We start from the raw sequence: 48,562 nt of genomic DNA, 5'->3' as shown, positions 1-48,562 counted from the left end.
CCGCGAAGGCGGCCGCACCGTCGGTGCAGGCGTCGTCGCTTCCATCATCAAGTAAGGGGTATCCAAGTTACCCGCGAGTGCAGGGGCGTAGCTCAACTGGCTAGAGCACCGGTCTCCAAAACCGGGGGTTGGGGGTTCGACTCCCTCCGCCCCTGCCAGCGCGGTACCAGCCTCCCGGCCAGGGTGAAAACCCTGCGGCCGGGAATGGCATGATAAGGCACTACCTAAGGCACTACCGCCGGAAATGGCGTGAAAGCCTGCAGCCGGAAACGGCATGAAAGGTTGAACGGTTAGAATTATGGCGAAGACCAATCCCATCGAGTTTCTCCGCCAGGTGCGTCAGGAGACCTCCAAGGTCACCTGGCCCACCCGCAAGGAAACCCTCATCACCACCGGCATGGTGTTTGTGATGGGCCTGGTTGCCGCGTTGTTTTTCTTCCTGGTGGACTCTGTGCTCCGCTTCGGGGTGCAGTTCGTTCTGGGTTTGGGGAGCTGAGCCGATGGCTAAGCGTTGGTACATCGTTCACGTCTACTCGAACTTCGAGAAGAAGGTCGCTCAGGCCTTGCGCGACAGCGCTGCGCAAAAGGGCATGTCCGACCTGATCGACGAAGTGCTGGTGCCCACCGAGGAAGTGGTTGAAGTGCGCCGCGGCCAGAAGGTGAATGCCGAGCGCAAGTTCTTTCCCGGCTATGTGCTGGTGAAGATGGATCTCACCGACGAAACCTACCATCTGGTGAAGAACACCCCGAAGGTGACTGGTTTCCTGTCGTCGGGCGGCAAGCCGTCGCCGATCACGGAAGCCGAGGCGCAGCGGGTGGCCAACCAGGTCAAGGAAGGCGTCGAGCATCCCAAGCCGAGCGTGGTTTTCGAGGTGGGCGAGCAGGTCCGCGTGGCGGATGGCCCCTTCACCTCCTTCTCCGGCGTGGTGGAGGAAGTGGACGAAGAGCGTGCCCGCCTCAAGGTGGCTGTGTCGATCTTCGGTCGCGCCACCCCGGTGGAGTTGGAATACAGCCAGGTCGAAAAGGCCAGCTAAGTTTTGTGAAATTCCGGTCGCTGCTTGAGAAAGCATTTGACCAGCAGACCGCTGGGGCTTATAAGCGCCGGCTTCCGGGGGCCTTGAGGGCCGCCGGTACACTGTGTGGGAGATGGATGGGGCCAGTTTCGCCAGGCCCAGGGTCGTCGCACCACGCAAACTCCAACGGGAGAGAAATTCTCCCAACAGTATAAGGAGTTACAGGATGGCGAAGAAGATTGACGGCTATATCAAGCTGCAGGTGCCGGCCGGCAAGGCCAACCCGTCGCCGCCGATTGGCCCCGCGCTGGGCCAGCGTGGCGTGAACATCATGGAATTCTGCAAGGCGTTCAACGCCCTGACCAAGGATCTCGAGCCCGAGATGCCGATCCCGGTGGTTATCACCGTGTATTCGGACCGCTCGTTTACCTTCATCACCAAGACCCCGCCGGTGACCTACTTCCTGAAGAAGGCCGCCAAGATCAAGTCCGGCGCCAAGCTGACCGGCCGCGAGAAGTCCGGTTCGGTGACCATGGATCAGGTGCGCGAGATCGCCAAGGCGAAGATGAAGGACCTGAACGCTCATGATATCGAGGCTGCCTCGCGCATGATCGTCGGCTCGGCCCGTTCGATGGGCCTCGAAGTCACCGGTCAGTAAGGGGAGATACGATCATGGCAAAGCAAGGCAAGCGTTACGCCGCCGTTTCCAAGACCGTGAACCCGGAAGCCCGTTACGACGTGGATGCCGCGGTGAAGCTGGTGAAGGCTGCGGCCAAGGCGAAGTTCGATGAGACCATCGAAATCGCGATGAACCTCGGCGTTGATCCGCGTCATGCCGATCAGATGGTGCGTGGCGTGGTGACCATGCCGTCTGGCACCGGCAAGACCGTGCGCGTGGCGGTGTTCGCCAAGGGCCCGAAGGCTGAGGAAGCCAAGAAGGCCGGTGCCGATCTGGTGGGCGCCGACGACCTGGCCGAAATCATCAATGGCGGCAAGATCGAATTCGATCGCTGCATCGCCACCCCGGACATGATGGCCGTGGTGGGCAAGCTTGGTAAGGTGCTGGGCCCGCGCGGCCTGATGCCGAACCCGAAGCTGGGTTCCGTGACCATGGACGTTGCCGGCGCCGTGAAGGCGGCCAAGGGCGGCCAGGTGGAATTCCGCGTCGAGAAGGCCGGCCTGCTGCATGCCGGCATCGCCAAGGCGTCGTTCACCGAAGACCAGATCCTGGTCAACGTGAAGGCCTTCATCGATGCCGTGCTGAAGGCCAAGCCGACCGGCGTGAAGGGTCATTACGTGAAGAAGATCGCGCTCAGCTCCACCATGGGGCCGGGCGTGCGCGTGGAATTGTCGAGCGTGCTCGGCGGCGGTGCCGATAAGGCGGCTGCCTAAGTTGTTCGACTGCGAGTAACCGGGATTGCTTCGGCGATCCCGGCGGTTCTCCGCAAGGAGGGCCATCCTGTCCGAGACTGCGGGTATCTAAGGCATTTCGGTGCCGCGGATGTAATGGATTTCCGCCTGCATAGACGGGGAACAGAGACTTCCGAGGAACCGGCCTGGTTCCAAAAGAAGGTTCGAGCCCTGGGACAGGCGAACCGGACGTATCGGTTCGCCGTGAGACGTGAAGTCGAGCGTCGAAACGTGCGTCCAAACGCAACCGGGTCGGGATGGTCCCGATCCGTTGAGGGAGACGAGCAGTGGATCGTTCTCAGAAACAGGAACTGGTCGGCGTGCTCAACCAGGTGTTCGCGAACACCCAGGTTGTCGTCGTTACCCAGAATACCGGTTTGACCGTGGCTCAGGTAACTGATCTGCGCCGTCAGATGCGGGCCGCTGGGGCCAGCTTCAAAGTCGCTAAGAACCGGCTTGTCTGCCTTGCCCTCGAGGGCACGCCCTACAAACCCCTTGCCAAGTATTTCAAGGGGCCGACCGGCATCGCTTACGCAAATGATCCGGTCGCGGCCGCCAAGGTCGCCGTGGAATTCGCCAAGAAGAACGACAAGCTCGTTATCGTTGGCGGCGCCATGGGCGAAACCGTTCTGGATGCCGAAGGCGTGAAGACCCTGGCCAGCCTGCCGTCGCTCGATGAGCTGCGCGGCAAGCTGATCGGTCTGCTCCAGGCACCGGCCACCAAGGTGGCGGGTGTGGTGCAGGCTCCGGCCAGCCAGCTTGCACGTGTGTTGCAGGCTTTCGCCTCGAAGGAGTGAGGTGGCGCGAGCCACGACGTGAACCAGTAACCAGGTATCGAACCTATTAGGAGACTAACATGGCTGATTTGAACAAGATCGTCGACGAGCTGTCGCAGCTCACCGTTATCGAAGCTGCCGAGCTGGCCAAGCTGCTGGAAGAGAAGTGGGGCGTTTCCGCTGCTGCTCCGGTTGCCGTGGCTGTTGCCGGCGGCGGCGCTGCCGCTCCGGCCGCTGAAGAGAAGACCGAGTTCAACGTGATCCTCGCCGATGCCGGCGCGAACAAGATCAACGTGATCAAGGAAGTGCGTGCCATCACCGGCCTGGGCCTCAAGGAAGCCAAGGATCTGGTGGAAGGCGCGCCGAAGGCCGTCAAGGAAGGCGTCAACAAGGACGACGCCGCCAAGATCAAGGCTCAGCTGGAAGCTGCTGGCGCCAAGGTCGAAGTCAAGTAATACACCGCGTAAGGTGGCGGGAAGGCGTCGGCATGGCGCCTTCCCAAAACCACTGACTGCCATATCTTACATGCCCCGCCCGTCGCGGTAGTTCGACGGACAGCTTTTCGGTAACCGGACACTGGGCGCGGCGATCGCCCGGCGGGATCATGGGCCCGCGAAATTCATCGCTTGTCCGGTTTGCCGCGCGGCGCGCGAATATTTCGCGTTGCTGCCTCTTTGGATCTGGAACAGACATGACCGACACTGGACTGGCGCTCTCCTTCACCGGCCGTAAGCGCGTGCGCAAGAGCTTTGGCCGCATCCCCAGCATCACCACCATGCCCAACCTCATCGAGGTTCAGAAAAGCTCCTACGAGAGCTTCCTGATGATGAACATGGTTGCGGATACGCGGCCCGATGCCGGCCTGCAGGGCGTGTTCAAGTCGGTTTTCCCGATCAAGGATTTCTCCGAAACCTCGTCGCTGGAATTCGTGAAGTACGAATTCGAGCCGCCGAAATACGACGTGGATGAGTGCATGCAGCGCGGCATGACCTTTGCCGCGCCGCTGAAGGTGACGCTGCGCCTGATCGTGTTCGAAGTGGATCCGGATACCCAGGCCAAGTCGGTGCTCGATATCAAGGAGCAGGATGTGTACATGGGCGATATGCCGCTCATGACCGACAAGGGCACCTTCATCATCAATGGCACCGAGCGCGTGATCGTGTCGCAGATGCACCGCTCGCCGGGTGTGTTCTTCGACCACGACAAGGGCAAGACCCATTCCTCGGGCAAATATCTCTACACCGCCCGCGTGATTCCTTATCGCGGTTCCTGGCTGGATTTTGAATTCGATGCCAAGGATTTCGTGCATGTGCGCATCGATCGCCGCCGCAAGCTGCCGGTCACCACGCTGTTCTTCGCGCTGGGCCTCACCCAGGAAGAGATACTGGATTCCTTCTACAAGAAGGTAGTCTACAAGCGCGACAAGAAGGGCTGGCGCACCGAATATAACGCCGAGCGCATGCGCGGCATCCGTTTGGCCAGCGAACTGATCAATGCCAAGACCGGCAAGGTGGCCGTTGAAGCCGGCACCAAGATCACCCCGCGCCTGGCCCGCAAGCTGGCCGATGAAGGCCTGAAGGAATTGCTGGTTTCGCCGGCCGACATGGTTGGCAAGTACAATGCGCTCGACATCATCAACGACCAGACCGGCGAGATTTATCTCGAGGCCGGCGAAGAGCTGGATCTGAAGAAGATCGAGCTGCTGGAAGAAGCCGGCATCGAGCAGATTTCGGTGATCGATGTCGATCACGTCACCATCGGCTCCTATATCCGCAACACCATGGTTGCCGACAAGAACCAGAGCCGCGAGCAGGCGCTGTTCGAAGTCTACCGTGTGATGCGTCCGGGCGAACCGCCGACGATGGATACCGCCGAGGCGCTGTTCCACGGCCTGTTCTTCGATTCCGAACGGTATGATCTTTCGGCCGTCGGTCGCGTGAAGATGAATGCGCGCCTGAATCTGGAATGCGAAGACACCGTGCGCGTGCTGCGCACCGAAGACATCCTGGCCTGCGTGAAGACGCTGGTGGAATTGAAGGATGGCCGCGGCGATATCGATGATATCGACCATCTGGGCAACCGTCGCGTTCGCTCGGTGGGCGAGTTGATGGAGAACCAGTATCGCATCGGCCTGCTGCGCATGGAGCGCGCCATCCGCGAGCGCATGAGCAGCGTGGATATCGACACCGTGATGCCGCACGATCTGATCAATGCCAAGCCGGCGGCGGCGGCGGTGCGTGAATTCTTCGGCTCGTCGCAGCTGTCGCAGTTCATGGATCAGACCAACCCGTTGTCGGAAATCACCCATAAGCGCCGCCTCTCGGCGCTGGGCCCGGGCGGTCTGACCCGCGAGCGTGCCGGCTTCGAGGTGCGCGACGTGCACCCGACCCATTACGGCCGCATCTGCCCGATCGAAACCCCGGAAGGTCCGAATATCGGCCTGATCAACTCGCTGGCCACCTATGCCCGCGTGAATCAGTACGGCTTCATCGAGAGCCCCTATCGCCGCGTGCGTGAAGGCAAGGTGACCGACGAGGTCGTCTACCTCACCGCCATGGAAGAGGGCAAATACTCCATCGCTCAGGCCAATGTGCCGGTGGATGCCAAGGGCAAGCTGGTGGGCGAGCTGCTGAATTGCCGCGTGAACGGCGATTTCCAGATGCTGCGTCCGGAGAATGTCGATTTCATGGACGTGTCGCCCAAGCAGCTGGTTTCGGTGGCTGCCGCGCTGATCCCGTTCCTGGAAAACGATGACGCCAACCGCGCGCTGATGGGCTCGAACATGCAGCGCCAGGCGGTGCCGCTGATCCGTGCCGAAGCCCCGCTGGTGGGCACCGGTATGGAAGAGGTGGTGGCCCGCGATTCCGGCGCCACCATCGTCGCCAAGCGCTCCGGCGTGATCGACCAGATCGACGCCACCCGCATCGTGGTGCGCGTGAGCGACGAAGCCGACATGTCGAAGTCGAACGTCGACATCTACAAGCTGCTGAAGTTCCAGCGTTCGAACCAGAATACCTGCATCACCCAGCGTCCGCTGGTGAAGGTGGGCGATCAGGTGAAGGCCGGCGACATCATCGCCGACGGCCCCTCCACCGAGCTGGGCGAATTGGCGCTGGGCCGTAACGCGCTGGTCGCGTTCATGCCCTGGAATGGCTACAACTTCGAAGATTCGATCCTGATCAGCGAGCGCATCGCCAAGGATGACGTGTTCACCTCGATCCATATCGAGGAATTCGAAGTGATGGCCCGCGACACCAAGCTGGGCCCGGAAGAAATCACCCGCGACATCCCGAATGTGGGCGAGGAAGGCCTCAAGAATCTCGACGAGGCCGGCATCGTCTATATCGGCGCCGAAGTGGGCCCGGGCGACATCATGGTGGGCAAGATCACGCCGAAGGGCGAAAGCCCGATGACTCCGGAAGAGAAGCTGCTGCGCGCCATCTTCGGCGAAAAGGCTTCCGATGTGCGCGACAGCTCGCTGCGCGTGCCGCCGGGCGTTTCCGGCACCGTGGTGGAAGTGCGCGTCTTCTCCCGCCATGGCGTGGAGAAGGACGAACGCGCCCTGGCCATCGAACGCGCCGAAATCGAACAGCTGGCCAAGGACCGCGACGACGAACGCGCGATCATCGATCGCTCGATCTTCGCCCGCCTGAAGGAATTGCTGCTGAACAAAATCGCCGACAAGGGCCCGAAGGGCTTCAAGGATGGTGGTAAGATCACCGAGGAAGTGCTGGCTGAATTGCCGCATTCCTCCTGGTGGCAGATCAGCATCAAGGCCGAGAAGTCGATGGCCGATATCGAGGCGCTGAAGAAGCAATACGATACCGCCATGGCCCGCATTCAGGCTCGCTTCGAAAGCAAGGTGGAGAAGCTGCAGCGCGGCGACGAACTGCCCCCGGGCGTGATGAAGATGGTGAAGGTGTTCGTGGCGGTGAAGCGCAAGCTGCAGCCGGGCGACAAGATGGCCGGCCGTCACGGCAACAAGGGTGTGATCTCGCGCATCATGCCGGAAGAAGACATGCCCTATCTGGCGGATGGTACACCGGTTGATCTGGTGCTGAATCCGCTGGGCGTGCCTTCGCGCATGAATGTGGGACAGATTCTCGAAACCCATCTCGGTTGGGCCTCCGCGGGCCTGGGCCGTGAAATCGGCGAGACCCTGGCTCGCGTGCGCCGCAACGCCGCCAAGGCGGAAGACCTGCGCAAGGTGCTGAAAACCATCTACTCGAAGGAAGAGTATCAGGAGAAGATCGCCGATCTGAGCGACGATCAGGTTCTGGAACTCAGCTTCAACCTGCGTCGCGGTGTGCCGATGGCCACGCCGGTATTCGATGGTGCCCACGAGGCCGATATCAACGAGATGCTGGCCAAGGCCGGCTACGCTGAGAGCGGCCAGGTCACTCTGGTGGATGGCCGTACCGGCGAATCCTTCGATCGCAAGGTCACGGTCGGCTACATCTACATGCTGAAGCTGCATCACCTTGTCGACGACAAGATCCATGCCCGCTCCATCGGCCCGTACTCGCTGGTCACTCAGCAGCCGTTGGGCGGCAAGGCGCAGTTCGGCGGTCAGCGTTTCGGCGAAATGGAGGTCTGGGCACTTCAGGCCTACGGCGCCGCCTATACGCTGCAGGAAATGCTGACGGTGAAGTCGGACGACGTGGCCGGCCGCTCGAAGGTCTACGAGGCCATCGTGCGCGGCGACGACAATTTCGAAGCCGGTATTCCGGAATCGTTCAACGTGCTGGTCAAGGAAATGCGGTCGCTCGGCTTGAATGTCGAGCTGTCGCAGCGTTCCTACTGATCCCGCGCATAGGAGAGCAAAGCCATGAACGAGCTTAGCAACGTTTTCGGTCAGCCGCAGGGCGCCCAGAGCTTCGACCAGATCCAGATCTCGATCGCTTCGCCGGAGCGTATCCGCTCCTGGTCCTACGGCGAGATCAAGAAGCCCGAGACCATCAACTACCGTACCTTCAAGCCGGAGCGCGACGGCCTGTTCTGCGCCCGCATCTTCGGCCCGATCAAGGATTACGAATGCTTGTGCGGCAAGTACAAGCGCATGAAGTATCGCGGCGTGATCTGCGAAAAGTGCGGCGTTGAAGTCACGCTTTCCAAGGTGCGGCGCGAGCGCATGGGCCATATCGAACTGGCCTCGCCGGTGGCGCATATCTGGTTCCTCAAGTCGTTGCCCTCGCGCATCGGCTTGATGCTGGACATGACGCTGAAGGATCTCGAGCGCATCCTGTATTTCGAAAACTATGTCGTCATCGAGCCGGGCCTCAGCCCGCTGAAGATGTTCGACCTGCTCACCGAAGAGCAGTATCTCAACGCGCAGGAACAGTATGGCGAAGATAGCTTCGTCGCCAAGATCGGTGCCGAAGCGATCCGCGACCTGCTGATCGCCATCGACCTGGAAAAGACCCGCGCCGATATCCGCGACGAATTGGCCGAGACCACGTCGGAATTGAAGCCGAAGAAGCTGGTCAAGCGCCTGAAGCTGGTGGAAAGCTTCATCGAATCCGGCAACAAGCCGGAATGGATGGTGCTGACCGTGGTGCCGGTGATTCCGCCGGAACTGCGCCCGTTGGTGCCGCTGGATGGCGGCCGCTTCGCCACTTCGGATCTGAACGATCTGTATCGTCGCGTCATCAACCGCAACAACCGCCTGAAGCGCCTGATCGAGCTGCGCGCGCCCGATATCATCGTGCGCAACGAAAAGCGCATGCTGCAGGAAGCCGTCGATGCGCTGTTCGACAACGGCCGTCGCGGTCGCGTCATCACCGGCGCCAACAAGCGTCCGCTGAAGTCGCTGTCCGACATGCTGAAGGGCAAGCAGGGCCGCTTCCGTCAGAACCTGCTCGGCAAGCGCGTCGATTATTCCGGCCGTTCGGTCATCGTGGTGGGCCCGGAATTGAAGCTGCATCAATGCGGCCTGCCCAAGAAGATGGCGCTGGAACTCTTCAAGCCCTTCATTTACTCCAAGCTTGAGCTGCGCGGCCTGGCCGCCACCGTCAAGATGGCGAAGAAGATGGTGGAGAAGGAGCGTCCGGAAGTCTGGGATATCCTCGAAGAGGTGATCCGCGAGCATCCGGTGCTGCTGAACCGTGCGCCGACCCTGCATCGCCTCGGCATCCAGGCATTCGAACCCACCCTGATCGAAGGCAAGGCGATCCAGCTGCATCCGCTGGTCTGCTCGGCCTTCAATGCCGACTTCGACGGCGATCAGATGGCCGTTCACGTGCCGCTGTCGCTGGAAGCCCAGCTCGAAGCCCGCGTGCTGATGATGTCGACCAACAACATCCTCAGCCCGGCCAACGGCAAGCCGATCATCGTGCCGTCGCAGGATATCGTGCTGGGTCTGTATTATCAGACCCTGGACCGCAGCGCGCCGCTGGGCGATGTGGTGAAGATCGACAACGTCGATGTGTTCATCAAGGCCTGGGCGGAAGACGACATCATCGTGTTCGATGCCAAGACCCGCACCGAACTGACCAAGACCAATGTGAAGGCCGATGCCGAGCGCATCCTGAAGTCGGATGCCATCATCGAGCGCACGCCGGTTTTCGCCACCGTGGCGGAAATCCAGCAGGCGCTGGATGCCAAGGCGATCAGCCTGCATAACAAGATCAAGGCCCGCCTCAACACCGTGGACAGCGAAGGCACACCCATCGTTGCCCGCGTGGTGACCACGCCTGGCCGCATGCTGCTGAGCGAAATCCTGCCCAAGCACAAGAATGTGCCGTTCAAGGTGATCAACCAGCTTCTGACCAAGAAGGAGATCACCAACGTTATCGACGTGGTGTATCGCCATTGCGGCCAGAAGGAGACCGTTATCTTCTGCGATCGCATGATGGGCCTGGGCTTTGCCCGCGCCTGCCGCGCCGGCATTTCGTTCGGCAAGGACGACATGATGGTTCCCGCCACCAAGGAGAACCTGATCGACGACACCAAGCGTCTCGTGTCGGAATACGAGCAGCAGTATCAGGACGGCCTGATCACCCAGGGCGAGAAGTACAACAAGGTGGTGGATGCCTGGTCGCAATGCACCGACAAGGTGGCCGACGAAATGATGAAGGTCATTCAGACCGACATCAATCCGGCCGACGGCACCCGCCGCCCCACCAACTCGATCTGGATGATGGCGCATTCCGGTGCCCGTGGTTCGGCCAACCAGATGAAGCAGCTTGCCGGCATGCGCGGCCTGATGGCCAAGCCGTCGGGCGAGATCATCGAAACGCCGATCATCTCCAACTTCAAGGAAGGCCTCACCGTGCTGGAGTATTTCAACTCCACCCACGGCGCCCGTAAGGGTCTGGCCGACACCGCCTTGAAGACCGCCAATTCGGGCTACCTGACCCGTCGACTGGTCGACGTGGCGCAGGATTGCATCATCACCGAGGAAGATTGCGGCACCGAGCGTGGCCTGACCGTGCGCGAAGTCGTCGAGGGCGCGGAAGTGATCGCCACGCTCGGCGAGCGTATCCTCGGCCGTTATGCCAGCATCGACGTGAAGCATCCGCTGACCGGCGAAGTGCTGGTGCCGGCCGGCGAGATGATCCAGGAGCGCGACGTGGATCGCGTGGAGACTGCCGGCGTTGAAACCGTGCTGATCCGCTCGGTGCTGACCTGCGACAGCCCGACCGGCGTTTGCGGCAAGTGCTATGGCCGCGATCTGGCCCGTGGCACCTCGGTGAATATCGGCGAAGCTGTGGGCGTTATCGCCGCGCAGTCGATCGGCGAGCCGGGTACGCAGCTCACCATGCGCACCTTCCATATCGGCGGCACGGCCCAGGTGGCCGAGCAGTCGAGCCTGGAAGCGCCGTATGACGCCGCGATCAAGGTGGTCAACCGCAACCTCGTCACCGACAGCCAGGGCCGCTTCGTGGTCATGGGCCGTAATTGCGAAGTGGTGCTGGTGGATGCCAATGGCCGCGAGCGTGCCCGCTACAAGGTGCCTTACGGCTCCCGCCTGGCGGTGGACGAGGGCGGCCATGTCAAGAAGGGCCAGCGTATCGCCGAGTGGGATCCTTACACCCGCCCGGTCATCACCGAACGCGCAGGTCTGGTCAATTACCGCGACCTCGTGGAAGGCGTGTCGATCCGCGAAGCCACCGATGAAGCCACCGGCATCACCTATCGCGTGGTGGCCGATTGGAAGCAGAATCCGAAGGGCGCAGAGCTGCGTCCGCGCATCACCCTGCGTGATGAGTCGGGCGAAGTGCTGACCTTGGCCAATGGCGGCGAAGCCCGCTATTACCTGTCGGCCGACGCTATCCTCTCGGTGAACGATGGCGACAAGGTGCATGCCGGCGACGTGCTGGCGCGTATCCCGGTGGAAGGCACCAAGACTCGCGACATCACGGGCGGTCTGCCGCGCGTGGCGGAACTCTTCGAGGCTCGCCGTCCGAAGGATCATGCGGTCATCGCCGAAATCGACGGCCGTGTGGAATTCGGCAAGGACTACAAGGCCAAGCGCCGCCTGCTGATCCGCCCGGCGGAAGAGGGTTTGGAGCCGGTGGAATACCTGATCCCGAAGGGCAAGCATATCGCTGTGCAGGAAGGCGACTTCGTGCGCGTGGGCGACCATCTGCTCGACGGCAATCCGGCACCGCACGACATCCTGAAGGTGCTTGGCGTGGAAGCGCTGGCGAATTATCTCGTCAACGAAATCCAGGAGGTCTATCGCCTGCAGGGCGTGAAGATCAACGACAAGCATATCGAAGTGATCTGCCGCCAGATGCTGCAGAAGGTGGAAATCACCGATCCGGGCGATACCACTTTCCTGATCGGCGAACAGGTTGATCGCTCCGAGTTCGACGAGCAGAACGCCAAGACTCAGGCCGAAGGCCGCAAGATCGCCAAGTCCATGCCGGTTCTGCTCGGCATCACCAAGGCGAGCCTGCAGACCCGGTCGTTCATCTCGGCGGCCTCGTTCCAGGAAACCACCCGCGTGCTCACCGAGGCGGCCACTGCCGGCAAGACCGACAGCCTGATCGGCCTCAAGGAGAACGTGATCGTGGGCCGTCTGATCCCGGCCGGCACCGGCGCGATCATGAGCCGGATGAAGTCTCTGGCCGCCCAGCGCGACCGCGACTTCGCCGATGCCCTGGAAAGCGAATTGCAGGCTGCCGTCGGCGACGCCGCCGAGTAAGCTGCAAGGCAAGAGCGTTACAAAAAGGGCGGGCCCGAAAGGTCCGCCCTTTTTCGTGGTGGCAACAGTTTTAGCCGATATTTATTGAAAGTATTTATTTAAAATTGTATTTGTTGATTATTAAATTTTTCATTGGTGTAAATATGCGGGCATTTCTTGCGGTTATGTTTCTGGTGGTGCTGGCCGGCTGCAATCAGGTCAAGGCTGGATTTCGCCCCCTCACCACTGCGGAAAACTTGAAGACTTCACCCAATGTGGAGCGCTTCGATGGCGAGCCGACGATCCGGGATTCCGCGGATCCGGAAAATGAATTCGCAGCTTTGCGGCGGGCCGGCTGGTTAGCCTTGGGTTGGACTGCTTATGTGGATGACATGACGGCGGACCAGCAATTGCGCAATTTGGCAAGGGAATACCAGGCCGAGCTGGTCACCCGCTTTCATCTGGGTACGCGTAGCAGCAGCACGGTGATGCCGATCTCCACAGGTACCGGCATGATGTATATGCCGAGTTACTCATCCACCACCAGCTACGGCGCCATGCTATGGGCGCGTTTCAAACGCATCAGCCTCGGCATATATGGTCGTAATCTTACCGAGGAAGAGGCTATCAAACGCAGCAACGCCAATGGGGCTTATGTTCAGCTGTTAATACGGGGTGGTGCAGCTGAGCGGGCCGGCATAAAGGAGGGCGATATCATTTCCGGCGTTGGCGGGCGGGATATCGTTAGCGTTATTGACATGTTTCGCTCATATGAACAGGTGCGCGCCGAGAGCATCGATTTCCGTATCGAGCGCAATGGAGAGAGCCTAACGTTTCCTGTGACCAAGGATTTGGCGCAAGAGTAAGCGGTCGGCATTCTCCAGGCTCACATTCTCAAGCAGCGGTATTCATGCTACTCTGTCGCCATGGAATGGAGCGACGAGGGCTTGGTGCTGAGCATTCGCCATTATGGCGAGAATGCACGCATTGCCTCATTGCTCTGCGCCGAGCGTGGGCGCCATGCCGGGCTGTTGCGCGGGTCCGGCCAGGGTTCGAAGGCCGGGGCGGTACAGCCGGGCCAGCGGGTGCGCGTCACCTGGCGGGCGCGCCTAAGCGAGCATCTGGGCAATTTTACCCTTGAACCGATCCGCGATAGTGCGGCCCTGGTGCTGGACGATCCGGGCCGGCTGGCGGCGTTGGTTTCGGCCTGTACGCTGGTGGATGCCGCCTTGCCCGAGCGCGAGCCGCATCCGGCTTTGTTCGAAGCCACCGGCATATTGTTCGATGCCCTGGCCGCTATGGACGATCCGGCCGATTGGGGCGCGCTGCTGGTGCGCTGGGAATTGGGCCTGCTGGCCGAGATGGGCTATGGCCTCGACCTGTCCTGCTGCGCAGCCAGCGGGGCGGAGCGTGGGCTGACCCATGTTTCGCCCAAAAGCGGCCGGGCAGTGGGGGCCGAGGCTGCCGCGCCCTATGCCGACCGTCTGCTGGCCCTGCCGGCCTTCCTAGTGCCTGGTCGGGGCGGGGTGGCGGCCAACCACCCGATGGCCGATGTGATGGCAGGAATGGCGCTGACCGGCCATTTTCTGGAACATCGGCTGTTTGCCAGCCTGCATGCCCCGGTGCCCCATGCCCGCCTACGAGCCCTTGAGATACTGCACCGCCATGCTGCCATATCTGGTGGTGCCCCAGACATTGCGGGGGATGCTGCTTCTGGCATTTTGGGGGCTCCGGCCTTATAAAGCCGGCCCATGAGCAAGCACGTACCCCCTAAAGATATCCCTGAATCGATTCGCGATGTGCCGCTGCCCTCGGCCTTGTCCGAGCGCTATCTGGCCTATGCGCTGAGCACCATAACCTCGCGTTCGTTGCCCGATGCCCGCGATGGCCTCAAGCCGGTGCAGCGCCGGCTGCTTTACGCCATGCGGATGCTCAAGCTGGACCCGGCCTCCGGCTACAAGAAATGCGCCCGCGTGGTGGGCGACGTGATCGGTAAATACCATCCCCATGGCGACCAGTCGGTGTATGACGCTCTGGTGCGTCTGGCGCAGGAATTTGCCCAGCGGTATCCGCTGGTGGATGGCCAGGGCAATTTCGGCAATATCGACGGCGATAACGCCGCCGCCATGCGATACACCGAAGCGCGGCTCACCCAGATTGCCGATCTGCTGCTGGCAGGCCTGGACCAGGAGACGGTGGATTTCCGCGCCACCTACGACGGCACCGAGGAAGAGCCCATCGTGCTGCCGGCCGGTCTGCCCAATCTGCTGGCCAATGGCGCCAGCGGCATTGCCGTGGGCATGGCCACCTCGATCCCGCCGCATAACCTGCCCGAGCTGTGCGATGCCTTGCAGCATCTGATCAAGCATCCCAATGCCGGTATCGAAAAGCTGGTGGAACTGGTGCCCGGTCCGGATTTTCCCACCGGCGGCATTCTGGTGGAGCCGCCGGAAGGCCGGCTCGAAGCCTACCGCACCGGACGCGGCAGCTTCCGCCTGCGCGCCCGCTGGCAGAGCGAGGAACTGGCGCGCGGCGCCTGGCAGATCATCGTCACCGAGATTCCGTATCAGGTTCAGAAATCCAAGCTGATCGAAAAGATCGCCGACCTGATCAACGAGAAGAAGTTGCCGCTGCTGGGCGATGTGCGCGATGAATCCGCCGAGGATGTGCGCCTGGTGCTGGAGCCGAAAAGCCGCAATGTGGATCCGGCTGTGCTGATGGAAAGCCTGTTCCGCGCCACCGATCTGGAAATCCGCTTCCCGCTGAATCTCAATGTGCTGGATGGCGGCAAGCTGCCGCGCGTGATGAATCTGCGCGAGGCCTTGCAGGCTTATCTCAATCATCGCCTGGAAGTGCTGGAACGCCGCAGCCAGTATCGCCTGGGCCAGATCGAGCGCCGGCTGGAATTGCTGGAAGGCTTCCTGATCGCCTATCTCAATCTCGACGAGTTGATCGAGATCATCCGGCACGAGGACGAGCCAAAGCCGGTGATGATGAAGCGCTTCAGCCTCACCGACAATCAGGCCGAGGCCATTCTCAACATGCGCCTGCGCAGCCTGCGCCGCCTGGAAGAGATGGAGATCAAGCGCGAGCACAAGGATCTCAGCGAAGAGCGCAAGACCCTGAAGAAGCTGCTGGGTGATACCGATCTGCGCTGGCAGACCATCGGCAGCGAGATCGCGGAATTGAAAAAGCAGTTCGGCCCGAAATCGGCTTTGGGCCGCCGCCGCACTAGCGTGGCGGAAGCGCCGGTCATCACCGAAGAAGCTTTCGAAGCGTTGGTGGAGCGCGAACAGATCACGGTGATCTGCTCGGAGAAGGGCTGGATACGCGCTATCAAGGGCCATCAGCAGGATGACGGTTCGGCCGCCTTCAAGGAAGGCGATAAGGGGCGCTATTGGCTGCATGCCGAAAGCACCGACAAGCTGATCCTGTTCGGTACCAATGGCCGCGCCTATACGATTCCGTGCGACAAGCTGCCGCGCGGCCGTGGCCATGGCGAGCCGGTGCGCCTGATGGTGGATCTGGGCAACGACCAGGATATCGTCGATCTGTTCGTCTATCGCGGCGAACGCAAGTTCATCCTGGCGGCCAGCGACGGACGCGGCTTTGTCTGCCCCGAAGCGGAGATGCTGGCGCAGACCCGCACCGGCAAGCAGATACTCAATGTCTCCGCGCCAGCCGAAGCCACGGTGTGCAATCCCGTCGAGGGCGATCACCTGGCGGTGGTTGGCACTAATCGCAAGCTGCTGATCTTCCCGCTCAGCGAAGTACCCGAGATGACCAAGGGCCGTGGCGTTACCTTGCAGAAATACAAGGATGCCACGCTCTCGGATGCCAAGGGGCTGGTGCTGAAGCAGGGCCTGACCTGGACCGACAAGGCCGGCCGCACCAAGACCGAAACCGCGCTCAAGGAATATCTCGGCGAGCGCGCCCAGGCCGGCCGCATCGTACCGCGCGGCTTCAACACCAATAACAAGTTCTCTTGATCTAATTTCGTAAAAACAGTTGCAATCGGGCGCGGTCGTCACCCATAATTGAAATTGCTTATCTTTATGCAATTTCGAGGATGGTATGAGCCGCGCCTTTTATTTTGTTCTATTGCTGTTGGTTTTTCTGGTCGTTCAGACTTTGCCTGCGGCGGCCCGCGACCGTGCGGCAAGTGAGATGGTGCGCAATCCGATGTTGTCGTCGGATCAAATCCGTGCTTTGCGGCTGGATGGCTCGCAACAAACTGGCACTGAGCCAGTACTGCAAGCGATATATCGCGGTGGCAATGGTGGAAAACTGCGTGTTCTGGCCGCGGGCGATTACGGCGCCTGGGAAGAGGCGGAAGGTTTCAATATTTTCGATTATCGTCTGCGTCGCATTTTCGTATTGGATTCACGACAACAGCGTTTTTTTAATCGCTCCATGTATGCCGAGGTACATTTCGCGCTGACCGGAATGCGAGAACGTGTGCTGACCCTGAAGAGTTTGCAGCAGAAAGGCAAAGACCCTGCGGAAATTTTATCGCCAGATCGTTTCGACCCATTCTGGATGGCAACCACCACCGGCATTCCATATGGCCGTAGTGAATATGGAGGAGCCCAGCGCGAGGATTTGACTGAGGGCGGTTTCACTTTAACTTATAAGGGTGAAATCGTTTTGCGTTTTGAACCTTCATCGCAGCCGTTCCCGGCCCCATTGATTGAAGCTTTTTATCGTACCATCGAACGCGGCATAGCGCTGCCGCCGGCCGCAGTATTAGCGATGATTGAAACCGGCCGGTTACCGCAAAAACTGCAATCGAAATATTGGGATATTGAAGCCAAGCGTTTTATGACGGGCGAGTTTTCGCTGCAAAGCGCAGAAATTCTGCAAGCCGATTATCCATTGCCTGCTGGCTGGCTGGCTGGGCAGGATATGGCGGCACCAGATTACTTCAAGCAGCAATTCCTGCCGTTGATGCATGGTGCACTGGTTTTTCCAGATAAGGCGTCGCGTCGCGGGTTTGCGCAATACCGGAAGACGATAGATGCGGCCATGCAGCATGATGCAAAATTTGATGCGTTACTGCTGCTGCATGAAGCGCTGCTTACGCAGCAAATTCCCTGCCCAGGCAATGATGATGCGTGCGGCTACGTCCGCGCTATAGTACAGCGCACAGCCGATGATCCTGCCGTACAGTTACTGACTAAGGCCAGTCAGTTGGCTAAGCAGAATAAGCCGCATCAGGCGATAAACACGCTACTGCAAATTTCCCGCGATGGCTTGTCGGCAGGCCATGTCATCGACATTTATCATGCCAATTACGCATCTGAATTGCTGCTGGCAGCAGATATTCTGACTCCGGAGCAGGTGCGCGATATAGAGGGGCGTATCGTTGCCGGCTACCGCGCCGGCATGCGGGGTAATGCGTGGATTGCGAGGCTATACCAGGATATTGGCGACTTCCTGCTTTATCAGAATCAGAGCTATGCTGGTTGGCAAGCTTGGGATATCGGTCGCAGCCTGTTTGACGGCGAGGCGAAAGACATGATGCGTAAAGCCGATGAGGCGGAAGCACTATTGCTGAAAATGGCGCCTTGGAAATTCGGCTTACGAAATTGATCTTGACGGCCCCGCGCGCGCGTTATAAAAGCTGCGCCCCATGAGCCAGATGCGCACCACTATGCAGACCATCACCACCACGACCCGCCAAGGCGGGCCGGTGGGTATGGGCTTGCGCGCATAGGCGATCATTCAAGCTTCATCCCACCAAGGCCCCGCCGGAAACGTCGGGGCCTTGGTCGTTTCCAGGGTCTGCGTTCCGGCATTTTCATGCAAACGGAGACCCACCATGGATCACAACGATCATCGCAATATCGGTAGCCGCCTGGCGCTTTTCCATCAGCAGGAAGAAGCGCCGGGCATGGTGTTCTGGCATCCACGCGGCTTTGCGCTGTATCGCGCGGTGGAGGATTATATCCGCCGCCGCATGCGGCGTGCGGGTTTTCAGGAGGTGCGCAGCCCGCAGATGCTGGCGCGTTCGCTGTGGGAACGCAGCGGGCATTGGGAGAAATTCGCCGAGAATATGTTCGTGCTGGAGGATGGCCATCGGCCCTTTGCGCTTAAACCGATGAGCTGCCCATGCCACATCCAGATATTCGGTAAGCATGTGCGTTCATTCCGCGAATTACCTTTGCGTTTCTGCGAATTCGGCGCTTGCCATCGCAACGAGCCGTCGGGGGCTCTGCAGGGGCTGATGCGCGGCCGTTCGTTCGTGCAGGATGATGCGCATATCTTCTGCACCGAGGCGCAGATCGTGGGTGAGGTGGCACGCTTCGCCGGGATGTTACGCGAGATCTATGCCGATTTCGGTTTTCCGAATTTCCGCGTGGGCTTTTCCACCCGGCCGGAACGCCGTGTCGGTGACGATGCATTATGGGATCATGCCGAGGAATCATTGCGCGCGGCGGCAGAGGCGGCAGGTCTGGATTGCGTTGTGCAGCCGGGCGAGGGCGCGTTTTATGGGCCGAAGCTGGATTTCATCCTGATCGATGGCCGTGGCCGCGATTGGCAATGCGGCACTGTGCAACTGGATTTCGTGCTGCCTGAACGGCTAGATGCGGAATACGTGGATGCCGACAACCAGCGCCGCCGGCCGGTACTGATCCATCATGCCGTGCTGGGTAGCCTCGAGCGTTTCATCGGCATGCTGCTGGAGCATTACGAAGGCCGGCTGCCGTTCTGGCTGGCGCCGGAGCAGGTGATGGTTGCCAGCATCGGTGCGCCGGCCGATGGGTATGCCCGCGCTCTGGCAGAGCGTTTGCTCGATCTGAATCTACGGGTGGCGTGCGATGTTAGGCCGGGGCGGCTGGGCGACAAGGTGGCGGCGGCCCATGCCGCGGCAATTCCGGTGCTGCTGGCGGTAGGGCCCAAGGAGGCGGCAGCCGGCAGCGTGTCGTGGCGGCAGGCGGATGGCTCGGCGAAATTTATGGATATGGAGGCCGCGTTGGCGGAACTGGCGCGGCTGGCCCGCCCGGGTTCGGCGGGGACACCGGGAGGGGACGGTTAGTCCTCTTTGTCCTTGGGCTTTTCCTCGGTGCTGGCGGTGGCCTCGGCCTGCTCCTGGGCCTTCTTTTCCAGCTCTTCCTTGAAGAACCAGGGAATGAAAGGCACATCGACCCGCACCTGGGTGAAGGGAAAATCGCCCACCTGATGGGCTTGCAGCGCTTCGGTGAACTGGCGCGGACCGATGAAGATGGCACGCTTTTCCGGGTCCAGCGGATCGAAAGTCAGCATCACCGGGGTCATGTTGGGAAACGTGCGCAGATAGTAACGCATCGCCACGCGCGTGGTGTCGTCGGTCTGGATGGCAGAAAACGGCGCTTTCACGATCACCACGGGCTTGTTGTCGATAGCCGTGACCGATACCTCGTGCACCATCGGGATCAGCAATTGACCCGAAGCCGATTTCTTCTTTTTTCCAAACAAAAAGCCAAACATGGCCACTCCATCATCCTACGCGGGAAGTCTTAGAGAAAGGCTGCCCGCTCTGCAAGAGGGGGCATTTTGCGGCCGTTTCCCTGGCTGCGTTCGAAGCGCTTTCCTGGGTGGCGGAACGGCGACGACCGCGGCCGAATCAGGCTAGGCTGCCAAAGGCCCGGCCCGGGCTTATCGGCGGGCATTCATGGGGCACAACCGAGGTTTTTGCCGTGTTCGACATCACACATCTGCAAGCTCTGCTGCTGGGCATTGTGGAGGGGCTGACCGAGTTCATCCCGGTTTCCTCCACGGGTCATCTGATCCTGCTGGTCGATCTGCTTGGTTTTCAGGGGCCGCCCGGCAAGGTGTTCGAAATCGCCATTCAGCTGGGTGCCATTCTGGCGATATGCCTGGTCTATTGGCGCCGGCTGGTGGATACCCTGGCCGGCCTGGGCCGCGATGATCGCGCCAATCGCTTCACCGTGAATGTGCTGTTCGGTTTTCTGCCGGCTCTGGTGATCGGTTTTTTTGCCCATGGCTTCATCAAGAGTGTGCTGTTCAGCCCCCAGTTCGGGCCCTGGGTGGTGTCGGTAGCCCTGGTGCTGGGCGGCTTCGCCATCCTGGCCATCGAGCGCTATGTGGGAGAAGGCGAGGTTGCCAGCGTGGATGATTTCCGCTTCAGCCTCAGCCTGAAGATCGGCTTCATCCAATGCCTGGCGATGATCCCCGGCGTATCGCGCTCCGGCGCCACCATCATGGGCGCACGGCTGCTGGGCGTGCGGCGTGAGGCGGCTACCGAATTCAGTTTCTTCCTGGCCGTTCCCACCATGCTGGCGGCCACGGTTTACGATCTTTACAAGAACTGGAGCGGCCTGAGCCTGGAAGGTTTGGGCGTGATTGCGCTGGGCTTCCTAGCCGCATTTTTCAGCGCGCTGCTGGTGGTGCGCTTCGTGATCGCCTTAATCAATCGCCATGGCTTCGTGCCTTTTGCCTATTATCGCATCTTGCTCGGCAGCCTCATGCTGGTGATACTCCTGCTGCGCTGAAGCATAATCAGCCGGGAGGAATGGATGACATTACCCTTGAGCGTCTATGCGGCGTTCAGCGCCAGCGTAGCCGCGTATCCCGATAACGCTTTCTGTTGCCTGCCGGCCCGGCCGGATCGTGATTGGCAGCCCGAGGGCGGCGAACTCAGCTATGCCCAGGCCGCCCGCCGCGTGGAAGACCTGCGCGCAGTTTACGCCGCAGCCGGCTATGGCCTGGGCCACCGCGTGGGCCTGCTGCTGGATATGCGGCCGGAATTCCTGCTGCATTATCTGGCGCTGAATGCCTTGGGCTGCGGCATCGTGCCGATCAATCCCGATTATCGGCATGATGAAATGCTCTATCAGATGCAGCATTCCGAGGCCGATCTGGCCGTGGTGCTGCCCCATCGCCTGACCGACATGCAGCGCGTGGCGGCCGAGCGCACGGACAAGCCCTTGCCGGTGGTGGATGCCATGGCCATGCCGGCGCAATTGCCGCGTCCGCAAAATCCGGCGCTGACCGGCAATATTGGCCACGACACCGAATGCAGCCTGCTCTACACATCGGGCACCACCGGCCGGCCCAAGGGCTGCATCCTCACCAATTATTATTATCTCAATGCCGGTGCCTGGTATCGCGATTTCGGCGGGCTGTTGGAAGTGCATCACGGCACGGATCGTTTCTACAATCCGCTGCCGCTGTTTCACATGAACCATCAAGCCATCACGGTTACCTGCGCCATCCTCACCGCCAATTGCATCATCTTGCCCGAACGTTTCAGCCCCACCCGCTGGTGGCGCGAAGTGGCGCAGACGCGTGCCACCATCATTCATTATCTCGGCGTGGTGCCGCCGCTGCTGCTGAATCAGCCAAACGTGCCGGAAGAAACCGCGCATTGCGTGCGCTTTGGCCTGGGGGCCGGGGTGGAGCCGCAACTGCATGCGGCCTTCGAGACGCGTTTCGGCTTTCCGTTGGTCGAAGTCTGGGGCATGACCGAAACCGGCCGCATCCTGGCCGATGCCTGGGAACCGCGACAGATCGATACCCGCGCTTTCGGCCGCCCCATGAAAGACCTGGAAGCCAAGGTGGTGGATGCTGATGGCAACGAAGTGCCGCGCGGCCAGGAAGGCGAATTGCTGGTGCGCTGCGCCGGTCCTGATCCGCGCCGTGGATTCTTTTCCGGCTATCTGAAAAACCAGGCCGCCACCGATGAGTCCTGGAAGGGCGGCTGGTTCCATACCGGCGATGCAGTGCGTATGGCGGAAGACGGCATGCTGTATTTCGTCGATCGCAAGAAGAACATCATCCGCCGCTCCGGCGAGAATATTGCTGCCGCCGAAGTGGAGGCCGTATTGCAGGCCCATGATGCCGTGGCGCAGGTGGCCGTTCTGGCGGTGAAGGACGAATTGCGCGAAGAGGAAGTGATGGCCTGCATCGTGCCGATGCCGGGGCATGGCGCCGATCTCGCGCTTGCCGAAGCGCTGTTCGATTGGTGCAACCAGCGGCTGGCTTATTACAAGGCGCCGGGCTGGCTGCTGTTTCTCGATGCGCTGCCCACCACCGGCACCCAAAAAGTGCAAAAGACCCAGATTTTCAAGCATAGCGAGGATCCCAGGCAGCGCCCAGGCTGTATCGACCTGCGACAACGAAAGCGTCGCTAAGCCCGGCTTGGCGGGCTATTCTCCCGGCCGCAATAAACCGGGAAATGCTTATGCGTGATGTGATCGATACGCGCCCCCTGGCACGCTGGCTGTTTGCCGTGGCCGGGCTTGTGGGCCTGATGGTGGTGATCGGCGGCCTGACCAGGCTGACCGAATCCGGTCTTTCGATGGTGGAATGGAAGCCGATCACCGGCTGGCTGCCGCCTTTGAGCGAAGCGGCCTGGATTGCCGAATTCGAGAAATACAAGCAATTCCCCGAATACCAGAAAATCAATATCGGCATGACGCTGGAGGGTTTCAAGGAAATCTTCTGGCTGGAATATATCCACCGTCTGCTGGGGCGGGTCATCGGCCTGGCCTTTGCTTTGCCACTGCTCTGGTTCTGGCTGCGGCGGAAAATTCCCGCCGGGCTGCATGGGCATCTGATTGCCATGCTGCTGCTGGGCGGTTCGCAGGGCGCCATGGGCTGGTTCATGGTGAAAAGCGGCCTGGTGGATCATCCCGATGTGAGCCATTACCGCCTCACCGCCCATCTCGGGCTGGCTTTCCTGATCTTTGCCTATCTGTTGTGGGGCGCTTTATCGCTGCGCCGCGCGCCACGCATGCAAAGCCCGGCAGGGGCGGGCATTGCCATCCTGTTCGTTGCGCTAGTGTTTGTGCAAATCCTGTCGGGCGGTTTGGTGGCCGGGCTGAATGCCGGCCTGGCCTACAACACCTGGCCGCTGATGGATGGCCAGATCATCCCCGATGGTTTGGCCACGGTATCGCCACTCTGGCTCAATATCTTCGAGAATGCCCTCACCATCCAGTTTCAGCATCGTATGATCGCCTATCTGGTGTTGCTGCTGGCGCTGGTCGTCTGGCTTACCCAGAAGGGCCGGGTCAGCAATGGCGGGCGGCATATGGTGATGGCCACCGTTGTGCTGCAAGTGGCGCTTGGCATCATCACCCTGTTACTGCATGTGCCGATCATCATGGGCGTGCTGCATCAGGCCGGCGCGCTGTTGGTTTTCATGGGCGGTATCATGCTGTGGCATGGCATGGCGCGCCGTGCGGCGGAGAGCGCGCAGTGAGCGAGGATGCCGTCACGCTGCTATATGTCACCTGCGCTTCGGATGCCGAGGCCGACAAGGTGGCCGAGGCCGTGGTGGCAGCAAGGCTGGCGGCCTGTGCCAATATCATCCCGGGCATGCGCTCGCTGTATTGGTGGCAGGGCAAACTGGAGCGCGGCAGCGAAACCGTGCTGATCCTGAAAACCCGCGCCAGTCTGGTGGAAGCCGCCACCAAAGCTGTACTGGCTGCGCATTCCTACAGTGTGCCTTGCGTGATCCCGCTGCCAATCGGTGCAGGCGGCAATGCGGAATATCTGAATTGGCTGCTGGCCGAAACTAATTCGTAAACTGCTCGGTGAGGATGCGTTCTTCCAGGTCGTGGCCGGGATCGAACAGCAGCGTCAGTTTGATGTCGATCGCTTCGGCTATTTCCACTTCCACCACATCGCGCACTTCATAGGCATCGGCTGTGGCGCTCACCGGGCGTTTGAAATTGTCCAGCACCTCGATATGCACTTGGGCCTTGCGCGGCAGCAGGGCGCCGCGCCAGCGCCGGGGCCGGAAGGCGCTGATCGGGGTGAGGGCCAGCACGCCGGCGCTGAGAGGCAGGATCGGGCCATGGGCCGAAAGATTATAGGCCGTGCTGCCGGCCGGGGTTGAAACCAGCGCGCCATCGCAGATCAGTTCGTCCACCCGCACGCGGCCATCCACGGATATGCGCAGCTTGGCGGCCTGCCTAGTCTGGCGCAGCAGCGATACTTCGTTGATCGCTAGGCCTTCGCGTTCTCCGCCGGATTCGCTTTGCACCTTCATGCGCAGCGGATTCAAGGTGGAAGGCTGGGCGGCCGCCAAGCGGGCCGGCAGGTCATCCTCGGCATATTCGTTCATCAGGAAGCCGACACTGCCCTGGTTCATGCCATAGATCGGCAGGCCGCGGGTCATGTGCCGGTGCAGGGTTTGCAGCATCAGGCCATCGCCGCCCAGCGCCACGATCACCTCGGCTTCCTCGGGTTTGCAATTGCCATAGCGCGCCACCAACTGGTCGCGGGCCGCCCCGGCCTGGCTGCCGCGCGCAGCCACGAAGGCGATCTTTTCGAATGTGCGCATACCCGTGTTCCGTTCCCGGCATTGGAATCCTAAAACGCCGGCTCGCAAGCGGCCGGAAATGCAGTATAACTTTTCCGCGCGGGCAAGTCAGCCCGGCCAGGGGCTGCAGGGGCCCTGATACAGGGGGTGTTGAAAATGCTATTTCGTGGGGTGTTACAGGGGGCAGTGCTGGCTGCTTTGGTGCTGGTTGGGCTCGCCCAGGTCGGGGCGCCGGCGATGGCGCAGGACGGCGAAGGCGGCGAACGCCATATCGGGTATTACTACCCGCCGCTGACCTCGGAAGAGGTTTACAAGGCCCGGGCCACGGCGATGCCGAACGCCACCCGCGAAACCCGGCTGGCCTTTGTAACTGGCCTCACGCACCAGCAGATGGGGCGGCCCTATCCGCCGAATTTCGCGATCTTCGCCAAGGGGGCGGAGGCCGAAAAGCTGATCATCGTGGCTATGGGCGCCGACGGCTTCGAGGGCATCTATCAGGCCCGGGCATTGTTGGCCCAGCTTACCGCCGTGGCCCGTACCAGTCAGTTGCTGCGCGAATATGCCGTGGAAGATCTGTTCACCTTCCTCGATCTCGCAAAGCTGCTCGGCTATACCCAGCTCACCATCTCGGATGGCATCGGTTTCGCACACAGGATTGAAATAGAATAGGCTTGGCGCTGATAGGGCGGCCCTGAGGTACAAGCCGCCAGGAATCAACCGCCGGTCACGCTCATATGGCGCGGTACTGAAACATTCGGGCCGCGCCGGTCGATCACAAAATCATGGCCCTTGGGCTTGCGTGCGATGGCCTCGATGATGGCGGCATCGAGCTGGGCATCGCTTTCCGATGCCCGGATCGGTGCGCGCAGATCGGCGCTGTCTTCCTGGCCCAGGCACATGTAAAGCTGGCCGGTGCAGGTCAGCCGCACGCGGTTGCAGCTTTCGCAGAAATTGTGGGTCATCGGCGTGATGAAGCCGAGCCGGCGACCGGTCTCGCGCACGGTGTAATAGCGGGCCGGGCCGCCGGTGCGATAATCGGTATCGTCCAGAGTCCATGTGCGCTGGATGGCGGTGCGCGCCAGGGATAGCGGCAGATACTGATCCACGCGCTGCGGGCCGATATCGCCCATCGGCATCACTTCGATCAGCACCAGATCGAAGCCTTCCTCGCCGCACCAGGCGATCAGGCGATCGAATTCCATATCGTTTACGCCGCGCAGGGCAACCGTGTTGATCTTGATCGCCAGCCCCGCCGCCTTGGCAGCGCGCAAGCCGGCCAGAACCTTTTCCAGCTTGCCCCAGCGGGTGAGGCTGGTGAATTTTTCCGGCTCCAGGCTGTCCAGCGATACATTGATGCGCCGCACGCCGGCAGCATGAAGCTGCGCGGCATATTTCTCCAACTGGCTGCCATTGGTGGTGAGGGTGAGCTCTTCCAGCCCGTCCGCGCCGATCCGCGCACCCAGGCTGTTGATCAGGGTCATGATGCCGCCGCGTACCAGCGGTTCACCGCCGGTGAGGCGGATTTTTTTCACGCCCTTGCGGATGAAGGCGCCACAGAGGCGGTCCATCTCCTCCAGGCTCAGCACTTCCGATTTCGGCAGGAAGGTCATGTCCTCCGCCATGCAATACACACAGCGGAAGTCGCATCGGTCAGTGACCGACACGCGCAGGTAGGATATGGACCGGCCGAACGGATCGAGCATGGGAAAGGGGCTGTCTCACTCTGCATTCAGGCGCCTGAAACGGCACCCCAATACATAGTGGGGTGGTACCGGGGGGGCAAGCCCCGGCCGGCTGAGACACCCCAAGCCGGTGCGGTTGGGCTCAATCCGGCTGCAATTTCAACCGGACCGAGATGGAATCGTTTTCGAAACCGCCCACCACCTGGAAGCCCAGTTCGGCTGCCAGATTCCGCATTGCCATATTCTCGCGCAGGATATCGCCGCCCAGATAGGCGGTGCCGCGCTGGCGGCAATAGGCGATGATCTTACGCATCAGGAAATCGCCCAGGCCATGGCCTTTCAGATCGCTGCGCACCAGCACCGCGAATTCCGAATGCTGGTTGTCCGGGTCGGTCACGCCGCGCACCACGCCCAGGGTTTCCGGCGTGCCATCGGGGCGCAATCGCGTGGCGATGAAGGCCATTTCGCGTTCGTAGTCGATCTGGGTAAAGCGTGCCATCTCGCGATGCGCGAGGCTGCGCATGGGAGAGAAGAAACGCAACCGGAAATCCTCCGGCGAGACATGCTTGAGGAAATCCTGATGCGCCGGTTCATCCTCGGGCCGGATCGGCCGCAGCAGCAGGCGCTCGCCATTCTGCAGCGTCACCCATTCTTCCAGGCCGCTGGGATAGGGGCGGATCGCCAGGTGATCCGGCCCATGCAGTTTGCTGGGCGCCAGCACCACGCGCGCATCTAGCGCCACCAGGCCCTGGGCATCGGCATAAAGCGGGTTGATATCCAGTTCCTTCACCTCGGCATGATCGGCAATCATCTGCGATACCCGCACCAGCAGGGCGGCCAGTTGCGGCCGGTCCACCACCGGGAAATCGCGATAGCCGAACAGAAGCTTGCTCACCTTGGTGTGGTCGATCAGGTCGTTGGCCAGGTGCATGTTCAAGGGCGGCATGGCCACCGCGCGGTCGCCGATCACTTCCACGCCTACGCCGCCATGGCCGAACATGATGGCAGGGCCGAAGATCGGATCGGTCAGCGTGCCCACGATCAGTTCATGGGCGTTGCCGCGCCGCAGCATCTGCTGCACGGTGAAACCGATGATATGTGCGTTGGGACGCAGTCGCTGCACGCGCGCCTGCATGGTCTTGGCGGCCTGCTGCACGGCGGCTTCGTCTTCCAGGTTCAGCGCCACCCCGCCCACATCGGATTTGTGCGAGATATCCGGCGAGAAGATTTTCAGCGCCACAGGAAAGCCGATCTGGCGCGCCACCGTCTTGGCTTCCTCGGGGCTGGTGGCAAGTTCGGTGCGCACAGTGGGGATGCCATAGGCTGAGAGCAGGCGTTTGCCTTCGATCTCGTTCAGCATCGTGCGGCCTTCCTGCATGGCCGGTTCGATCACTGCCCGGGCAGCCGCCAGGTCGGGTGTGAAATCCTCCGGCATTTCGTCGGGGATTTGCATCAGGTTGACCTGGTTGCGCTGGAAATCCACCATATGCGAGAAGGCGCGCACGGCGGCATCCGGGGTTTCATAGGAAGGCAGCTTGGCGGCGATGAAAGCCTGCCGTGCGGCTTCCACGGCCGGCCCGCCGGACCAGCAGGTAAGTACGTTCTTTTCGCTCTTGGTGGCGGCCGCGATCACCTGCAAAGCAGGTTGCAGCGACGGCACGATGGCGGTTGGCGCATGCATCACCAGCACGGCGTCGATGCCGTCGTCGCGCAGCAGAATCTCCAGCGCCTTGCCATAGCGTTCGGCGGGAGCATCGCCGATGATATCCACCGGGTTGCCATGCGACCAGGTGGCCGGCAGCACGGCATTCAGCGCATCCATGGTGGCGGGTGAAAGATCGGCCAGGGTGCCGCCATATTGCACCAGCTTGTCTACCGCCATCACGCCGGGGCCGCCGCCATTGGTGAGAATGGCCAACCGCTCGCCCGGCAGGCGGCGCATGCGGGCCAGGGTTTCCACCGCGGCAAACAATTCCTCAACGCCATCCACGCGCAGGATGCCGGCGCGGCGCAGGGCAGCCGAATACACATCGTCGCCGCCGGCCAGCGCGCCGGTATGCGAGGCGGCGGCCTGGGCTGCGCGGGCATTGCGGCCGGATTTCACCGCAATGATCGGCTTGTTGCGCGCCGCAGCGCGGGCGGCAGACATGAACTTGCGGGCATGCTGCACGCTTTCGATATAAAGCAGGATGGCGCGGGTCTGCTGGCAGGACGCCAGGTAATCCAGCATGTCTCCGAAATCCACGTCGGCGGAATCGCCCAGCGAGATGAAGTGGCTGAAGCCCACTCCGCGTTCGCGCGCCCAATCCAGCACGATGGTGCAGAGCGCGCCGGATTGGCTGACGAAGGCAAGCTGCCCGGCTTCGGCGGATGCATGGGCGAAGCTGGCATTCAACTTGATGCCGGGTTCCTGCTGGCCCACGCAATTGGGGCCCAGGATGCGCAGCAGATGCGGCTTGGCGGCATCCAGCATTTTCTGCTTGTTTTCGCCCAGCCCGGCAGTGAGCACCACGGCAGCCTTGCCGCCCTTGGCGCCAAGAGCGGCAATGGTTTGCGGCACGGCATCGGGCGGCACGCATACCACGGCCAGATCCGGAGCCGCAGGCAGCGCGGCGATATCGGCATAGCAGGCTAGGCCGCGCAGCATGGTGTATTTCGGATTCACCGGCCAGATCGGACCGGAAAAGCCGGCCTCAATGATATTGGCCAGCACTACATTGCCCACCTTCTCAGGTGTTTCGGTGGCGCCGATCACGGCAACGGATTTCGGGCCCAATAGTTTGTCGAGATTGCGTATGGTCATGCTGTCACCGCCTTCAACGTCGCATTATAGCGGATTCGTGGCGGTATGATGACCCCGCAATCGCAACAATATGATGCCTGCGACGATCAGTCCTGCCCAGGCGCCAGGCTGTGCGGGCAACCCGGCGGCCATGGCAAATGGCAATGCAAGGCCAATGAGGGCAGCAAGAATGGCGGCGCGGTGCGGCTGCTGCCGGCAATGATGTTGGGATTCGGCGGCTTGCCGCAGCAGGGCGATCAATGTGGCGATCACGATGGCCGCTGCACCGCCAGTGGCGCCACCATAGGTGATCATCGGCCAGGCCAACGGCAGGAATACTGCAAGAGCCAGCAGGTTGTTATGCACCGACCAGCCGGTGCGTCCGGTGCGCAGCAGGCCGCCGCCTAGCGGCGACTTCACCACGAAGATTGCCTTCGACAGCAGGATCATACCGAACAAGGCGGCAAGATCCGGGCGTGGATCGCGAGCCAGCCATTCAAACAACCAAGGCTGCAGACAGAGCGAGAGCAGCACCAGCAGCGTGCTGGCGGCCAAGGCAGCATCGCTCACCCGGCTGAGAATTTCGCCCGCGCGCGGCTGTTTCAAGGCATGATGCACCAGCCCGCCCCAGGCGGTGAAAAACGGCAACGCCAGCAGACCTTCAAACAAGGTGGCCACCCGCATGGCGATCAGATAATCGCCGGCCAGCGCGATGCCTGCCCAGGCTGCCAGCATGAAGCGCGCCATGCTATCCAGGCTGTAGCGCAGCAACAGGCCCAGCATCAGCGGCACGCCATAGCGCACCAGCGCGCGGATGCGCGTGGGATCGAAAGCAAAACGCGGCATCGGCCGCACCAGAAAGGCCAGCAGGCAGGCGGCGCATTGCCCGATGATCTGTCCGCCGAACAATCCCGGCAGTCCGGCATCCAGCGCGATCACCAGATAGCTGCTGGCTGCCAGCCACACGGCAAGTTGCAGTACGGCGATGCAGCCGGCCAGGGCCACGCGGCGTTCGGCCCGGCGCTGGGTATGCAGCATGGTCTGCCATGAGCCGCACAGCATCAACAGCGGCAGCAGCCAGGGCATCGGCAGGGCAGTGGAGTCAAACAGCGCCATCAGGCTGTGGCTGCCGAATAGCAGCCCGAGCAACGAGCCGGTGAGCAATGCGCTAGCGCTTGAAATCGCCACAACGGTTCCCAGCAAATGCGGGCGCTCCGCCGCTTCGGTATGGGCGTGGTGATAGAGATAGGCGAACTTCAACCCCAGCAGGCTGAGGGTGACGCCCAGATTGGTGCCGGCTTCCACCAGGCTGTAAAGCCCGATTTCGGCGGGCGTGAGATAGCCGGTGATCACCGGCAGCAGGGCCAGGTTGCCCATGGCCAGCAGGCCGGTGGAAATCAGATAGCCGCCATAATCCCGGCGCAGGGCGCGCATATACTCGCCCGGCGTTGAAAGCATTTGGCTGGTATTATCCATAGCGGCGACTCTGTTACCCGGCGGCAATCTTACCTAAGCTTTAATCAGTTTACCCTATTTGGCAGGCCATGAGCGGTTTGGGCGCGGATCAATTCGAGGCATTGGTGCTGGCGGCAAGGGCATCTGGCGATGCCGCAGGCTATCGTGCGGCCTTGGCGCTGCGTCCAGGCCACAAGGCCGCTTCCTTGCCGCTGGCCGAATTGCTGCTGGCACGGGGGGATGCGGCCGGGGCTGCCATGGTGCTGGCGCCGATGCTGCAGCAGCATCCAGACAGTATTCGCGGCTGGGCCCTGATGGGGGCGGCTTGCATGGCATTGGGCAACCTGGCCGGTGCCGAGGCGGCTTATGGCCAGGTGCTGCGCTTCAAGCCCGATGAGGCCGTGGCTTTCAACGGTCTTGGCGCCATCCGTCAGGCCCAGGATCGTGCCGACGAGGCGATCGGCTTTTATCGTCAGGCGCTTGCTGTTCGGCCCGCTGCGCCGGAAATTTTGAAGAACCTCGCTTTCGCACTGGCCAATGCCGGGCTGCTTGAAGAAGCCGAAGCGCGCTTTACAGAGTTGGAAGGCATCGCGCCGGATTTTGCCGAAGCGCGGATGGATCATGGAATCTTCCGGCTGTCGTTGGGCGATTACGCGCGGGGCTGGGATTTGTATGAAGCGCGCTGGGCCAGCGGCGTATACAGCGAAACCGATGCCGGCCAGGGTTTGCCGCGCTGGAATGGCGAAGCGCTGAACGGCAGGCGCCTGCTGCTGTGGGGCGAGCAGGGCATCGGCGACCAGATTTTGCATGCTACGATGCTGCGCGATGCGATCCGGCTCGCAAATGGCACGGTGACGATTGCGGTGACCGACCGCCTGGTGCCCTTGCTGGCGCGCAGCCTGGCCGATACCGGTGCGCAGGTGGTGGTGCGCGGGCAAGCGGTGGCGGCCGATCTGCAATGTCCCTTTGCCAGCTTGGGCGGATTGGTGCGCCGGCAAGCCGGCAATTTCAATGATGGCATCTATTTGCGCCCCGATCCGGCGCAGGTGGCGGCCTTCTGTGCGCGGCACGCAGGGATGGCCGGCGGGCGCAAGCTATATGGCCTGTCCTGGCGCAGCGGCAATCCGCAATTGGGCGATGCCAAGAGCATTCCGTTGACGCAATTGGCACCGCTTTTTGCCATCCCCGATATTGCCTGGCTGAGCGTGCAATACGGCGATGTGGGTGCGGAAATCGCCGCATCGGGTTTACCCTTGCAGATCGAAAGCGTGGATGGCTTAAGCGATATCGATGCCCAGGCCGCGCAATTCGCCGCGCTGGACGGCATGGTGTCGGTGAGCAATACCGGCGTGCATCTGGCCGCGAGCATCGGGTTGCGCTGCCATGTGCTGCTGCCGCGTGGCCGTGGGCGTTTCTGGTATTGGCCCAGGCCGGGCCGCAGTTGCGACTGGTATGCCGCGCCACGCTTCTGGTATCAGCAGCAGGATGGCGATTGGTCGGGCAGCATTGCGGCCCTGGCGCGGGAGTTGAGCAATGACTGATCCGGGCAGTGATCCGGGGGCTGATATCGCTGGTCTGCTGCACCAGGCCTTGGCCCAGCATCAGACCGGTAACATCACGGCCGCTATGGCGGGCTACCGGGCCGTGCTTGCTCAGCAGCCGCGGCAAGTCGATGCGCTGCATCTGTTGGGTGTGGCGCTGGAACAGGGCGGCGATGCCGAAGCCGCCGTGGCGATGATCCGCCAAGCCATCGCCATCGATGGCAGCCGGGCCGATTTTCACGATAATCTTGGCAATGCCCTGCTGGCGGCAAAAGACGGCGAGGGCGCCGCCATGGCCTATCGCGAAGCGCTGCGGCTGGAACCGCAGCGGCCGGGTACGCTTTACAATCTCGGCAATATTCTGCGTCTGCGTGGCGAGACGGAAGAGGCGCGCCAGTTGCTGCAGCAGGCTTTGCGCTTGCAGCCGCGCTATGCCGATGCGCTGAAGAATCTTGCATTGCTGGAATGGGAAGAGGGCGACATGGCTGCGGCCGAGCCGCTCTTCCGACAGGCCGCGCAATTGGCCCCGCAGGATCGCGTGTTGCCGATGAATTACGCGCTATATCAACTGGCGCGCGGCGCGTATGGCGCCGGCTGGGATCTGTATGAATCGCGCTGGCGCAGCGGCGTGTACGACGAACGCGATTGGAGCGCGGGTTTGCCGCGCTGGGATGGATCGCCGCAACCGGGGCGCCACCTGCTGCTCTGGGGCGAGCAGGGCATCGGCGATCAGATTCTGCATGGCACGATGTTGCGCGATGCGGTGGCGCATGTGCGGGCTGCGGGCGCGTGCCGCGTCAGTATTGCGGTGTCGGATCGCCTGGTGCCGCTGCTGGCGCGTAGCCTGGCCGACCTGCCCGATCTGCAGGTGATCGAGCGCAATCAGAAAACCGATGCCGATCTACAATGCCCGTTTGGCAGCCTGGGCCGCTTTCTGCGCCGAACGGCTACGGATTTTCCCGCAGGCCGACAGGCCGGGGCCTATTTGCGCGCCGATCCGGCACGCGTGGCTGAATTCCGTGCGCGCCACGCGGCGATGGCGGGCCCGGGCAAACGGGTTTACGGCCTGGCCTGGCGCAGCGGCAATTTGCAGTTGGCCGATGCCAAGAGCATTCCGCTGGCCAAGCTGGCACCGCTTTTCGCTCTGTCCGGTATTGCGTGGCTGAGCGTGCAATACGGCGATCCGCGCGATGAAGTGGCGGCCTCCGGCTTGCCGCTCAATACCGCGCTGACCGTGGATGGTTTGCAGGATATCGATGGTCAGGCGGCGCAGCTGGCCGCGCTGGATGGCATCGTGTCGGTCAGCAATACCGGCGTGCATGTTGCGGCGGGATTGGGGCTGCCCTGCCATCTGCTTTTGCCGAAAGGGCGGGGGCGGCTGTGGTATTGGCCACGCGAAGGCACGCAATCGCCTTGGTATGGCAGCGTCCGGCTCTGGCGCCAGCATCGCAGCAATATATGGGAAGATGTAATAAATGACATTGCATCTTTTCTTAAAGTTGAAATCCACTCTTAACCCATTGATTTATATAGTCTGTTATTATTTGGAAATACGCCAAAATTAGTCTTGACGGGCTTGGGCGGGCTCTGCTAACACTTTTGAGACTTCCAAAAGGAAGTTTTCTACCATCCTAGAACAGGAGACTAAGTCATGGCCAATTCCGTAAATACCAACGTCGGTGCTCTCGTCGCGCTCTCTTCTCTGCGCGTTACCAACTCCGAGCTCGACAAGACCTCCAAGCGCATTCAGACCGGCTTCCGTGTGGCCGATGCTTCTGACGATGCTGCCGTCTTCGCGGTGGCCCAGGGCATCCGCGGCAACATCAAGGCTTACGCCTCCGTGCAGTCCTCGCTGGCTGCTGGTGAAGGCCTGGGTCAGGTTACCGCTGCCGCGTTGACCGGCATTTCCAACCTGGTGGCCGACGTTAAGGCGAAGTTCGCCAACCTGGCCGACGGCTCGCTGACCTCCGCTCAGCGCACCACCTACCAGAACGACGCCTACCAGCTGATCGGTCAGATCAACAACTTCATCAACCAGGCGACCTACAACGGCAAGAACCTGCTGAATTCGGCTGCCACGATTTCCTTCGTGTCGGACGTGTCGGGTTCCTCGTTGACCCTGCAGACCGGCACCAACCTGCTGACCTCGGTCACCGCTCTGTCGGACGCCATCGGCGCCTTCACCGCTGCCGCCGACTACAGCACCGCGATGGGTGCCCTCACCACCTTCGAAGGTTTCGTGAACTCGATTTCTGCGCAGGTTGCCGCTCAGAGCCGTTCGCTCTCGCTGCAGCGTAGCTTCGTGAACGACCTGGTGGACGCCACCAAGACCGGCCTTGGCGCCCTGGTGGACGCCGACGTGGCTGCCGAATCCGCTGCCCTGCAGTCGCTGCAGGTCCGTCAGCAGCTGGGCGTGCAGGCGCTGTCGATCGCCAACCAGCAGCCGAACACCCTGCTCAGCCTGTTCCGTTAATCCGGCGGCTGATCAAGCCAGTATTTTCCGGTTCCGACCGGGTGGAAAGGGGGCTTCGGCCCCCTTTCTTTTTGTCTTGGCTGTTTCTTCCGTTAACCCCCCTTTGCTTTTTTCGGCGCGGCCCTTTAGCGTTCCGACGAGCGCGCGGCTTGTCGCGCGGGGTCGATTCCATAGCAGAAGGGGCGGGGCCGGGCAGTTGCGCGCCGGCCCTGGAGGTTATCCGTGCCGCTGATCATCACTTTGAAAGCCGGAGAGAAGTTCATCCTGAACCGGGCTGTGCTCAGCCTGTCCAAACCGGCCAGCATCATCATCGAGAATAAGGCTTCCTTCCTGCGTGAAAAGCATATCATGCGCGAGGAAGATGCCGACACGCCCGCAAAAGTTATCTATTATATGTGCCAGCTGACATATCTCTGGGAAGAAAAATTCGACGAGTATTACCCCAAGATCAAGGATGCCTGTTTGGAGTTCGTTAAGGCCGCTCCGAGTACCAATGGTCTGATAGGCAGCATCGGTTCGGCGCTGGCGCAGCAGGATTTCTTCCGGCTGCTCAAACACGCCAGGCGCCTGATCGAAGTTGAGAGGAGGTTGCTCGATGTCGGGAATAAATCCGTACCTAAAGGCGCAGAACGTTCTTGAGACGCCGCGCCAGCTGGAATACCGGCTGTTTTCTTCTGTCACCCGCGCTCTGATGGAAATCCGTCCGCTGATGCAGAGCAAAACCCCTGGCGATGTGGCCAAGATCGCCTATGCCATCGGCTGGAACCGCGATGTGTGGAACCACCTGATGCCCGAGGTGTTGGACGAGGCCAATGCGTTGAGCAAGGACGTAAAGGTTTCGCTGGTCAATATCTGCCTGTTCGTCAACAAGCGGACCCAGGAAATCACCCGGGGTGAATCCACCGATATCGAGCCGTTGATCACCGTCAACCGCAACATCATGGATGGCCTGAAGTGACGACGGCGCCGCTGCCGCCGCATTCCAAGCCCCGCTGACACCTGTTTCCGCGTTTCAAATCATGAGCGCCGATCTCGACGCCGCCCAAGCAGCAGCCTTGGCGCAGGCGGCCCGCGCGCTGAGTTCAGGTAATCCCGCCGCCGCCCTGAAAGCTTTGCAGGCTGTTCCGGATACTGCCGTGGCGTGGCAAATACGCGGCTTGGCGCTGCGGGCCCAGGGCGACAGGGCCGGCGCGGAAGCCGCCCTGCTCAAAGCTTTGCAACTGGCACCCGATCATCCCGCAACCATGGCGCAGTTGGCCCAGCTTGCTGCCGAGCGCGATGCCCCGCAGGAGGCCCTGGGCTGGCTGGAGCGCCTGCTGGCGTTGCAGCCGGATAATCCGGCCGTTCTGGGCAGCTATGGTGGCATGCTGCGCCGCATGGATCGTGCCGCCGAAGCGCTGCCGGTGTTGGACCGCGCCCTGACCTTGCAGCCGGATCATGCCGGTCTGTTGCTGGATCGGGCGCATGCCTTGCGCAAACTGCAAAGATTGGCCGAGGCGAAGCAGGCTTTCGAGGCCGCGCTGGCGAGCCAGCCGCAGGCTGTGGCGGCGTGGACCGGATTGGCCGAATGCCTGCTGCGGCAGCATGATGCCGAGGGCGCGATGCAGGCGATTGCCAAGGCTCTGGCGCTGGCACCCGGGGATGGTCAGGCAATCGGTACCAAGGGTTTGATCCTGGCCCATCGCGGCGACCGTGTCGCGGCGCTGGAATGCTATCGGCAGGCTTATGCGGCAATGCCCAATGAGGTGTCTGCCCGGCGCAATTACGGCAATGCGTTGCTGCGTGCCGGCCATGTGGCGGAGGCTTGGCCGTTGCTCGAGCATCGCCCTGATCGGCCGGAAAGCCGCGCGCCCCTGGCGCGTGCCGGGCTGCCCTATTGGGATGGCGCCGATGTGCCCGGCCTGCGCTTGCTGATCTGGGCCGAGCAGGGGATCGGCGACGAAATCCTGCAGGCTGGCTATGTCCCGGAATTGCTGGCGGCGGGCATCGATCTTGTGCTGCTGTGTTCGGCGCGGCTGGAACCGTTATTCCGCCGTGCCTTCAAGGGCGCGGACATACATGCCGTGCGCGCCGATACGGATTTGCGGGTGTTCGGTGCCACGCATCAGATTTCGATCTGCGATCTGGCCTCGCGCTTGCGCCGTATGCAGGCTGCGCCGGCGCAGGATGTGCCTTATCTGCGCGCCGATCCGCTGCGCAGCCAGATTTTCGCCCAGCGCTATCGCAGCCTGCAGGCCGAGCGTGTGATCGGCCTGTCGTGGCGCAGCGGCAATCCGGCCCTGGGCGATTCCAAATCGCTACGATTGGTGGATCTGTTACCCATCCTGCGCCTGCCGGGCGTCGCCTTCGTATCGCTGCAATATGGCGATTGCGCCGATGAGATTGCCGCCTTGCATGCCCAGCATGGTATCGCTTTGCATGTGGATGCCGATGTGGATCCGCTCAGCGATATCGATGGCCAGGCAGCGCAGATATCGGCGCTGGATGCAGTGGTGTCGATCAGCACCGCCGTTGTGCATCTGGCCTGCGCCTTGGCTGTGCCGAGCCGTGTGCTGCTGCCTTTCGAGCATGGCTTGTTGTGGTATTGGGGCGAAAGCGGCGATGCATCGATCTGGCGGCCCGGCGCCAAACTGTACCGCCCGGCCAATGCCGATGATCGCCTCAGCCCGATTCAGGCGCTGGCCGCCGATATGCAGGCGGGGCGTGCATGACCGGCATCGCAGATACAGCCGCGATTCTGGAGGCAGCCCGCGTCTTGAAGCGCGAAGGCAACCTGCCGGGCGCAGCCGATCTGCTGGGCAAGGCATTGCCGCAGGATCCCGGCAATGCCGATATCGCGCTGGCGCTGGCCGATGTGCTGGTGGCGCTGGAACGCCAGCCGGCGGCGCTGGGCATTGTGGATCTGCTGCTGCAGCACCGGCCCGATCATCTGTTGGCCATGGTGGCGAAAGCGCGGCTGCTGTTGCTGATCGGTTATAATGCCGAGGCTGCGGATCTTGCGCGGCATTGCAGCCAGGTGCAGCCCGAGCGCGCCGATATCTGGGCGCTTCTAGCCGCTGCCGCCCATGCCGACGGCCGTATCGATGAAGCGCGCCTGGCCGCCAAGCAGGCCTTGCACCGCGATCCAGGCAATGCCGCCGCCTTGGGTACGTTGGGCCATCTGGCAGCAGAACGCGGCGACGCCGCCAAGGCGCGGGATTTCTATCGCAAGGCGCTGGCATTGAAGCCGAAGGATGCCCGGCTGCATTACATGCTGGGCCTGGCCAATCTGTTGCTGGGCGATCTGCCGGAAGGCTGGGCCGGCTATGCCTGGCGCCATCAGGTGAAGCCGCCCTTCACGGCGCATTTCGGCTGCGGCCTGCCGGATTGGCCTGGCATTCCGTTATTGCCCGGCCAACGTTTGCTGGTCTGGGGCGAGCAGGGCTTGGGCGATGAAATCCTGTTTGCCAGCCTGCTGCCGGAGTTGCTGAAACGCCAGCGCGATGCATTGCTGTATTGCGAGCCACGGTTAGTGCCGCTCTTTGCCCGCAGCTTTCCCGATATCGAGGTGGTGGGCCGCCATGATGGTTTCGATCCCGCAGCCCATGGCCTGACGCATCAGGTTTCGTCGGCCGATCTGGGCGGATTGTTTCGTGCGCGGATCACCGATTTTCCCTGGCATGATGGCTATCTGCGGGCCGACCCGGCGCGGGTTGCGCATTATCGTGCGAAATATGAGGCCATGTTGCCGCCTGCTATGCGGGAGACTGGTTTCATTCTCGGCATCGCCTGGCGCAGCGGCAATCCCGCGCTGGGGCATTACAAGTCTGGTGGCTTGGCGGATTTCGCGCCATTGCTGGAACGGCCGGATTGCCTTTGCGTGACTTTGCAATATGGCGATACCGCAGCCGAGCGGGCCGCCATGGCCCGCCCGCCGTATCACGATGTCGAAGTGGATCCGCTTGTCGCCCCCGATGAACAGGCGGCGCAAATCGCGGCGTTGGATGGCATAGTCAGCACCAGCAACAGCGCAGTGCATCTGGCCGGCGCACTCGGCAAGCCGGGTTGGGTGTTGCTGCCGGCGGCGCGCGGTACGCAATGGTATTGGGGCAGCCAGGGCGATGCCACGCCCTGGTATCCCAGTCTGCGGCTGTTGCGGGCCGCTGTTGGCGAGGGGCCGGCTGCCCAGTTGGACCGCAGGTTGCGGGAAATAGGCACGCCACCGGGCTGAAAAGCTGCTAGGCTGAGCCAGTTAGAGTTCGCCGCGCAATTCCTTTGTGTCGGCGTTTACCATCGGTCAACCACTTTTTGCGACAAACAATCCGCTCAAGCCGGACAGCATACCGATTCGGCCGGAACAGCAGGAAAAGGGGGCTTAGCCCATGTCGATGTCCGAAGAAGAACAGAGCAAGGTAACTCGTGAGGCCTTCGTGGCCACTTGGGAAGCCCTGGTGAATGGCGGCGTGTCGCGTGAAGTTGTGGCTGCGATTGCCATGAGCATGGCATTGGCGGAATTGACCGCGATTTTCGGCAAGGCGGTGACCGCTCATGGTCTGGAACGCCTGCCCGATACCATCCGCTCTGGCGCGTTCGACGCCAAGTAAAGCATCGCCGCATCGCTCCATTGGGGCGGGCGGCAAAGCGGCCTGAAAATGCCAACGGCATCGCTTCCGCGCGTGCGGAGCGGTGCCGTGTTGCGTTCTATATTTGCTTGAGGCGGAAAATCAGGTGGTGAGATCCACAGAGCCGCCAACGCCTTGGGGCAGCGGGGCCTGGGGCTGTGCCTGGGCTGGGGCCGCATTCGACTGCGCGGGCTGCTGATTTTCCGGTGCGGTGATCTGCTTGACGTTTTCCAAGCTGGCCGAAACGGCGCTCAACACTGCCAGTTGCGTATCGCGGGCCACCTGGGCGCCGACAAGCTGAAGCTGCTGCTGAATGGCTGACATGGTATCGGTTCCTTCTGAAGCGATGCGGCCATTCTATGCCCACAGCGGCATTCCGGCAATTCCCTCTCTGCGGCCATAATCAAGAATTCATGTAGCCGCAGTCACAGTCCGGCGTCAGTCGGCAGGCCGGAAGCAATGGGCGGGGATTTGGGATGTATACGGAACATATCGATGCCTGGCGGCTTGACTTGGGCCATGGGGGGGCTATCACTGGCGCCCGTTATTCCTGCTTATTAATCCCAGGGAGTCCGGTATTCCAAGCCGGCGCATGAGGAGCTTCCGATCATGACACTTGCGTTTCTGTTTCCCGGCCAGGGCAGCCAGGCCGTTGGCATGGGCAAGGATTTGGCCGATGCCTTCGCCACCGCCCGCGAGGTATTCCAGGAAGTGGATGATGCGCTGTCGCAGAAACTCAGCAGCCTGATGTTCGAGGGGCCGGAAACCGAGTTGACGCTGACCGAAAACACCCAGCCCGCCCTGATGGCGGTGAGTGTGGCCGCAGCCCGGGTGCTGCAAAAGGATTTCGGTATCGACTTGGCTGCCAAGGGCAGCTATGCCGCCGGCCATTCGCTGGGCGAATATTCCGCACTTTGCGCACTTGGCGCGTTGGGCCTGGCGGATACCGCGCGGCTGCTGAAGCTGCGCGGCCAGGCGATGCAGAAGGCGGTGCCGGTGGGCGAGGGTGCCATGGCCGCGCTGCTGGGCCTCGATCTCGATGTGGCGCAGACCGTGGTGGATGAGGCCGCGCAGGGCGAAGTGCTGGGCTGTGCCAATGATAATGGCCCCGGTCAGGTGGTGATTTCCGGCAAGAAGACCGCCGTGGAGCGCGCGCTGGATGTGGCCAAGGCCAAGGGCGGCAAGCGCGCCATTCTGCTGCCGGTAAGCGCCCCGTTCCATTGCGCATTGATGCAGCCTGCCGCCGATGCCATGCAGGAGGCGCTGGACCGTGTAACGCTGAATCCGCCGCGTTTGCCGGTGGTTTCCAACGTCACCGCCAAGGGCGAAAGCAATCCCGCCGATATCAAGAAGCTGCTGGTGGCGCAGGTGACCGGCCTGGTGCGCTGGCGCGAATGCACATTGTGGCTGGCCCAGCAGGGCGTGCAGCGCGCGGTGGAAATCGGAACCGGCAAAGTGTTGGCGGGCCTGGTGAAGCGCATCGAAAAGAGCGTGGAGGCGAGCAGCCTCAACAGCCCGGCCGATCTGGAAGCCTGGGCCAAGTCGGTCTGATCCGTTTAAAGCATAAGGAAACTCCCATGTTCGATCTCACCGGCAAATTCGCCCTCGTTACCGGCGCCACAGGCGGCATCGGCAATGCCATCGCCACCACGTTGCATGGCCAGGGCGCAACGGTCGGCCTGTCGGGCACTCGTGAATCGGTGCTGCGTGAACTGGCCGACAAGCTGGGCGAACGCGCTTTCGTGCTGCCCTGCAACCTGGGCGATGCGGCTGCCGTAGATGCCCTGATCGGCCAGGCCGAGGCTGCCATGGGCCAGGTTGATATCCTGGTGAACAATGCCGGCATCACCCGCGATGGCCTGGCCATGCGCATGAAAGATGAAGACTGGCAGGCGGTGCTGGATGTGAATCTCACCGCCGCCTTCCGGCTCAGCCGCGCCTCGCTGAAGGGCATGATGAAGCGCCGCTGGGGCCGCATCGTGAATATTACCTCCGTGGTGGGCACCACCGGCAATCCCGGCCAGCTGAATTATGCCGCCGCCAAGGCCGGCCTGGTCGGCCTGTCGAAATCCCTGGCGCAGGAAGTGGCCTCCCGCAACATTACGGTGAATTGCGTGGCCCCGGGTTTCATCGAAACCGCCATGACCGATGTGCTGAACGAACAGCAGAAAACCGCCATCATGGCCAAGATTCCGGCCCAAAGATTGGGGCAGGGGCTGGAAGTTGCCGCTGCCGTCGCCTATCTGGCCTCTACCGAGGCGGCCTATGTGACGGGCCAGACCTTGCACGTTAACGGCGGTATGGCCATGATTTGATCTACCCGGGCCGACTCCGGTGGGTTACCGGGGCGACTCCAGGGCGAGTTGGGAGGCTAAGTTAAGGACGCTTGGCCCCCCGGATATTCTATGCTAATAGGCCCCCAACCACGGGCCGGACCGGAATGCCATTCGGGTTTTGGAACAGCTTAACGTGGCAACGAATCACAAGGATTAAGGACAATGAGCGATATCGCCGAACGCGTGAAGAAGATCGTCGTCGAGCATCTGGGCGTTGAGGCCGAAAAGGTCACCGATGCTGCCAGCTTCATCGACGATCTGGGCGCCGATAGCCTGGATACGGTCGAACTGGTCATGGCGTTCGAAGAGGAATTCGGCGTCGAAATCCCCGATGATGCCGCCGAAAAGATCCTCACCGTGAAGGATGCGATCGACTTCATCTCCGAGAAGGCTTCGGCCTGATCCGTTGATCGGATCAAGGCTGTCTCGGATCATTTAAAAAGAGGCTTCCACATGCGTCGTGTCGTCGTCACCGGCCTCGGCTTGGTTACGCCGTTGGGTAATGGCGTGGACGCAACCTGGACGCGCCTGATCAATGGTGAATCGGGCCTCGGCCCGATCACCCGTTTTGATGCAGGTGAGATGCCGTGCCGTATTGCCGGCCAGGTGCCCCTTAAAAAAGATTTCCCTGATCGCGCTGATGCGTTCGAGCCGACCGAATGGATGGACGGCAAGGAGCTGAAGCGGGTGGACGATTTCATCGTCTACGGCGTGGCTGCCGCCAAGCAGGCGGTGACCGATTCGGGGTGGGTGCCGGCCAATGAAGAACAGCGTTGCCGCACCGGCGTGCTGATCGGCTCCGGCATCGGCGGCCTCAATGGTATCGAGGAAGCCGCGATTACTCTGAAGGAAAAGGGCCATCGCCGCATCAGCCCGTTTTTCGTGCCCGGCCGCCTGATCAATCTGGTGTCTGGCCATGTTTCCATCGAACACGGCTTCAAGGGTCCGAATCACGCTGTGGTGACGGCCTGTTCCACCGGCGCGCATGCCATCGGCGATGCGGCCCGCCTGATCATGTGGGACGATGCCGATGTGATGATTGCCGGCGGTGCGGAAGCCACCATCGGCCCGCTCGGCGTGGCCGGCTTTGCCGCCGCCCGTGCGCTTTCCACCGGTTTCAACGACACCCCCACCAAGGGCTCGCGCCCCTGGGATAAGGGTCGCGACGGCTTCGTGATGGGCGAGGGCGCCGGCGTTGTGGTGTTGGAAGAATACGAGCATGCCAAGGCGCGTGGCGCCAAGATCTATGCCGAAGTGGTCGGCTATGGCCTGACCGGCGATGCGCATCACATCACGGCCCCGCATGAAAGCGGCGATGGCGCTTTCCGCTGCATGCAGATGGCGCTGAAGCGCGCCGGCATGAGCCCGGGCGAGATCGATTACGTGAATGCCCATGGCACCTCTACGCCGCTGGGCGACGAAATCGAACTTGGCGCCGTGAAGCGTGTGTTCGGCAATGCTGCGGCCACGCTGTCGATGTCCTCCACCAAGTCGGCCATCGGTCACCTGCTTGGCGCTGCCGGTGCGGTGGAAGCGATTTTCTCCACGTTGGCGATCAAGACCGGCATCGTGCCGCCCACGCTCAATCTCGACGATCCCTGCGATGGCTCGGAAGGCATCGATCTGGTGCCCTACAAGGCCAAGCAGCGCGAGGTGCGTGCGGCTTTGTCGAATTCGTTCGGCTTCGGCGGCACCAACGCTTCGCTGGTGCTCAAGCGCGTCGAGACTTGATGAAATCCCTGCTGCGCCCGCTGCTGGCTCTGCTGCTGGCGGTCGGTGCGGCGGCGGCTGGCTCGGCCTGGTGGTTCAGCCAATGGCTGGACCGGGCAGGCCCACTCCCTGAAACAACCCTGGTGTTGGTGCCGCGCGGCGAGGGCCTGGCGGGCATTGCGGCACGCCTGCATGATGCTGGGGCGGTTGGCGATGCGCGGCTATTCATGCTGGCCGGCTGGTGGACCAGTTTCGGCCCCGCTCTCAAGGCCGGCGAATATGCCATCGCTGCTCATGAAAGCCCGCGCGCCATCCTGGCGCAGATTGCTGCTGGCCGGGTTTTCCAACGTAAATTCACCGTGCCCGAAGGCCTCAGCAGCGCGGAGATTCTCGCGCTGCTGAGCAAAGCCGAAGCGATGAGCGGCGAGGCGCCATCCGCTTTGCCCGATGAAGGTACGCTGCTGCCCGAGACCTACAATTACCTGCATGGCGATAGTCGGGCGGAGATGCTGCGGCGCATGGGCCGGGCCCGCGATGAATTGCTGCAACGGCTCTGGGCAGCGCGCGATCCGGCGCTGCCTTACGCCAGTATGGCGCAGGCCGTGATCATGGCTTCCATCGTGGAGGCGGAAACGCCCAAGGCCGAGGAACGCCCGGTGGTGGCCGGCGTGTTCGTCAATCGCCTGCGACGCGGCATGAAACTGCAAACCGATCCCACGGTGATCTACGGCATCACCCGCGGTCTGCGCGACCTCGACCGCCCGCTCAGCCGCGCCGATCTGGCCCAGCCCACACCATGGAACACCTATGTGATCGATGGCATGCCGCCCACGCCGATCAACCATCCCGGCCGTGCCAGCCTGGCCGCCGCGCTGGCACCTGCGGCTACGAAATATCTCTACTTCGTGGCCGATGGCAGCGGCGGGCATCTGTTTGCCGAAACCTACGACCAGCATCTGCGCAACGTGGCGATCTATCGCGCGCAGCAGAAGTAGTTCAGGCCATATAGCTCAGGCGCCCAGCATCCTGAGCGCCATCTTCAACGCATCGCGCACCGTGGCTTCGCGCACCTCCGCGCGGCCGATATCGCCATAGCGCATTTCGGCATGCAGCGTATCCTCCTGCACCATCGCCACGGCGATATGCACAAGGCCAACCGGTTTTGCCGCCGAGCCGCCACCCGAACTGTTTCCCGGGCCGGCAATGCCGGTGCAGGCGATGCCGATCTGGGCATTGCTGTTGCGCACCGCGCCCTCGGCCATGGCGCGCGCCACTTCCTCGCTTACCGCGCCGCGCCCGGCGATGATCTCGGCCGGCACGCGCAGCATGCCGATTTTTGCTTCGTTGGAATAGGTGACGAAGCCGCGCTCCATCACGTCGGATGAACCGGCAATCGCGGTGAGTGCGCCGGCGATCAGGCCGCCGGTGCAGGATTCCGCCGTTGTCAGCATCACCCCGCGTTTGCGGCAGGCTGCCAGCACTTCGGCTGCCAGCTTTTCTATTTCGGAAGCGATTTCAGCGTTCATGCCAACATCCTTTGCACGCCGACCATGATCAGGCAGCCATACACCGCCGCTAGCAGGTCGTCGAGCAGGATGCCTTTCGGTCCATGCAGGCGGCTGTCGGCCCAGGAGGCCGGCCAGGGCTTGGAGATATCCAGCACGCGAAACACCACAAAACCCAGGGCATAAAGCAGCCAATCCTGCGGTACGAAAAGCAGCACCAGCCATTGGCCGGCCACTTCGTCGATCACGATCTCGCCGGGATCGTCGCCTGGCCAGTTGCGCAGATAGATTGCGACGGCCCACAGCGAAAGCAGGCAAATCAGGCCAAGCGCGATAGCCAGGGCCGGCCAGCCGCCCCAGCCTTGCAGCAGCCAGGCAAAGGGCAGGGCGCCCAGCGAACCCCAGCTTCCTGGCGCCTTGGGCATTTTGCCGAGGCCGAACCAGGTGCAAAGCGCGAAGGCCAGGCCGTTGATCATGGCAGGCGAACCGTTGCCACGGCCTGTGCCGCGATGCCTTCGCGCCGACCGGTGAAGCCGAGTTTCTCGGTGGTGGTGGCCTTCACCGCCACGCGATCCACAGGCAGGCCGCAAATGCCGGCGATGCGCTTGCGCATGGCTTCGCGGTAGGGCCCCACTTTCGGTGCCTCGCAGATGATGGTGAGATCCAAATGGGCGATAAGGCCGTCGCGCTTATGCACCAGATCCACCGCGTGGCGCAGAAAGCGTTCGCTGGCCACGCCTTTCCAGCGCGCGTCCGAGGGCGGGAAATGTGCGCCGATATCGCCATCGCCGATGGCGCCTAACAAGGCATCGGTGAGTGCATGCAATGCCACATCGGCATCCGAATGTCCGGCAAGGCCATGGCTGTGCGATAGTTCGATCCCGGCCAGCACAAGGGCGCGGCGGCCCGGTTCGGCATCGAAGGCATGCACGTCGAAGCCTTGGCCTACTCTTATATCAGGCCGGGCCAGCAGCAATTGCCGCTCGGCGCGCTGGAAGTCTTCCGGTGCCGTCACTTTGAAATTCTCGTCGCGGCCGGTCACGCATAATACTGCAAGCCCGGCCTGTTCGGCCACGGCGGCATCGTCGGTCAGGCTTTGGCCGGCGGCTGCGCGATGGGCATCCAATATGGCCTGAAAGTGGAAAGCTTGCGGTGTCTGTGCACGCCAAAGTCCGGTGCGATCCGCGCCGCCGAGCATACGGCCTTGTTCATCGGCACGTTTCAGCGTATCCACCACCGGCACCGCAAGGATGGCCCCTGGGCTGGTGGTGAGCGCCGCCAGCAGACGGTCGATCTCGGCCTCGGTAACGAAAGGTCTTGCCGCGTCGTGAATCAGCACCAGATCGGTGGGGTTGGTGGCCGCCAGGGCCTCCAGCCCGAGGCGCACAGAGTCTTGGCGCTGGCTGCCGCCAAAACAGGCCGGTGCCAATTTTTTGGCGTCGGCTAGATTTTTAATCGCGTCATGATAGAAAGTGCCGTCGTCGCGGTGGATCACCACCTGCACCCGGTCGATGGCCGGATGGGCGAGCAGCCGGGCGATGCTATGAGTGATCAGGGGTATCCCACCAAGCAATTGATATTGCTTTGGGATTTCGCCGCCGGCGCGATGGCCGCGGCCTCCTGCGACGATCAGGGCGCTGGTTTGCATGGCGCGCAGCCTAGCCGAGGCGGGCTTGGAAAGGCAAATGCTGCAGGATGCAACAAATCATGTTGCAGTGCGGTACCTTTGTTTGTACATTGACCAACAAGTGAGCATCATCCAGTGATGACTAAATTATGAGCATACAAATTGGCCCCGTGACAATCGAGGATCCGGTGATCCTCGCGCCGATGTCTGGCGTCACCGATCTGCCCTTCCGCCGGCTCGTCAAGCGCGCCGGGGCGGGGTTGGTTGTGTCTGAAATGATCGCTTCCGAGGCGATGGTACGTGCCTCGCGCCAATCCCTGAAGATGGCCGAGGTGGCGCCGGAAGAATTTCCCATGTCGGTGCAGCTTGCCGGCTGCGAAGGCCATGTGATGGCCGAAGCCGCGCGCCTGAATGAAGACAAGGGCGCCGCCATCATCGACATCAATATGGGCTGCCCGGTGAAGAAGGTGGTGAACGGCTATGCCGGTTCGGCGCTGATGCGCGACCTGGAGCATGCCAAGGGCCTGATCACCGCCACGGTGAAGGCCGTGAAACTGCCGGTCACCCTGAAGATGCGCACCGGTTGGGACCATGCCAATCGCAACGCGCCCGAACTGGCCAGGATCGCCGAGGGCGAGGGCATACGGATGCTGACGGTGCATGGCCGCACCCGCTGCCAGATGTATAACGGCTCTGCCGACTGGGGCTTTGTGCGCCAGGTGAAGGAAGCCGTGTCGATCCCGGTGATCGTGAACGGCGATATCACCACGCTGGAAGAGGCTAAGGCGGCGCTGGAGCAATCGGGCGCCGATGGCGTGATGATCGGTCGTGGCGCCTATGGCAAGCCGTGGTTTTTGAACCAGGTGATGGCCTACCTGCGCGATGGCACGCGGTTGCCCGATCCTACGCTTGCCGAACAGGAAGCCCTGGTGCTCGAGCATTACGATGCCATGCTGGTGCATTACGGCACCCATACCGGCAGCAAGATCGCACGCAAGCATGTGGCCTGGTATTCCAAGGGTCTGCCGGGTTCGGCTGAATTCCGCACCCGCATCATGCGGATCGAGGCGCCGGACGAGGCGCGCCAGGCCGTGCGGGATTTCTATGCCCCCGTGCTCGACCGTCTGGCGGCGTGATCCGATGTCCGAACGTCTGATCGATCAGCCCAATCTCGATGCCGCGCTGGTGCTCGGCTCGATCCCCAATCCGATCCTGGTGCTGGGCAAGCAGGGCGTGATTGCCTATGTGAATCCCGCCGCCGAACAGTTTTTCGATTCCGGCTCAGCCATGCTGTGCCGGCAGAATATTCGCGACATCGTGCCCTTCGGCAGCCCGATCCTGCAGCTTGTGGGGCAGGTGCAGCGCGATCGCCATACGGTGTCGGAATATGATGTGGATCTCGGTTCGCCGCGGCTTGGCGAGCGATTGGTGGATGTGCAGGTTTCGCCGGTGCCGGAGTTGCCCGACCATGTGATCCTGCGGCTGGATGAGCGCTCCATGGCCGCCAAGATCGATCGTCAGTTGACCCATCGCGGCGCTGCGCGCTCGGTCACCGGCATGGCCGCCGTGCTGGCGCATGAGGTGAAGAATCCGCTCTCGGGCATCCGGGGCGCCGCGCAGTTGCTAGAGGGCAGCGTCAGCCCGGCCGACCGCGAGCTCACCCGGCTGATTTGCGATGAAACCGACCGCATCTGCGCGTTGGTGGATGGCATGGAAGTATTCTCCGACAAGCGCCCCATCGAGCGCGGCCCGGTGAATATCCATCAGGTGCTGGAACATGTGCGCAAGGTGGCGCAGGCCGGCTTCGGCAAGAATATACGCTTCATCGAACGCTACGATCCTTCGCTGCCGCCGGTTTTCGGCAACCGCGACCAACTGATCCAGGTGTTTCTCAATCTGGTGAAAAACGCGGTAGAGGCCATCGGCGGCGATCCGGGCGGCGAGCTTACGCTGACCACGGCCTATCGCCATGGCGTGCGGCTGGCCGTGCGCGGTTCGCGGGATCGTATCCATCTGCCGCTGGAAGTGACCGTGCAGGATAACGGCCCCGGCGTGAGCGAGGATATCCGACCTTATCTGTTCGATCCGTTCGTCACCACCAAGTCTTATGGCAGCGGCCTGGGTCTTGCATTGGTGGCGAAGATCATTGGCGACCACGGCGGCGTGATCGAATGCGATAGCCGCCCTCGCCGTACCGTGTTCAGTGCGCGGCTGCCGGTGCATAACCCGGCAACCGAGGAGTCCGGA

Annotated in this window: 42 protein-coding genes and 1 tRNA gene (1 of these 43 running past the window's edge); 34 read left to right on the top strand and 9 right to left on the bottom strand. The window is 62.0% G+C overall.

Going from position 1 to position 48,562, the window contains the following annotated elements; all coding sequences use genetic code 11:
* Positions 1–81: 81 nt before the first annotated feature.
* The 14 genes from KF827_RS06400 to thrS all read left to right on the top strand — a co-directional run bounded on the left by KF827_RS06400 (position 82) and on the right by thrS (position 19,368).
* Positions 82–158 (top strand) — tRNA-Trp (locus KF827_RS06400).
* A 140-nt stretch (positions 159–298) separates the two neighbouring features.
* On the top strand, positions 299–496 hold the full coding sequence (secE, locus tag KF827_RS06395) for a preprotein translocase subunit SecE (RefSeq protein ID WP_291002087.1): 198 nt from the start codon (positions 299–301) through the stop codon (positions 494–496).
* Positions 497–500: 4 nt separating this feature from the next.
* Entirely contained in the window at positions 501–1,034 is a 534-nt protein-coding gene (gene nusG / locus KF827_RS06390) for a transcription termination/antitermination protein NusG (RefSeq protein WP_291002084.1), read from the top strand.
* Between the two features lie 205 nt (positions 1,035–1,239).
* The gene (rplK, locus tag KF827_RS06385) at positions 1,240–1,671 is read left to right on the top strand and encodes a 50S ribosomal protein L11 (protein WP_291002082.1); all 432 of its coding nucleotides are present in this window, start codon (positions 1,240–1,242) and stop codon (positions 1,669–1,671) included.
* Between the two features lie 14 nt (positions 1,672–1,685).
* A complete protein-coding gene (gene rplA, locus KF827_RS06380; RefSeq protein WP_291002078.1) occupies positions 1,686–2,405 on the top strand; it encodes a 50S ribosomal protein L1 in 720 nt (239 codons plus the stop codon).
* A 305-nt stretch (positions 2,406–2,710) separates the two neighbouring features.
* Positions 2,711–3,220, top strand: coding sequence for a 50S ribosomal protein L10 (rplJ, locus tag KF827_RS06375; protein ID WP_291002075.1), 510 nt, complete (start codon positions 2,711–2,713; stop codon positions 3,218–3,220).
* A 59-nt stretch (positions 3,221–3,279) separates the two neighbouring features.
* Positions 3,280–3,654 carry a 50S ribosomal protein L7/L12 gene (gene rplL / locus KF827_RS06370; protein WP_291002072.1) on the top strand — a complete coding sequence of 125 codons (375 nt, stop codon included), beginning with the start codon at positions 3,280–3,282 and terminating at the stop codon, positions 3,652–3,654.
* A gap of 251 nt (positions 3,655–3,905) precedes the next feature.
* Positions 3,906–8,003, top strand: a complete 4,098-nt coding sequence (gene rpoB / locus KF827_RS06365; RefSeq protein WP_291002106.1) for a DNA-directed RNA polymerase subunit beta — start codon at positions 3,906–3,908, stop codon at positions 8,001–8,003.
* A gap of 24 nt (positions 8,004–8,027) precedes the next feature.
* Positions 8,028–12,350 (top strand): DNA-directed RNA polymerase subunit beta', encoded by a 4,323-nt coding sequence (gene rpoC / locus KF827_RS06360; protein WP_291002069.1) that lies wholly within the window; start codon positions 8,028–8,030, stop codon positions 12,348–12,350.
* Between the two features lie 104 nt (positions 12,351–12,454).
* A complete protein-coding gene (locus KF827_RS06355) occupies positions 12,455–13,195 on the top strand; it encodes a PDZ domain-containing protein (protein ID WP_291002066.1) in 741 nt (246 codons plus the stop codon).
* 60 nt (positions 13,196–13,255) lie between these two features.
* Entirely contained in the window at positions 13,256–14,071 is an 816-nt protein-coding gene (recO, locus tag KF827_RS06350; RefSeq protein ID WP_291002064.1) for a DNA repair protein RecO, read from the top strand.
* A gap of 9 nt (positions 14,072–14,080) precedes the next feature.
* Complete coding sequence (gene parC / locus KF827_RS06345; RefSeq protein ID WP_291002061.1) at positions 14,081–16,318, top strand: DNA topoisomerase IV subunit A; 2,238 nt, start codon at positions 14,081–14,083, stop codon at positions 16,316–16,318.
* 85 nt (positions 16,319–16,403) lie between these two features.
* On the top strand, positions 16,404–17,921 hold the full coding sequence (locus tag KF827_RS06340; RefSeq protein ID WP_291002058.1) for a hypothetical protein: 1,518 nt from the start codon (positions 16,404–16,406) through the stop codon (positions 17,919–17,921).
* Positions 17,922–18,150: 229 nt separating this feature from the next.
* Positions 18,151–19,368 carry a threonine--tRNA ligase gene (gene thrS / locus KF827_RS06335; protein ID WP_291002055.1) on the top strand — a complete coding sequence of 406 codons (1,218 nt, stop codon included), beginning with the start codon at positions 18,151–18,153 and terminating at the stop codon, positions 19,366–19,368.
* Here thrS and KF827_RS06330 read toward each other — a convergent pair.
* Positions 19,365–19,799, bottom strand: coding sequence for a hypothetical protein (locus KF827_RS06330; RefSeq protein ID WP_291002052.1), 435 nt, complete (start codon positions 19,797–19,799; stop codon positions 19,365–19,367). The genes thrS and KF827_RS06330 overlap by 4 nt on opposite strands.
* 209 nt (positions 19,800–20,008) lie before the next feature.
* Here KF827_RS06330 and KF827_RS06325 point away from each other — a divergent pair, with 209 nt between their 5' ends.
* The 4 genes from KF827_RS06325 to cutA are packed head-to-tail and all read left to right on the top strand — an operon-like array spanning position 20,009 to position 23,864.
* Positions 20,009–20,824 (top strand): undecaprenyl-diphosphate phosphatase, encoded by an 816-nt coding sequence (locus tag KF827_RS06325; RefSeq protein WP_291002049.1) that lies wholly within the window; start codon positions 20,009–20,011, stop codon positions 20,822–20,824.
* 24 nt (positions 20,825–20,848) lie between these two features.
* Positions 20,849–22,465, top strand: a complete 1,617-nt coding sequence (locus KF827_RS06320; protein WP_291002046.1) for an AMP-binding protein — start codon at positions 20,849–20,851, stop codon at positions 22,463–22,465.
* 50 nt (positions 22,466–22,515) lie between these two features.
* Positions 22,516–23,538: a COX15/CtaA family protein gene (locus tag KF827_RS06315; RefSeq protein ID WP_291002043.1), complete on the top strand. Its 1,023-nt coding sequence runs from the start codon at positions 22,516–22,518 to the stop codon at positions 23,536–23,538.
* Complete coding sequence (gene cutA / locus KF827_RS06310) at positions 23,535–23,864, top strand: divalent-cation tolerance protein CutA (protein ID WP_291002040.1); 330 nt, start codon at positions 23,535–23,537, stop codon at positions 23,862–23,864. Before KF827_RS06315 ends, cutA begins: the two co-directional genes overlap by 4 nt.
* Here cutA and KF827_RS06305 read toward each other — a convergent pair.
* Positions 23,854–24,624, bottom strand: coding sequence for an NAD kinase (locus KF827_RS06305; RefSeq protein WP_291002034.1), 771 nt, complete (start codon positions 24,622–24,624; stop codon positions 23,854–23,856). The two genes, cutA and KF827_RS06305, sit on opposite strands and share 11 nt — an antisense overlap.
* 135 nt (positions 24,625–24,759) lie before the next feature.
* Here KF827_RS06305 and KF827_RS06300 point away from each other — a divergent pair, with 135 nt between their 5' ends.
* Complete coding sequence (locus KF827_RS06300) at positions 24,760–25,272, top strand: molybdopterin-guanine dinucleotide biosynthesis protein A (protein WP_291002031.1); 513 nt, start codon at positions 24,760–24,762, stop codon at positions 25,270–25,272.
* A 44-nt stretch (positions 25,273–25,316) separates the two neighbouring features.
* Here KF827_RS06300 and moaA read toward each other — a convergent pair whose 3' ends face one another.
* From moaA to KF827_RS06285, 3 genes are all read right to left on the bottom strand, one after another.
* Complete coding sequence (gene moaA, locus KF827_RS06295; protein WP_291002028.1) at positions 25,317–26,306, bottom strand: GTP 3',8-cyclase MoaA; 990 nt, start codon at positions 26,304–26,306, stop codon at positions 25,317–25,319.
* Positions 26,307–26,427: 121 nt separating this feature from the next.
* Positions 26,428–29,088 carry a bifunctional acetate--CoA ligase family protein/GNAT family N-acetyltransferase gene (locus tag KF827_RS06290; RefSeq protein ID WP_291002025.1) on the bottom strand — a complete coding sequence of 887 codons (2,661 nt, stop codon included), beginning with the start codon at positions 29,086–29,088 and terminating at the stop codon, positions 26,428–26,430.
* A gap of 24 nt (positions 29,089–29,112) precedes the next feature.
* Positions 29,113–30,543 carry an oligosaccharide flippase family protein gene (locus KF827_RS06285; protein ID WP_291002023.1) on the bottom strand — a complete coding sequence of 477 codons (1,431 nt, stop codon included), beginning with the start codon at positions 30,541–30,543 and terminating at the stop codon, positions 29,113–29,115.
* A gap of 68 nt (positions 30,544–30,611) precedes the next feature.
* On the opposite strand from KF827_RS06285, the gene KF827_RS06280 reads away from it, so the two are divergent.
* The 8 genes from KF827_RS06280 (at position 30,612) to KF827_RS06245 (ending at position 39,119) form a co-directional block, all read left to right on the top strand.
* Complete coding sequence (locus tag KF827_RS06280) at positions 30,612–32,063, top strand: tetratricopeptide repeat protein (protein WP_291002020.1); 1,452 nt, start codon at positions 30,612–30,614, stop codon at positions 32,061–32,063.
* Positions 32,056–33,579 (top strand): tetratricopeptide repeat protein, encoded by a 1,524-nt coding sequence (locus KF827_RS06275; RefSeq protein WP_291002017.1) that lies wholly within the window; start codon positions 32,056–32,058, stop codon positions 33,577–33,579. The genes KF827_RS06280 and KF827_RS06275 overlap by 8 nt, the downstream gene beginning before the upstream one ends.
* Before the next feature lie 135 nt (positions 33,580–33,714).
* Positions 33,715–34,536, top strand: a complete 822-nt coding sequence (locus KF827_RS06270) for a flagellin (protein WP_291002016.1) — start codon at positions 33,715–33,717, stop codon at positions 34,534–34,536.
* Between the two features lie 222 nt (positions 34,537–34,758).
* Entirely contained in the window at positions 34,759–35,175 is a 417-nt protein-coding gene (locus KF827_RS06265; RefSeq protein WP_291002014.1) for a flagellar biosynthesis repressor FlbT, read from the top strand.
* Positions 35,132–35,494, top strand: a complete 363-nt coding sequence (locus tag KF827_RS06260) for a flagellar biosynthesis regulator FlaF (protein ID WP_291002011.1) — start codon at positions 35,132–35,134, stop codon at positions 35,492–35,494. Before KF827_RS06265 ends, KF827_RS06260 begins: the two co-directional genes overlap by 44 nt.
* A 61-nt stretch (positions 35,495–35,555) precedes the next feature.
* On the top strand, positions 35,556–37,247 hold the full coding sequence (locus tag KF827_RS06255) for a tetratricopeptide repeat protein (RefSeq protein ID WP_291002008.1): 1,692 nt from the start codon (positions 35,556–35,558) through the stop codon (positions 37,245–37,247).
* Entirely contained in the window at positions 37,244–38,746 is a 1,503-nt protein-coding gene (locus KF827_RS06250; protein ID WP_291002005.1) for a tetratricopeptide repeat protein, read from the top strand. The genes KF827_RS06255 and KF827_RS06250 overlap by 4 nt, the downstream gene beginning before the upstream one ends.
* 151 nt (positions 38,747–38,897) lie before the next feature.
* A complete protein-coding gene (locus KF827_RS06245; protein ID WP_291002003.1) occupies positions 38,898–39,119 on the top strand; it encodes a hypothetical protein in 222 nt (73 codons plus the stop codon).
* Positions 39,120–39,239: 120 nt separating this feature from the next.
* Here KF827_RS06245 and KF827_RS06240 read toward each other — a convergent pair whose 3' ends face one another.
* A complete protein-coding gene (locus KF827_RS06240; protein ID WP_291002000.1) occupies positions 39,240–39,461 on the bottom strand; it encodes a hypothetical protein in 222 nt (73 codons plus the stop codon).
* A gap of 285 nt (positions 39,462–39,746) precedes the next feature.
* On the opposite strand from KF827_RS06240, the gene fabD reads away from it, so the two are divergent.
* The 5 genes from fabD to mltG all read left to right on the top strand — a co-directional run bounded on the left by fabD (position 39,747) and on the right by mltG (position 44,178).
* The gene (gene fabD / locus KF827_RS06235; protein WP_291001997.1) at positions 39,747–40,688 is read left to right on the top strand and encodes an ACP S-malonyltransferase; all 942 of its coding nucleotides are present in this window, start codon (positions 39,747–39,749) and stop codon (positions 40,686–40,688) included.
* A 26-nt stretch (positions 40,689–40,714) separates the two neighbouring features.
* Positions 40,715–41,452, top strand: coding sequence for a 3-oxoacyl-[acyl-carrier-protein] reductase (gene fabG / locus KF827_RS06230; RefSeq protein WP_291001994.1), 738 nt, complete (start codon positions 40,715–40,717; stop codon positions 41,450–41,452).
* Positions 41,453–41,635: 183 nt separating this feature from the next.
* Complete coding sequence (locus KF827_RS06225) at positions 41,636–41,875, top strand: acyl carrier protein (RefSeq protein WP_291001992.1); 240 nt, start codon at positions 41,636–41,638, stop codon at positions 41,873–41,875.
* A 51-nt stretch (positions 41,876–41,926) separates the two neighbouring features.
* Positions 41,927–43,204, top strand: coding sequence for a beta-ketoacyl-ACP synthase II (gene fabF / locus KF827_RS06220; protein WP_291001989.1), 1,278 nt, complete (start codon positions 41,927–41,929; stop codon positions 43,202–43,204).
* Positions 43,204–44,178: an endolytic transglycosylase MltG gene (gene mltG, locus KF827_RS06215; RefSeq protein WP_291001986.1), complete on the top strand. Its 975-nt coding sequence runs from the start codon at positions 43,204–43,206 to the stop codon at positions 44,176–44,178. Before fabF ends, mltG begins: the two co-directional genes overlap by 1 nt.
* A gap of 15 nt (positions 44,179–44,193) precedes the next feature.
* On the opposite strand, the gene KF827_RS06210 is transcribed toward mltG, so the two are convergent.
* The 3 genes from KF827_RS06210 to KF827_RS06200 are packed head-to-tail and all read right to left on the bottom strand — an operon-like array spanning position 44,194 to position 46,336.
* A complete protein-coding gene (locus tag KF827_RS06210) occupies positions 44,194–44,709 on the bottom strand; it encodes a CinA family protein (RefSeq protein ID WP_291001983.1) in 516 nt (171 codons plus the stop codon).
* Positions 44,706–45,164: a phosphatidylglycerophosphatase A gene (locus KF827_RS06205; RefSeq protein WP_291001981.1), complete on the bottom strand. Its 459-nt coding sequence runs from the start codon at positions 45,162–45,164 to the stop codon at positions 44,706–44,708. Before KF827_RS06205 ends, KF827_RS06210 begins: the two co-directional genes overlap by 4 nt.
* Entirely contained in the window at positions 45,161–46,336 is a 1,176-nt protein-coding gene (locus KF827_RS06200; protein WP_291001978.1) for a bifunctional 2-C-methyl-D-erythritol 4-phosphate cytidylyltransferase/2-C-methyl-D-erythritol 2,4-cyclodiphosphate synthase, read from the bottom strand. The genes KF827_RS06205 and KF827_RS06200 overlap by 4 nt, the downstream gene beginning before the upstream one ends.
* A 128-nt stretch (positions 46,337–46,464) precedes the next feature.
* Between KF827_RS06200 and dusB the strand changes: the two genes are divergently transcribed.
* On the top strand, positions 46,465–47,451 hold the full coding sequence (gene dusB / locus KF827_RS06195; RefSeq protein ID WP_291001975.1) for a tRNA dihydrouridine synthase DusB: 987 nt from the start codon (positions 46,465–46,467) through the stop codon (positions 47,449–47,451).
* Between the two features lie 4 nt (positions 47,452–47,455).
* Positions 47,456–48,562: the 5' portion of an ATP-binding protein gene (locus tag KF827_RS06190; RefSeq protein ID WP_291001972.1), read on the top strand. It continues 12 nt past the right edge of the window; 1,107 of the gene's 1,119 nt are visible here — the first part of the coding sequence; it begins with the start codon at positions 47,456–47,458; its stop codon lies off the right edge, out of view.

The sequence above is a fragment of the Ferrovibrio sp. genome, assembly GCF_019636075.1.
Classification (GTDB): domain Bacteria; phylum Pseudomonadota; class Alphaproteobacteria; order Ferrovibrionales; family Ferrovibrionaceae; genus Ferrovibrio.
Note: the sequence above shows the minus strand (reverse complement) of the source record. Positions and strands in the feature narration are given on the sequence as shown.

Coding starts and splice junctions, on each gene's coding strand:
- parC (WP_291002061.1), top strand. CDS start 14,081: ATGAGCAAGCACGTACCCCCTAAAGATATCCCTGAATCGATTCGCGAT.
- KF827_RS06210 (WP_291001983.1), bottom strand. CDS start 44,709: ATGAACGCTGAAATCGCTTCCGAAATAGAAAAGCTGGCAGCCGAAGTG.
- KF827_RS06300 (WP_291002031.1), top strand. CDS start 24,760: ATGCTATTTCGTGGGGTGTTACAGGGGGCAGTGCTGGCTGCTTTGGTG.
- KF827_RS06315 (WP_291002043.1), top strand. CDS start 22,516: ATGCGTGATGTGATCGATACGCGCCCCCTGGCACGCTGGCTGTTTGCC.
- KF827_RS06290 (WP_291002025.1), bottom strand. CDS start 29,088: ATGACCATACGCAATCTCGACAAACTATTGGGCCCGAAATCCGTTGCC.
- KF827_RS06320 (WP_291002046.1), top strand. CDS start 20,849: ATGACATTACCCTTGAGCGTCTATGCGGCGTTCAGCGCCAGCGTAGCC.
- rplL (WP_291002072.1), top strand. CDS start 3,280: ATGGCTGATTTGAACAAGATCGTCGACGAGCTGTCGCAGCTCACCGTT.
- moaA (WP_291002028.1), bottom strand. CDS start 26,306: ATGCTCGATCCGTTCGGCCGGTCCATATCCTACCTGCGCGTGTCGGTC.
- recO (WP_291002064.1), top strand. CDS start 13,256: ATGGAATGGAGCGACGAGGGCTTGGTGCTGAGCATTCGCCATTATGGC.
- dusB (WP_291001975.1), top strand. CDS start 46,465: ATGAGCATACAAATTGGCCCCGTGACAATCGAGGATCCGGTGATCCTC.
- KF827_RS06255 (WP_291002008.1), top strand. CDS start 35,556: ATGAGCGCCGATCTCGACGCCGCCCAAGCAGCAGCCTTGGCGCAGGCG.
- rplK (WP_291002082.1), top strand. CDS start 1,240: ATGGCGAAGAAGATTGACGGCTATATCAAGCTGCAGGTGCCGGCCGGC.
- KF827_RS06200 (WP_291001978.1), bottom strand. CDS start 46,336: ATGCAAACCAGCGCCCTGATCGTCGCAGGAGGCCGCGGCCATCGCGCC.
- secE (WP_291002087.1), top strand. CDS start 299: ATGGCGAAGACCAATCCCATCGAGTTTCTCCGCCAGGTGCGTCAGGAG.
- thrS (WP_291002055.1), top strand. CDS start 18,151: ATGGATCACAACGATCATCGCAATATCGGTAGCCGCCTGGCGCTTTTC.
- KF827_RS06280 (WP_291002020.1), top strand. CDS start 30,612: ATGAGCGGTTTGGGCGCGGATCAATTCGAGGCATTGGTGCTGGCGGCA.
- fabG (WP_291001994.1), top strand. CDS start 40,715: ATGTTCGATCTCACCGGCAAATTCGCCCTCGTTACCGGCGCCACAGGC.
- KF827_RS06225 (WP_291001992.1), top strand. CDS start 41,636: ATGAGCGATATCGCCGAACGCGTGAAGAAGATCGTCGTCGAGCATCTG.
- KF827_RS06340 (WP_291002058.1), top strand. CDS start 16,404: ATGAGCCGCGCCTTTTATTTTGTTCTATTGCTGTTGGTTTTTCTGGTC.
- nusG (WP_291002084.1), top strand. CDS start 501: ATGGCTAAGCGTTGGTACATCGTTCACGTCTACTCGAACTTCGAGAAG.
- rplA (WP_291002078.1), top strand. CDS start 1,686: ATGGCAAAGCAAGGCAAGCGTTACGCCGCCGTTTCCAAGACCGTGAAC.
- KF827_RS06250 (WP_291002005.1), top strand. CDS start 37,244: ATGACCGGCATCGCAGATACAGCCGCGATTCTGGAGGCAGCCCGCGTC.
- KF827_RS06260 (WP_291002011.1), top strand. CDS start 35,132: ATGTCGGGAATAAATCCGTACCTAAAGGCGCAGAACGTTCTTGAGACG.
- KF827_RS06245 (WP_291002003.1), top strand. CDS start 38,898: ATGTCGATGTCCGAAGAAGAACAGAGCAAGGTAACTCGTGAGGCCTTC.
- fabD (WP_291001997.1), top strand. CDS start 39,747: ATGACACTTGCGTTTCTGTTTCCCGGCCAGGGCAGCCAGGCCGTTGGC.
- KF827_RS06330 (WP_291002052.1), bottom strand. CDS start 19,799: ATGTTTGGCTTTTTGTTTGGAAAAAAGAAGAAATCGGCTTCGGGTCAA.
- KF827_RS06285 (WP_291002023.1), bottom strand. CDS start 30,543: ATGGATAATACCAGCCAAATGCTTTCAACGCCGGGCGAGTATATGCGC.
- rpoC (WP_291002069.1), top strand. CDS start 8,028: ATGAACGAGCTTAGCAACGTTTTCGGTCAGCCGCAGGGCGCCCAGAGC.
- KF827_RS06270 (WP_291002016.1), top strand. CDS start 33,715: ATGGCCAATTCCGTAAATACCAACGTCGGTGCTCTCGTCGCGCTCTCT.
- KF827_RS06305 (WP_291002034.1), bottom strand. CDS start 24,624: ATGCGCACATTCGAAAAGATCGCCTTCGTGGCTGCGCGCGGCAGCCAG.
- KF827_RS06240 (WP_291002000.1), bottom strand. CDS start 39,461: ATGTCAGCCATTCAGCAGCAGCTTCAGCTTGTCGGCGCCCAGGTGGCC.
- mltG (WP_291001986.1), top strand. CDS start 43,204: ATGAAATCCCTGCTGCGCCCGCTGCTGGCTCTGCTGCTGGCGGTCGGT.
- fabF (WP_291001989.1), top strand. CDS start 41,927: ATGCGTCGTGTCGTCGTCACCGGCCTCGGCTTGGTTACGCCGTTGGGT.
- KF827_RS06205 (WP_291001981.1), bottom strand. CDS start 45,164: ATGATCAACGGCCTGGCCTTCGCGCTTTGCACCTGGTTCGGCCTCGGC.
- KF827_RS06275 (WP_291002017.1), top strand. CDS start 32,056: ATGACTGATCCGGGCAGTGATCCGGGGGCTGATATCGCTGGTCTGCTG.